The organism is Ensifer sp. 22521 (assembly GCF_052044795.1).
Lineage (GTDB): Bacteria > Pseudomonadota > Alphaproteobacteria > Rhizobiales > Rhizobiaceae > Ensifer.
This window is the reverse complement of sequence record NZ_JBQENM010000025.1, coordinates 55,407-106,982: the sequence shown is the minus strand read 5'-3', so window position 1 is coordinate 106,982 and position 51,576 is coordinate 55,407. Positions and strand designations below refer to the sequence as shown.

General features: G+C 61.9%; 53 protein-coding genes and 1 tRNA gene (1 of these 54 cut by a window edge). 23 read left to right on the top strand and 31 right to left on the bottom strand.

Annotated elements, in window-relative coordinates:
* From ACTJKE_RS29010 to chvE, 5 genes are all read right to left on the bottom strand, one after another.
* A partial coding sequence (locus tag ACTJKE_RS29010; protein WP_440693254.1) for an aldehyde dehydrogenase family protein occupies positions 1–482 on the bottom strand: 482 nt, incomplete at its 3' end.
* A 66-nt stretch (positions 483–548) separates the two neighbouring features.
* A complete protein-coding gene (araD1, locus tag ACTJKE_RS29005) occupies positions 549–1,544 on the bottom strand; it encodes an AraD1 family protein (RefSeq protein WP_058326418.1) in 996 nt (331 codons plus the stop codon).
* A gap of 170 nt (positions 1,545–1,714) precedes the next feature.
* Positions 1,715–2,923, bottom strand: a complete 1,209-nt coding sequence (gene mmsB / locus ACTJKE_RS29000) for a multiple monosaccharide ABC transporter permease (protein WP_058326419.1) — start codon at positions 2,921–2,923, stop codon at positions 1,715–1,717.
* Positions 2,923–4,458 carry a multiple monosaccharide ABC transporter ATP-binding protein gene (gene mmsA / locus ACTJKE_RS28995; RefSeq protein ID WP_057249118.1) on the bottom strand — a complete coding sequence of 512 codons (1,536 nt, stop codon included), beginning with the start codon at positions 4,456–4,458 and terminating at the stop codon, positions 2,923–2,925. Before mmsA ends, mmsB begins: the two co-directional genes overlap by 1 nt.
* Before the next feature lie 98 nt (positions 4,459–4,556).
* Positions 4,557–5,624 (bottom strand): multiple monosaccharide ABC transporter substrate-binding protein, encoded by a 1,068-nt coding sequence (gene chvE, locus ACTJKE_RS28990; RefSeq protein ID WP_057249117.1) that lies wholly within the window; start codon positions 5,622–5,624, stop codon positions 4,557–4,559.
* Between the two features lie 284 nt (positions 5,625–5,908).
* Between chvE and ACTJKE_RS28985 the strand changes: the two genes are divergently transcribed.
* Positions 5,909–6,889: a LysR family transcriptional regulator gene (locus tag ACTJKE_RS28985; protein ID WP_058320822.1), complete on the top strand. Its 981-nt coding sequence runs from the start codon at positions 5,909–5,911 to the stop codon at positions 6,887–6,889.
* A gap of 97 nt (positions 6,890–6,986) precedes the next feature.
* The gene (locus tag ACTJKE_RS28980; RefSeq protein WP_113514947.1) at positions 6,987–7,436 is read left to right on the top strand and encodes a hypothetical protein; all 450 of its coding nucleotides are present in this window, start codon (positions 6,987–6,989) and stop codon (positions 7,434–7,436) included.
* Positions 7,437–7,439: 3 nt separating this feature from the next.
* Here ACTJKE_RS28980 and ACTJKE_RS28975 read toward each other — a convergent pair whose 3' ends face one another.
* The gene (locus ACTJKE_RS28975) at positions 7,440–7,694 is read right to left on the bottom strand and encodes a hypothetical protein (RefSeq protein WP_057249114.1); all 255 of its coding nucleotides are present in this window, start codon (positions 7,692–7,694) and stop codon (positions 7,440–7,442) included.
* A gap of 337 nt (positions 7,695–8,031) precedes the next feature.
* Here ACTJKE_RS28975 and iolG point away from each other — a divergent pair, with 337 nt between their 5' ends.
* Positions 8,032–9,024 carry an inositol 2-dehydrogenase gene (gene iolG / locus ACTJKE_RS28970; RefSeq protein ID WP_113514949.1) on the top strand — a complete coding sequence of 331 codons (993 nt, stop codon included), beginning with the start codon at positions 8,032–8,034 and terminating at the stop codon, positions 9,022–9,024.
* Positions 9,025–9,122: 98 nt separating this feature from the next.
* On the opposite strand, the gene ACTJKE_RS28965 is transcribed toward iolG, so the two are convergent.
* Together ACTJKE_RS28965 and ACTJKE_RS28960 are read right to left on the bottom strand one after the other, a co-directional pair.
* The gene (locus ACTJKE_RS28965) at positions 9,123–11,483 is read right to left on the bottom strand and encodes an EAL domain-containing protein (RefSeq protein WP_113132205.1); all 2,361 of its coding nucleotides are present in this window, start codon (positions 11,481–11,483) and stop codon (positions 9,123–9,125) included.
* Between the two features lie 129 nt (positions 11,484–11,612).
* Positions 11,613–12,827, bottom strand: coding sequence for an ROK family transcriptional regulator (locus ACTJKE_RS28960; RefSeq protein WP_058320819.1), 1,215 nt, complete (start codon positions 12,825–12,827; stop codon positions 11,613–11,615).
* A 346-nt stretch (positions 12,828–13,173) separates the two neighbouring features.
* On the opposite strand from ACTJKE_RS28960, the gene xylF reads away from it, so the two are divergent.
* From xylF to ACTJKE_RS28935, 5 genes are all read left to right on the top strand, one after another.
* Entirely contained in the window at positions 13,174–14,211 is a 1,038-nt protein-coding gene (gene xylF, locus ACTJKE_RS28955; protein ID WP_057249110.1) for a D-xylose ABC transporter substrate-binding protein, read from the top strand.
* Between the two features lie 227 nt (positions 14,212–14,438).
* Complete coding sequence (locus ACTJKE_RS28950; RefSeq protein WP_057249109.1) at positions 14,439–15,764, top strand: sugar ABC transporter permease; 1,326 nt, start codon at positions 14,439–14,441, stop codon at positions 15,762–15,764.
* Between the two features lie 12 nt (positions 15,765–15,776).
* Entirely contained in the window at positions 15,777–16,562 is a 786-nt protein-coding gene (locus ACTJKE_RS28945; protein ID WP_034793927.1) for an ATP-binding cassette domain-containing protein, read from the top strand.
* A gap of 195 nt (positions 16,563–16,757) precedes the next feature.
* Positions 16,758–16,834: transfer RNA gene (locus ACTJKE_RS28940), tRNA-Arg, on the top strand.
* A gap of 423 nt (positions 16,835–17,257) precedes the next feature.
* The gene (locus ACTJKE_RS28935; RefSeq protein WP_440693250.1) at positions 17,258–17,953 is read left to right on the top strand and encodes an alpha/beta fold hydrolase; all 696 of its coding nucleotides are present in this window, start codon (positions 17,258–17,260) and stop codon (positions 17,951–17,953) included.
* 521 nt (positions 17,954–18,474) lie between these two features.
* Here the strand turns inward: ACTJKE_RS28935 and ACTJKE_RS28930 are convergent.
* The 5 genes from ACTJKE_RS28930 to ACTJKE_RS28910 form a co-directional block, all read right to left on the bottom strand.
* Positions 18,475–19,029: an OmpA family protein gene (locus tag ACTJKE_RS28930; RefSeq protein WP_440693248.1), complete on the bottom strand. Its 555-nt coding sequence runs from the start codon at positions 19,027–19,029 to the stop codon at positions 18,475–18,477.
* Entirely contained in the window at positions 19,026–19,703 is a 678-nt protein-coding gene (locus ACTJKE_RS28925; protein ID WP_057249107.1) for a L,D-transpeptidase, read from the bottom strand. The genes ACTJKE_RS28930 and ACTJKE_RS28925 overlap by 4 nt, the downstream gene beginning before the upstream one ends.
* 509 nt (positions 19,704–20,212) lie before the next feature.
* The gene (locus tag ACTJKE_RS28920) at positions 20,213–20,683 is read right to left on the bottom strand and encodes a hypothetical protein (protein WP_306341285.1); all 471 of its coding nucleotides are present in this window, start codon (positions 20,681–20,683) and stop codon (positions 20,213–20,215) included.
* A gap of 74 nt (positions 20,684–20,757) precedes the next feature.
* The gene (locus ACTJKE_RS28915; protein WP_057249136.1) at positions 20,758–21,228 is read right to left on the bottom strand and encodes an aminoacyl-tRNA deacylase; all 471 of its coding nucleotides are present in this window, start codon (positions 21,226–21,228) and stop codon (positions 20,758–20,760) included.
* 85 nt (positions 21,229–21,313) lie between these two features.
* Positions 21,314–21,859, bottom strand: coding sequence for a dTDP-4-dehydrorhamnose 3,5-epimerase family protein (locus ACTJKE_RS28910; protein WP_057249106.1), 546 nt, complete (start codon positions 21,857–21,859; stop codon positions 21,314–21,316).
* Between the two features lie 171 nt (positions 21,860–22,030).
* Between ACTJKE_RS28910 and ACTJKE_RS28905 the strand changes: the two genes are divergently transcribed.
* From ACTJKE_RS28905 to ACTJKE_RS28875, 7 genes are all read left to right on the top strand, one after another.
* Positions 22,031–22,783 carry a CmcI family methyltransferase gene (locus ACTJKE_RS28905; protein ID WP_113132178.1) on the top strand — a complete coding sequence of 251 codons (753 nt, stop codon included), beginning with the start codon at positions 22,031–22,033 and terminating at the stop codon, positions 22,781–22,783.
* Between the two features lie 85 nt (positions 22,784–22,868).
* Positions 22,869–23,585, top strand: a complete 717-nt coding sequence (locus ACTJKE_RS28900) for a WbqC family protein (RefSeq protein WP_057249104.1) — start codon at positions 22,869–22,871, stop codon at positions 23,583–23,585.
* Complete coding sequence (locus ACTJKE_RS28895) at positions 23,582–24,307, top strand: class I SAM-dependent methyltransferase (protein ID WP_057249103.1); 726 nt, start codon at positions 23,582–23,584, stop codon at positions 24,305–24,307. The genes ACTJKE_RS28900 and ACTJKE_RS28895 overlap by 4 nt, the downstream gene beginning before the upstream one ends.
* Positions 24,304–25,179, top strand: coding sequence for an NAD-dependent epimerase/dehydratase family protein (locus ACTJKE_RS28890; RefSeq protein WP_440693245.1), 876 nt, complete (start codon positions 24,304–24,306; stop codon positions 25,177–25,179). The genes ACTJKE_RS28895 and ACTJKE_RS28890 overlap by 4 nt, the downstream gene beginning before the upstream one ends.
* On the top strand, positions 25,179–26,174 hold the full coding sequence (locus ACTJKE_RS28885; RefSeq protein ID WP_093234909.1) for an ATP-grasp domain-containing protein: 996 nt from the start codon (positions 25,179–25,181) through the stop codon (positions 26,172–26,174). The genes ACTJKE_RS28890 and ACTJKE_RS28885 overlap by 1 nt, the downstream gene beginning before the upstream one ends.
* Positions 26,171–26,881, top strand: a complete 711-nt coding sequence (locus ACTJKE_RS28880) for a metallophosphoesterase family protein (protein WP_058326431.1) — start codon at positions 26,171–26,173, stop codon at positions 26,879–26,881. The genes ACTJKE_RS28885 and ACTJKE_RS28880 overlap by 4 nt, the downstream gene beginning before the upstream one ends.
* Before the next feature lie 15 nt (positions 26,882–26,896).
* The gene (locus ACTJKE_RS28875; protein WP_113132177.1) at positions 26,897–28,009 is read left to right on the top strand and encodes a DegT/DnrJ/EryC1/StrS family aminotransferase; all 1,113 of its coding nucleotides are present in this window, start codon (positions 26,897–26,899) and stop codon (positions 28,007–28,009) included.
* A gap of 9 nt (positions 28,010–28,018) precedes the next feature.
* On the opposite strand, the gene ACTJKE_RS28870 is transcribed toward ACTJKE_RS28875, so the two are convergent.
* Positions 28,019–28,879 (bottom strand): glycosyltransferase family 2 protein, encoded by an 861-nt coding sequence (locus ACTJKE_RS28870; RefSeq protein ID WP_058326432.1) that lies wholly within the window; start codon positions 28,877–28,879, stop codon positions 28,019–28,021.
* A 207-nt stretch (positions 28,880–29,086) separates the two neighbouring features.
* Here ACTJKE_RS28870 and rfbF point away from each other — a divergent pair, with 207 nt between their 5' ends.
* The 4 genes from rfbF to ACTJKE_RS28850 all read left to right on the top strand — a co-directional run bounded on the left by rfbF (position 29,087) and on the right by ACTJKE_RS28850 (position 33,076).
* Positions 29,087–29,854 carry a glucose-1-phosphate cytidylyltransferase gene (gene rfbF / locus ACTJKE_RS28865; protein WP_057249097.1) on the top strand — a complete coding sequence of 256 codons (768 nt, stop codon included), beginning with the start codon at positions 29,087–29,089 and terminating at the stop codon, positions 29,852–29,854.
* Complete coding sequence (gene rfbG / locus ACTJKE_RS28860; RefSeq protein WP_440693242.1) at positions 29,851–30,918, top strand: CDP-glucose 4,6-dehydratase; 1,068 nt, start codon at positions 29,851–29,853, stop codon at positions 30,916–30,918. The genes rfbF and rfbG overlap by 4 nt, the downstream gene beginning before the upstream one ends.
* A gap of 8 nt (positions 30,919–30,926) precedes the next feature.
* Positions 30,927–32,159, top strand: coding sequence for a class I SAM-dependent methyltransferase (locus ACTJKE_RS28855; RefSeq protein WP_057249095.1), 1,233 nt, complete (start codon positions 30,927–30,929; stop codon positions 32,157–32,159).
* A 179-nt stretch (positions 32,160–32,338) separates the two neighbouring features.
* Positions 32,339–33,076: a glycosyltransferase family 2 protein gene (locus ACTJKE_RS28850; protein WP_440693240.1), complete on the top strand. Its 738-nt coding sequence runs from the start codon at positions 32,339–32,341 to the stop codon at positions 33,074–33,076.
* Between the two features lie 179 nt (positions 33,077–33,255).
* Here ACTJKE_RS28850 and ACTJKE_RS28845 read toward each other — a convergent pair whose 3' ends face one another.
* From ACTJKE_RS28845 to ACTJKE_RS28820, 6 genes are read right to left on the bottom strand one after another with little or no spacing between them, the layout of a single operon-like run.
* On the bottom strand, positions 33,256–34,023 hold the full coding sequence (locus ACTJKE_RS28845; protein WP_057249094.1) for an ABC transporter ATP-binding protein: 768 nt from the start codon (positions 34,021–34,023) through the stop codon (positions 33,256–33,258).
* Positions 34,020–34,853 (bottom strand): ABC transporter ATP-binding protein, encoded by an 834-nt coding sequence (locus ACTJKE_RS28840; RefSeq protein WP_057249093.1) that lies wholly within the window; start codon positions 34,851–34,853, stop codon positions 34,020–34,022. The genes ACTJKE_RS28845 and ACTJKE_RS28840 overlap by 4 nt, the downstream gene beginning before the upstream one ends.
* Positions 34,850–35,794, bottom strand: a complete 945-nt coding sequence (nikC, locus tag ACTJKE_RS28835) for a nickel transporter permease (RefSeq protein WP_057249092.1) — start codon at positions 35,792–35,794, stop codon at positions 34,850–34,852. The genes ACTJKE_RS28840 and nikC overlap by 4 nt, the downstream gene beginning before the upstream one ends.
* Positions 35,791–36,852, bottom strand: coding sequence for an ABC transporter permease (locus tag ACTJKE_RS28830; protein WP_057249091.1), 1,062 nt, complete (start codon positions 36,850–36,852; stop codon positions 35,791–35,793). Before ACTJKE_RS28830 ends, nikC begins: the two co-directional genes overlap by 4 nt.
* Positions 36,853–36,894: 42 nt before the next feature.
* Positions 36,895–38,535 (bottom strand): ABC transporter substrate-binding protein, encoded by a 1,641-nt coding sequence (locus ACTJKE_RS28825; protein ID WP_057249090.1) that lies wholly within the window; start codon positions 38,533–38,535, stop codon positions 36,895–36,897.
* Between the two features lie 48 nt (positions 38,536–38,583).
* Positions 38,584–39,639: a dipeptidase gene (locus ACTJKE_RS28820; protein ID WP_440693237.1), complete on the bottom strand. Its 1,056-nt coding sequence runs from the start codon at positions 39,637–39,639 to the stop codon at positions 38,584–38,586.
* A 346-nt stretch (positions 39,640–39,985) separates the two neighbouring features.
* Between ACTJKE_RS28820 and ACTJKE_RS28815 the strand changes: the two genes are divergently transcribed.
* The gene (locus tag ACTJKE_RS28815; RefSeq protein ID WP_375293062.1) at positions 39,986–41,260 is read left to right on the top strand and encodes an alpha/beta hydrolase; all 1,275 of its coding nucleotides are present in this window, start codon (positions 39,986–39,988) and stop codon (positions 41,258–41,260) included.
* Here ACTJKE_RS28815 and ACTJKE_RS28810 read toward each other — a convergent pair.
* The 6 genes from ACTJKE_RS28810 to ACTJKE_RS28785 form a co-directional block, all read right to left on the bottom strand.
* Entirely contained in the window at positions 41,257–42,300 is a 1,044-nt protein-coding gene (locus ACTJKE_RS28810) for a Gfo/Idh/MocA family protein (protein ID WP_440693235.1), read from the bottom strand. The genes ACTJKE_RS28815 and ACTJKE_RS28810 overlap by 4 nt on opposite strands.
* A gap of 5 nt (positions 42,301–42,305) precedes the next feature.
* Positions 42,306–43,097, bottom strand: coding sequence for a ThuA domain-containing protein (locus ACTJKE_RS28805; protein ID WP_210334454.1), 792 nt, complete (start codon positions 43,095–43,097; stop codon positions 42,306–42,308).
* A 94-nt stretch (positions 43,098–43,191) separates the two neighbouring features.
* On the bottom strand, positions 43,192–44,220 hold the full coding sequence (locus ACTJKE_RS28800) for an ABC transporter ATP-binding protein (protein WP_057249088.1): 1,029 nt from the start codon (positions 44,218–44,220) through the stop codon (positions 43,192–43,194).
* A gap of 12 nt (positions 44,221–44,232) precedes the next feature.
* Positions 44,233–45,063, bottom strand: coding sequence for a carbohydrate ABC transporter permease (locus tag ACTJKE_RS28795; RefSeq protein WP_057249087.1), 831 nt, complete (start codon positions 45,061–45,063; stop codon positions 44,233–44,235).
* Positions 45,063–46,049, bottom strand: a complete 987-nt coding sequence (locus tag ACTJKE_RS28790) for a carbohydrate ABC transporter permease (protein ID WP_065374346.1) — start codon at positions 46,047–46,049, stop codon at positions 45,063–45,065. Before ACTJKE_RS28790 ends, ACTJKE_RS28795 begins: the two co-directional genes overlap by 1 nt.
* A 208-nt stretch (positions 46,050–46,257) precedes the next feature.
* A complete protein-coding gene (locus ACTJKE_RS28785) occupies positions 46,258–47,520 on the bottom strand; it encodes an ABC transporter substrate-binding protein (RefSeq protein ID WP_440693232.1) in 1,263 nt (420 codons plus the stop codon).
* 362 nt (positions 47,521–47,882) lie between these two features.
* Here ACTJKE_RS28785 and ACTJKE_RS28780 point away from each other — a divergent pair, with 362 nt between their 5' ends.
* Positions 47,883–48,905, top strand: a complete 1,023-nt coding sequence (locus ACTJKE_RS28780; protein WP_058320794.1) for a substrate-binding domain-containing protein — start codon at positions 47,883–47,885, stop codon at positions 48,903–48,905.
* Positions 48,906–48,924: 19 nt separating this feature from the next.
* Here the strand turns inward: ACTJKE_RS28780 and ACTJKE_RS28775 are convergent, their stop codons facing one another.
* Together ACTJKE_RS28775 and ACTJKE_RS28770 are read right to left on the bottom strand one after the other, a co-directional pair.
* A complete protein-coding gene (locus ACTJKE_RS28775; protein WP_057249131.1) occupies positions 48,925–49,266 on the bottom strand; it encodes a DMT family transporter in 342 nt (113 codons plus the stop codon).
* A 17-nt stretch (positions 49,267–49,283) separates the two neighbouring features.
* Entirely contained in the window at positions 49,284–49,844 is a 561-nt protein-coding gene (locus ACTJKE_RS28770) for a TetR family transcriptional regulator (RefSeq protein WP_440693230.1), read from the bottom strand.
* A gap of 140 nt (positions 49,845–49,984) precedes the next feature.
* On the opposite strand from ACTJKE_RS28770, the gene ACTJKE_RS28765 reads away from it, so the two are divergent.
* Positions 49,985–50,377, top strand: a complete 393-nt coding sequence (locus tag ACTJKE_RS28765) for a globin domain-containing protein (RefSeq protein WP_440693258.1) — start codon at positions 49,985–49,987, stop codon at positions 50,375–50,377.
* A 5-nt stretch (positions 50,378–50,382) separates the two neighbouring features.
* Positions 50,383–50,751, top strand: coding sequence for a DUF423 domain-containing protein (locus ACTJKE_RS28760; RefSeq protein ID WP_058320792.1), 369 nt, complete (start codon positions 50,383–50,385; stop codon positions 50,749–50,751).
* Between the two features lie 94 nt (positions 50,752–50,845).
* Here ACTJKE_RS28760 and ACTJKE_RS28755 read toward each other — a convergent pair whose 3' ends face one another.
* The 3 genes from ACTJKE_RS28755 to ACTJKE_RS28745 all read right to left on the bottom strand — a co-directional run.
* Entirely contained in the window at positions 50,846–51,160 is a 315-nt protein-coding gene (locus ACTJKE_RS28755) for an antibiotic biosynthesis monooxygenase family protein (protein ID WP_113132168.1), read from the bottom strand.
* Positions 51,161–51,238: 78 nt separating this feature from the next.
* Positions 51,239–51,505 carry a hypothetical protein gene (locus tag ACTJKE_RS28750; protein ID WP_093234897.1) on the bottom strand — a complete coding sequence of 89 codons (267 nt, stop codon included), beginning with the start codon at positions 51,503–51,505 and terminating at the stop codon, positions 51,239–51,241.
* Positions 51,506–51,535: 30 nt separating this feature from the next.
* Positions 51,536–51,576 carry the final stretch of a DUF2325 domain-containing protein gene (locus tag ACTJKE_RS28745; RefSeq protein WP_440693227.1) on the bottom strand. Its footprint extends 373 nt past the window's final position, so only the last 41 of its 414 coding nucleotides appear in the window; its start codon lies beyond the right edge, outside the window — the gene reads right to left on this strand; its stop codon occupies positions 51,536–51,538.

Below are 51,576 nucleotides of genomic sequence, written 5' to 3'. Positions count from 1 at the left end.
GCCGGCGCGATCTTCCAGGCGGGAATGGCGATCGGGAAGTTCCAGGGCGTGATGATGCCGACGACGCCGACCGGCTCGCGGGTGATCTCGACGCCGATATTGGGTCGCGCCGACGGCAGCACTTCGCCCGCCAGTCGCAGGCATTCGCCGGCGAAGAAGTCGAAGATCTGGCCGGCACGCACCGTCTCGCCGATGCCTTCGACAAGCGTCTTGCCTTCCTCGCGCGACAACAGCCTTCCGAGCTCGTCCTTGCGGGCAAGGATCTCGTCGGCGGTCTTCCTCAGGATCGCGTGGCGCTCGAGGATGCCGGAGCGCGACCAGGTCGGGAACGCAGCCTTGGCAGCGGCGATCGCGGCGCGGGCATCGTCGGCAGACGCACGGGCATATTCGCCCACAACGTCATTGGTGTCGGACGGGTTGATGTTGGCAACCCCGTCACCGCCGACCCACTCGCCGGCAATCAGGTTCTGGTGCAATGTCATAGGCTTCGAGCCTCCTTCATAAACACGCATGACCGTCCCTCGCGAACGGTGCGCTTAGGAGATGTGTCAGAGCTGGCGAATGGCGACCTGTTCTTCCGCAGCGATCGCTAGCGTGTTGCGAAGCGGAAGGCCGAAACCATGAGCCTCGATCTCGAACACGTCACCTTCTTCTGTGCGAATGCCGTCGCCGAAGGACAGCGTCGCCGTGCCGAACATGTGCACATGGACGTCGCCCGGCTGGCGGAACAGGCCGTATTTGAAATGGTGATGCTCAAGATTGGCAAAACTGTGCGACATGTTGGATTCGCCTGACAGGAACGGCTTCTCCCACAGCACCTTGCCGCCGCGCAGGATGCGCGACATGCCGCGGATATCCTCAGGCGCAACTCCGATGCGGATTTCCGGGCCGAAGCTCGCCTGGCGCAGCTTCGAGTGCGCCAGCCAGAGATAGTTGACCCGCTCGGTCTTGTGGTCGGAAAACTCGTTGGCGACGGCGAAACCAATACGGAACGGAACGCCCGTGTCGGAGATCACGTAGATGCCGGCCATTTCCGGCTCCTCGCCGCCATCCTCGGCAAAGGCGGGCGAAACGAGTGCCGAACCTGGCGCCACGGCGGAGGTGCCGTTGCCCTTGTAGAACCACTCCGGCTGCACGCCGGATTCGCCGGCTTTCGGCTTGCCGCCTTCGAGCCCCATGCGGAACATCTTCATCGAGTCCGTCAGGGTCTCTTCGGCCGCCTCGCTCGTCTTCTTGTGCATGGCGTCGCGGGTTGCGGCGGAACCAAGATGGGTGAGACCCGTGCCGGTCAGGTGCAGATGCGCCGGATCCGGATGGGTGATCGGCGGCAGGAAGCGTCCCTCCGCATAGGCCTTGTCGAGGTCGACGGCGGCGCCAAGACCCTTGGTCTCGATCGTCTGCTTCAGGCTGCGCCCGGCATTGGCCGCTTCCATCGCCAGAGCGTAGACGCTTGCAGCACCATTGACCGCATGCGCGGTTTCACCGGGCAAACGCACCGCAACCGTTATCGATCCGTCTTCGTTCCTGATCTGCGAAATCAGCACGATCCTGTCCTTCCTGTCGTCGTTCGGGTCGCGGTCTTCGCCTTCTCAAGGCAAAAGCGTCCCCGTGGCTGGCTTTCGCCATCCAATTCCAGCGGGCCAATCCGCCGATCCTGGCAGCCGCGGCTGCCGGTGAATGTTACTGGTTCGCGTCGGGTCTTATGGCTTTCGGCTCAACCCTTGTTCTTGTTGTAGACATCGAAGAACACGGCTGCGAGGAGCACGAGGCCCTTGATCAGCTGCTGGTAATCGATGCCAATGCCCATGATCGACATGCCGTTGTTCATCACGCCCATGATGAAGGCGCCGATCACCGCGCCGATGATCTTGCCGACGCCGCCGGACGCCGAGGCGCCGCCGATGAAGCATGCCGCAATCACGTCGAGTTCGAAGCCGACGCCGGCCTTCGGCGTTGCCGAGTTGAGGCGGGCGGTGATGATCATGCCGGCGAGTGCCGCAAGCACGCCCATGTTGACGAAGGTGTAGAAGGTGAGCCGTTCGGTGTTGATGCCCGAGAGCTTGGTCGCCTTGACGTTGCCGCCCATGGCGTAGATGCGGCGACCGATGGTCGAGCGCGTTGTGATGAAGGTATAGAGCGCGATCAGCACGGCCATGGCGATCAGCACGTTCGGCAGGCCGCGATAGGTCGCAAGCTGGAAGCCGATGAACAACGCAACGACGGCAATGACCGCCATCTGTACGGCGAAGAAGACGAATGGCTCGTTCTCCGTGCCGTGCTGTTCGTTGATCTTGCGGTCGCGAATGCCCGCATAGATCGCGTAGCCGACCAGAGCTATGACGGCGACGAGCGCCACCATGTTCTGAATGGTCTCGGGCGCCGGGTTGAGGAAATAGAGGAAATCCGGAACGAAGCCCGTCGAAAGCAGCTGGAACTCTTTCGGGAACGGGCCGATCGGACGTCCGCCGAGCACCACATAGGTGAGCCCGCGGAACACCAGCATGCCGGCAAGCGTGACGATGAAGGACGGAATCTTCTGGTACGCAACCCAATAGCCCTGGGCCGCCCCCATGATGCCGCCGACGATCAGACAGGCCGGGATAACGACAAAGGCGGGCAGCCCCCATTTGACCAGCATGATCGCCGAGATCGCGCCGATGAAGGCGACGATCGAGCCGACCGACAGGTCGATATGGCCGGCGACGATGATCAGGAGCATGCCGAGCGCCATGATGACGATGAACGAGTTCTGCAGCACCAGGTTGGTGATGTTGACCGGCTTGAACAAGACGCCATTGGTGACGAACTGGAAGAACAGCATGATCACAACGAGCGCGACCAGCAGGCCGTATTCGCGGATGTTGTTCTTGAGATAGTCCCCGATCGAGGGCTTGTTGTTTTGGGTGCTCGTATCGGCGACCATTAGTGTTTCTCCCCTGAACGCATGATGGCACGCATGATGGATTCCTGGCTCGCTTCCGCCTTCGAGAGCTCCGCGACGATGCGGCCCTCGTTCATGACGTAGATGCGATCGCAGGTTCCAAGCAGCTCCGGCATTTCCGATGATATCATCAGAATGCCTTTACCCTCGGCGGCAAGCTGGTTGATGATGGTGTAGATCTCATACTTAGCGCCGATGTCGATGCCGCGCGTCGGCTCGTCGAGAATGAGAACTTCCGGATTGGTGAACAGCCACTTGGACAGCACGACCTTCTGCTGGTTGCCGCCCGAGAGGTTGACCGTTTCCTGATAGATCGAGTGCGAACGGATGCGCAGCTTCGAGCGATAGTCGGAGGCGACCTTCGCTTCCTTGCGGTCGTCGATGACGCCGTTCGCGGCAACCGCCTTCAGGTTGGAGAGTGTCGTGTTCTCCTTGATGTTGTTGATCAGCACGAGGCCGAGCTGCTTGCGGTCTTCGGTGACGTAAGCGAGACCCGCATCGATCGCCCGCGGAATCGTGCTGACATCGACGGGCTTGCCGCGCATCGTCACGTCGCCGGTGATCTTGTGGCCCCAGGACTTGCCGAAGATGCTCATCGCCGTCTCGGTGCGCCCTGCCCCCATCAGCCCGGCAATGCCGACCACTTCGCCGGCGCGCACGGTGAAATTGACGTCGTGCAGGAACTGCCGGTCGCGGTGGTGCTGGTGAAAGACATTCCAGTTTTTCACCTCCAGCAGCGTCTCGCCGATCTTGGGCTCGCGCGGCGGGTAGCGGTCTTCCATAGCGCGGCCGACCATGCCTTTGATAATCCGGTCCTCGCCGACATCTTCGGTCTGACAGTCGAGCGTTTCGACGGTTCCGCCATCGCGCAGGATGGTGATTTGGTCGGCGACTTTGCGGATCTCGTTCAGCTTGTGCGAGATGATGATCGAGGTCATGCCCTGCGTGCGAAACTCCATCAGGAGCTTCAAAAGCGCATCGGAATCGGTTTCGTTGAGCGAGGCGGTCGGCTCGTCGAGGATCAAGAGCCGCACCTTCTTCGAAAGCGCCTTGGCGATCTCGACCAGTTGCTGCTTGCCGACGCCGATGTCGGTGATGAGCGTTGCCGGGCTCTCGCTGAGGCCCACCTTCTTCAGGAGCTCCTGGGTGCGGGCAAAGGTCTGCGGCCAGTGGATCACGCCGTTGCTGGCGATCTCGTTGCCGAGGAAGATGTTCTCGGCGATCGACAGCAGCGGCACCAGCGCCAGTTCCTGGTGGATGATGATGATGCCAAGGTCTTCGCTGTCGGAGATCGTCGAGAAGCGACGCGCTTCGCCACCGTAGTGGATCTCGCCTTCATAGGTGCCGGCGGGATAGACGCCGCTCAACACCTTCATCAGCGTCGACTTGCCGGCGCCGTTTTCGCCGACGAGCGCGTGGATCTCGCCTTCGCGGACCTTGAAGCTGACATTGTCCAGCGCCTTGACGCCCGGGAACGTCTTGGTGATGCCCCGCATTTCAAGAATGATATTGTCCATGTTCAGTCATTCCAGCGGCAGTCTGCGAGAGAGTACCGGCTCCGTCTTCTGGATAAAAGGGCCCGCGCGCTTGCACGGGCCCTTCCCGTTGAAAAAGATCAGTTGTTGATCTGGTCTTCGGTGTAGTAGCCCGAGCTGACGAGCACGTCCTTGACGTTGGACTTGTCGACGGCAACCGGCTTCAGCAGGTAGGACGGAACGACCTTGACGCCATTTTCATAGGTCTTGGTGTCGTTCACCTCAGGCTCCTTGCCTTCCATGATCGCGTTGACCATGCCGACCGTTACCTTGGCGAGTTCGCGCGTGTCCTTGAAGATCGACGAATACTGTTCGCCGGCAAGGATCGACTTGACCGACGGCAGCTCGGCGTCCTGGCCGGTGACAACCGGCATCGGCATGTCGCCCGAGCCGTAGCCGACGCCCTTCAGCGCCGAGATGATACCGATCGAGAGGCCGTCATAGGGCGAAAGCACGCCATCGACCTTGGCGTCGGTGTAGTTCGACGACAGCAGGTTTTCCATGCGGGCCTGGGCGACAGCACCGTCCCAACGCAGCGTGCCGACCTGGTCCATGCCCTTCTGGCCGGACTTGACGACGATCTTGCCGCTGTCGATCAGCGGCTGCAGAACTGACATCGCGCCGTCGTAGAAGAAGAAGGCGTTGTTGTCGTCAGGCGAACCACCGAAGAGCTCGATGTTCTTGGGCTCGGTTGCGCCATCGAGCTTGAGGCCCTGCACCAGCGACGTCGCCTGCTGCACGCCAACCTGGAAGTTGTCGAAGGTGGCGTAGTAGTCGACATTGCCAGAGTCACGGATCAGACGGTCATAGGCGATAACCTTGACGCCGGCGTCATGGGCCTTCTGCAGGATGTCGGAGAGCGTCGTGCCGTCGATGGCGCCGATGACCAGAACCTTGGCACCCTTGGTCACCATGTTCTCGATCTGGGCGAGCTGGTTCGGGATGTCGTCGTCAGCGAACTGCAGGTCCGGGGTGTAGCCGGCTTCCTTGAACAGCTTCTCCATCGTCTCGCCGTCGGAAATCCAGCGGGTCGACGTCTTCGTCGGCATGGAAATGCCGACCGTGCCCTTGTCCTGCGCAAATACGGGCGCAGCGAAGGACGCGATCGAAATCGCAGCGGCTGCGAGAAGCGAAGTCATCAATTTCATCAGTTCTCTCCCAAAAAAGTTGAAGCCGGCAGGCAGAGCCTTTCCGTCTATGCGCAGCAATCCGCGGACCGGGATCTCGTCTCCGGCCGCGGATCAAGGTGAAGGAGAGGCCTCCCCGCCTCGCATGCTCCTACATGCGCTGGCACATGAGCAAAAACTGGAATCAAAACATATAACTGTCAAATACAATATTACTTTGAACGCATACCAAAATTGTTATAGCACGTGCGAACAGTGTGATTTTTGAAAATATTTGAAAACCAAAAAAACCACAGGGGTTGGAAATGCGTGACCAGAAGGCAAGCGCCACCGGGACGGCCGGCGAACTCTTCGATTCAGCACTCTTTCGCTCCGGCTTGAAGATCAGCCACCTCCGGCTGATTCTTGCAATTGACGACCACAGGCGCATCAGCGCCGCCGCGGAAGCCCTCGGGACTTCGCAGCCGGCAGCCTCGCGTATGCTGTCGGAAATCGAGACGATGCTGAAGGCGCCGGTCTGCGAACGCATTGCCCGTGGCGTCGAACTGACGCCTTACGGCGAAGCGCTGGCACGGCGGGCGCGCACGATCTTTCTGGAGCTTCGAGAAGCCTCGCGCGAGATCAACGAGCTCAAGACGGGCAGCGGCGGCTCGGTCTCTCTGGGTTCCGTCACCGGCCCGGCGCTCAATCTCGCCGTCCCCGCCATTCGCCAGGTGATCACCGCCTATCCCGGCATCGAGATCAACGTCCAGATCGAAAACAGCAACGTTCTGGCAAGGGAGTTGCTTGCCGCGCGCCACGATTTCATCATCGGGCGCATCCCCGACGACCAGCCGCCGCGGCTCTTCAACATGGTGGAGATCGGGTTTGAAGAAGTCTGCCTGATCGTGCGCGACGGCCATCCGCTGCTCGACAAACCTGTGGTCGGCGCCGAGGATCTGCCCTCCTACGACTGGGTGTTCCAGCCGCCGGGCACGCTGCTCAGGCGCGCCGTCGAGGATAGTTTCGTGGCGGCCGGCGTGAGATTGCCGGCGACCGTCATCAACACCTCTTCGATCATCCTGACGCTGTCGATCGTGCGCCACACCAATGCGATCGCGCCGGTGGCGCTCGACGTCGCCAACCTGATTGCCGGCAACGGCACACCGGCCGGCGAGATCCGCATCCTCAAGACCGAAATCCCGATCCGCATCAAGCCCTATGGGCTGATCACCGCCGAGGGCCGCGCGCTGCCGCCGAGCGCCAAGCTGCTCTACGATCTCATCCTGAAGCAGGGCCGTGCGTGATCAGCCCGGCATGATCAAGTGATCAGCCCGGGCATGATCATGTGATCAGCCCGGGATAACCTCCGGCTGTCATGGTTTCCTTCCAATTGGAGGCATCATGTTCGGAATGTCGGTGTTTCAGTCGGTGCTCGAGCGACTGAAGACGGAAGAGGAAAGCGAGCCGGATCCGGCCGAAGCGTCCCGTGTCACGACGCCGTACGCGCCGGTGTTTGCCAGCGCTCTTTCGGCCGAAAGCGTCGGCGCGGCCTCCTTCGGCGCGGTCGAGCGCGCCTATCGCGACGCCTCTTTCGTCGAGCCGCCGCCTCCGCCGGTCATGCCCGACTATCTCGATCGCACCAGCCTTGCCGAGGTTGCTGCGGAGCTGGCGCTTGCCGACGGCGAAACACAAATGACGCTCGCGGCAAAGCGGCGTGCCTTCGCCGCCCTGAACCATCCAGACCGGCTGCCGGCCGCTTTCCGCGCCAATGCGACCGTGCGCATGAAACTCGCCAACATGCTGATCGACGAAGCCTCGCAGCAGATACGCGCAATCAACCCGGCGGCGTGATCGTCAGCCCGCGGCGCCGTCCCCGTCGCTCTTGCCCTGCTCTTCGTCCGCGGCTTTATCCACGCTCTTCTCGCTCGGCTTATAGAAGACCAGCAGCGCTGCCGAGGCATAGGCCGTCATGGCCAGGAAGATCATGCCCCACATCGCCTGTTCGCCCAGGAACTCGACCACCGTCCAGACGGCGCAGAAGGCCACGATCAGCAGGCGGACCCATAGCGGGCGGTAAAAGGGGTGGTCCGGGTCGATGAACTTGAGCATTCTGTCCTCTGGTGGCCTTATCATGTGCGCCCCATTTACGGGATATTCATTGAAGACAGCAAGTCCAGCGGTCCTCACGCCCCTTGACGGACGCAACTAAAATGGAATAAAAATTCCGAAATGACCCACGTCGGCTACTTCATTCCAAATGAATGGACGGGCCGACTGGGTGCGGAGGTACCAAGGGAGAGGCGCCGGCGCAGCGTTCCAACACGCGATTTTTCGTGGCAATTCTCCGATCGATTCGCGGAATCAGTGTTCCGCGGCGCCTTTGCGCGATGAGCGCCGATCATCACGCCCCTTCCCGGTCGCGAGCCGGAATTCGAGAGAAACTGAGATGACAGTCAGATTTGGTCTTCTGGGCGCCGGACGCATCGGCAAGGTTCACGCGAAAGCCGTCAGCGGCAATCCGGATGCCGTGCTCGTCGCCGTTGCCGACGCCTTCCCTGCCGCCGCCGAAACCATCGCCAAGCAATATGGCTGCGATGTGCGCACCATCGAGGCGATCGAAAAGGCTGACGACATCGACGCCGTCGTCATCTGCACCCCGACCGACACCCACGCCGACCTGATCGAGCGTTTCGCGCGCGCCGGCAAGGCGATCTTCTGCGAAAAGCCTGTCGATCTGGATGCCGAGCGCGTCAAGGCCTGCCTCAAGGTTGTCAACGAGACCAAGGCCAAGCTGATGGTCGGCTTCAACCGCCGCTTCGACCCGCATTTCATGGCCGTCAAAAAGGCGATCGACGCCGGCAAGATCGGCGACGTGGAAATGGTGACCATCACCTCGCGCGATCCGGGCGCCCCGCCGGTCGATTACATCAAGCGTTCGGGCGGTATCTTCCGCGACATGACGATCCATGACTTCGACATGGCCCGCTTCCTGCTCGGCGAGGAGCCGGTCTCCGTGACGGCAACCGCCGCCGTTCTCGTCGACAAGGCGATCGGCGAAGCCGGCGACTATGACAGCGTCTCGGTCATCCTGCAGACGGCTTCCGGCAAGCAGGCGATCATCTCCAACTCCCGCCGCGCCACCTATGGCTACGACCAGCGCATCGAGGTGCACGGCTCGAAGGGCGTCGTCTCGGCTGAAAACCAGCGTCCGGTCTCGATCGAGATCGCCAATGGCGAAGGCTACACCCGCCCGCCGCTGCACGACTTCTTCATGACGCGCTACACCGAAGCCTATGCCAACGAGATCGAGAGCTTCATCGCCGCGATCGAAAAGGGTGCGGAAATCACGCCGTCGGGCAAGGATGGTCTCGCCGCATTGGCGCTCGCCGACGCCGCCGTGAAGTCGGTTATCGAGAAGCGTCAGATCAGCGTCGCCTGAGGCTACGGCCGGTAACACATCAAATGGAAAGGCCGGGCGCCACACGCCCGGCTTTTTTCATGCCACCACTCTGGCAAACCGGCATCCGCGCAGGTGCCTCAGCCCTCGGCGCACACCGGCATCTTCTCCCATCGCGGCGCTTCCCGGCCAGTGCTGGGCGCAGCGCCCGGTCGGCCGGAGAGATAACCTTGGATCTGCAGGCAGCCCTCCTCCGCCAGGATCTGCCTCTGCCGTTCGGTTTCGACGCCTTCGGTCACGACCGCGAGCCTGAGGCTATGGCCGAGCGCGATGATGGCGCGGACGATCGCCTGTGCGGAAGGGTCCCTTTCGAGGGCGGCGGTGAAGCTGCAATCAATCTTCAGCTTGTCGAAGGGGAAGGTCTGCAGGTTGCTCAGCGAAGAATGTCCGGTGCCGAAGTCGTCCATGACGATCCGGACGCCGAGGACGCGCAGGCGAACCAGCACCGCCAGCACATCCTCGCGATTGTGCATCAGCGCCGCCTCGGTGATTTCGAGCTCCAGCCGCCAGGGATCAAGGCCGGTCCGACGCAATATGCTCGCGACCTGGTCGAAGAGATTGGGCAGAAGGAACTGGACCGGCGAGATATTGACGGAAATCGGCAGCGGCTCGTTCCATTTTGCCGCTTCCGTGCAGGCCTGTTCCAGCACCCACTCGCCGATCTGGATGATCGAGCCGCTTTCCTCCGCGATCGGGATGAACACGTCAGGGCCGATCAGCCCGCGCTGCGGATGGTTCCAGCGCAGCAATGCCTCGTAGCCGATGATCCTGTCGCTCTGGACTTCGACCAGCGGCTGGTATTCTAGAAAGAACTGGCGGCGAAGCACCGCATGGCGCAGGTCGTTCTCGATCTGCCGGCGGGTGCGAACCGCCTCATCCATTCCCCGGTCGAAGAAGCAGGCGATGCCCTTGCCGCTCTGCTTGGCGCGGTAGAGTGCCGTGTCGGCATTGTTGCGCAACTGATCTGCCGTCTGCCCGTCGACCGGATAGAGCGCAGCACCAATGCTGACGCCGACGGCGGTCGGATCGCGATTGGTATCCATTTCCGCGGCAAACAGCGCCAGGATGCGGTCCGTCAATTGGCGCGCCGCCACCGGCCGCTTGCCGCCCACGTGGATGATTGCGAACTCGTCACCGCCGAGCCGGGCGACCGTGTCGTGCTCTCCGGCAGCCTGGCGCAGGATATCGGCAACCTTCTTCAGGATGCGGTCGCCTTCGCCGTGGCCGAAGATATCGTTGACTGCCTTGAAGCGGTCGAGGTCGAGGCAGAGGATCGCCAACTCTTCGCCCCGCGCAGAGGCCGCCGCCAGCGTCTGGGCCAGCCTGCGGTCGAAGAAGGCGCGGTTCGGCAAATCGGTGAGCGCATCATGATGGGCCAGATGCTCGATCGTGCGCTCGGCTTCCTTCCGTGCCCTCAAGTCGCGCACGAAGATCACTTCGCATTCGCGGCCACGATACTCGATCGTCCGGCACATGAATTCCACCGGAATGGTGCGCCCATCGGCGTTGAGAAGATCGATCTCGCCGGGACCATCCCCGCGCCTGTGTCCCTCGAGCCCTTCCTCGCCGAAGACGAAGATCTCCGACGGGCGGCGCCCGGACAGATCGGAAAACGTCCGACCGGTGAGGCCGGAGAAGCGCTCGTTGGCTTCGACGATGACGCCATCGAAAACGATCGCCATGCCTTCGAGCGAGGCGTTGGCGAGCCCTCTGAGATCGGTCAGCTGCCGATCGACGAAGAGGGCGCCGAAGGCGAGCACGATCAATGTCGTGGAGGCTGCGATGACCCCGCCGGCGAGCCAGGCGGGATGAATGGTGCCGGCGACAGCCACATTGGCCTCCGGCATGAGCGTCACGCCGCTCATCGACGTGAAGTGCATGGTGCAGATTGCCAGCACCAGCAGCAAGGAGGAGACGACCAGCCGCCGCATGCTGCGCAAGGCATGAAAAGCATGAAGCGCGGCACCCGCCAGCAGCGTTCCCACGACGAGCGCCGAAACAGTCGCTTGCGGATCGTAGCTTATGTGCCCGTGGATCTCGATCGCCTGCATGCCGGTGAAATGCATCGCCGCGACGCCGGCGCCAAGCACGAAGCCACCGCAGGACATCGAGAGACGTGAACCACCACCGAGGCCGATTGCAAAGGCGACCCACGACGCGGCTATGGCGACGACCACCGACAGAGCGGTGCCCCAGAGGCCGTAAGCAACCGGCACACCACCATCATAGGCCAGCATGGCGATGAAATGCGTCGACCAGACACCGACACCGCAGGCAAAACCGCTGGCCGCGATCCAGAGGCTGCGCTGGCTACCTTCGCTTCGCCGGGCGCGCAGCAGCAGCAACATCGTTGCGACACTGCCCGCCAGGCAGACGATCGCGGCGGCCACGATAAGGCGCCAGTCATGGTCATCACGTATGCATGCAATCACTGAAAACATGAGTGTCTCCCGCGTCACCGCCACATTGACAAGGAGTCGCTAAATAACTGTAAATTGCATTACTAGAGGTGCTCACCTTCGATACAACCCCAAAAAAGGTTGCGTCAGGCGATGCACTTCAACCGTGCATCAGGAAACGCCGGTGGCGGTAATATCGCCGTCGATCGCGCCCAGCGCCCGCTCCAGATGCCCCTCGAAGACGAGGCGTTGCTCGTCGGGCGCGACCGATATTTCGGGAGCGCCCTGGAGGCGGACCTGCATGGACTGGGCAAGTCCTTCTTCGATCCCCGGCAGCATGAGATCGAAGTATCGGATGCCAGGCCCGGTGACGTGGACAGGCATGCGCTCGTAAAGGCTCAGCATGCGCGAGATGCCGTTGCCGAGCGCAATGCCCGCCTGGCGGAACGCGTAGCCGGCCATGCGATGTCCCTGCCGCGCGCTGGCCGCGATCTTGTCGAGCTCGGCGACGGGAACGAACTTGGCGGGGATGGTATCCGCCGGCACCTCGAAGGCGGCACGCAGAATCCCATAGAACCCGGCTGCCGCCTCGATGCAGCCATAGGCGCCGCAACGGCAAAGGCCCGCCGACGGCGCGTGCAGCATGTGGCCGAAATTCGGCGCGCTGACATCCATCTCGCCGCTCTGGCTCTTGCGGGCAACGCCAAGGCCGATGCTGTGGCCGAGAGAGATCGCCGCAAGCGCCCTGAACCCACCTTCCGGCTTCCGTTCGGCTTGCGCTGCGAGCGCCTGCGCAACCAGCAGCGTCTCATTGCTGAGCATGACTTTCGCGCGCCATTGCGGCGCAAGCAGTGCAGCGAAATCCAGCTCTTCCCGACCGAAGACCGGCGACCACAAAAGCCGCGCCGTGTCGCTGTCGACCAGCCCCTTGCTGCTGATCGAAACGGCGAGCACGCGATCCCGCTCCAGCCTTGAGCGCTGCAGCAGACGTTCGAGCGCATCCACGAATGCGCGGGCGAAAGGGACCGTGCCGCGCTCGTCGTGGTTTCGCGATTCGTCGAAGCGGTCGAGAAGCGTGCCGCCGTAATCGATCAGCGAATATTGCACGATGTCGGAGGAGATCCTGACGACCACGAGATGGCCGTAGTCGCGCCGCGGTGTGAAGAGCACACGCGGCCGCCCTCGCCCACCCTGCACCTGGTGCTCGGCCTTGGCGAGCACCCCCGCCTTTTCCAGCTCCGCCGTGATCGCGGAAACGGTCGCCGAGGCAAGCCCCGTATCAGCAGAAATTTCCGTATGGGAGAGATTGCCGGCACGCCTGAGCGCCGCAAGGACCAGCGCGCTGTTTTGCTGACGCACGAGCTCAGTGCTGGACTTGGTCAGCATGAGACGTCCCTGTCAGTGGCGGATCCTTCGAACACATGCCCCTCCCAAAGCATCTGTTGAACGGCAAGACAAGGCGCCGGACGCCTTGTCGACAGCCTTGTGGCACGGATTTTATCGGCGGCCGAGAAACAACGGACGCGACCGCTCGCTAAGCACCTTGTTGATGCCGCAACCACCGCATTCACGCCGTGTTGACAGCCTCAAAAATCCATGACATTCATTTTCTCGACTGTCGAGAAAATAATTCCGCACGGTGTAGCGGCACGATCTACGACAGCGTTCCAAGGCTGGCGGAGGATGTGCGGGAGGTTCGCACGCTCAGCCGGCCCTCACTCGGGAGGATGAAATGAAATCCGTTTTGAAGCTGATGGCAGGTGTTGCCGTCATCGTTTCCCTGCATTCCGTTGCCCAGGCAAAGGACCTGGTCGTCGGCGTGTCCTGGTCCAACTTCCAGGAAGAGCGTTGGAAAACCGACGAAGCCGCCATCAAGGCAGCACTCGAAGCCTCCGGCGACAAGTACATCTCCGCTGACGCACAGTCGTCGGCCGCCAAGCAGTTGACCGACATCGAGTCGCTGATCGCCCAGGGCGCCAATGCACTGATCGTGCTTGCCCAGGACAGCGACGCCATCGGCCCGGCGATCGAAAAGGCCGCTGCCGAAGGCATCCCGGTCGTCGGCTACGACCGCCTGATCGAAAACCCGGCCGCCTTCTACATCACCTTCGACAACAAGGAAGTCGGCCGCATGCAGGCCCGCGAAGTGTTCAAGGTGAAGCCGGAAGGCAACTACGTCTTCATCAAGGGTTCTTCGGCTGACCCGAACGCCGACTTCCTCTTCTCCGGACAGATGGAAGTGCTGAAGGAAGCCGTCGACGCTGGCAAGATCAAGAATGTCGGCGAAGCCTACACGGATGGCTGGAAGCCTGAAAACGCCCAGAAGAACATGGAGCAGTTCCTGACCGCCAACGACAACAAGGTCGATGCGGTCGTCGCCTCCAACGACGGCACCGCCGGCGGCGCGATCGCAGCCCTCGATGCGCAAGGCCTCGCAGGCTCGGTCCCGGTCTCCGGCCAGGACGCCGACAAGGCGGCGCTGAACCGCGTTGCCTTGGGCACGCAGACCGTTTCGGTCTGGAAGGATAGCCGTGAACTCGGCAAGCGCGCCGCAGAAGTCGCCGTCGAACTTGCCGGCGGCAAGAAGATGGAAGAAGTCGCCGGCGTCACCACCTTCAACGGCGGACCGAAGGGTGTGGCCATGCAGTCGGTCTTCCTCGCACCGCTGCCGATCACCAAGGACAACCTGAACGTCGTGATCGACGCAGGCTGGATCTCCAAGGAAGAAGCCTGCCAGGGCGTCAAGGGCGACGTCGCGGCCTGCAAATAAACCGCATCAGCAGAACTGAGCGCTGACGTCAGACAAGCGCCGCAACGCAACCCGTTGCGGCGCTTGCGCAAGGTGTGTGCCGGGCGGACAATGCCAGATGCACAACCAGCGCAGCTCAACGAAAACGCTCGATCTCTGCCGTCGCACCGGACTTGTCGCGTCGATCCCGGCTCTTGGTGCCACCTGACGCGACGACATCAACACAAAAAGTGGGGGAAGGCACGTCCATGGCCGACATCACACAAGGCAATACGCAGGGCGCACAAGCAAACCGCGCCCGCACAGCGGACGAAAACCCGGTGAAGCGCTTCTTCCGCGCCACCGAAATCGACACCCGGCTGCTCGGCATGGTCGGCGCGCTCGTCATCATCTGGATCGGCTTTCAGATCATGACCGGCGGCCTGTTCCTGACGCCGCGCAACCTGTGGAACCTGACGGTCCAGACGTCTTCCGTCGCCGTGATGGCGACCGGCATGGTGCTGATCATCGTCACCCGCAACATCGACCTTTCCGTCGGCTCCGTGCTGGGCTTCTGCGGTATGGTCATGGGCGTCATGCAGGTAAAATTCCTGCCGCAGTATCTCGGCCTGGAACATCCGGCCATCTGGATCATCACGCTTTTGAGCGGCATCGCCGTCGGTGCCGCCATCGGCGCCCTCCAGGGCTCGATCGTCGCCTTCCTCAACGTGCCCGCCTTCATCGTCACGCTCGGCGGCCTGCTCGTCTGGCGCGGCGCCACCTGGTTCGTGACCAGCGGCCAGACGGTTGCGCCGATGAATACCACCTTCCGCCTGATGGGCGGCGGCACAGAAGGCTCGATCGGCGCAACGGCAAGCTGGATCGTCGGCATCCTCGCCTGCATCGCCATCGTCGCTGCCATCCTCAATTCGCGAAAGCAGCGCAAGCGCTTCCGCTTCCCGCTGCGCCCGGTCTGGGCGGAGTACTTCCTGGCGATCCTCGGTTGTATCCTGGTGCTGGGCGCAATCACCGTCGCCAATAGCTACTACTGGCCGACCAACATCGCCCGCAAATATGCCGACGCCAACGGCATCGCCTGGCCGGAAGGCGGACTGCAGATCTCGCACGGCATCGCCATTCCGGTTCTCGTCGCCATCGCCGTCGGCATCGTCATGACCTTCATCGCCACACGGCTGCGCTTCGGCCGCTACGTATTCGCGCTCGGCGGCAACCCGGAAGCAGCCGAACTTGCCGGCATCAAGACGCGCTGGGTCACCGTCAAGATCTTCACGCTGATGGGCATACTGTGCGCCATCGCCGCGGCAATCTCGACCGCCCGCCTCAATGCGGCGACCAATGCGCAGGGCGAGCTCGACGAGCTCTATACGATCGCCGCCGCGGTCATCGGCGGCACCTCGCTTGCCGGCGGCGTCGGCACGATTGCCGGCGCCATGATCGGCGCGCTCGTCATGCAATCACTACAGTCGGGCATGGTGCTCCTGGGGATCGACAGTCCGTTCCAGCGCATCGTCGTCGGCGTGGTTCTCGTCGTCGCCGTCTGGCTCGACACCATCTACCGCGCCCGCGCCAAGTAAGGAGTACGATCCATGAAAGACCAACGCACTCCGCTCGTGGAAATGAAGAACATTTCCATCTCCTTCGGCGGCATCCACGCGGTGGACAACGCCTCCGTCGATCTCTACCCCGGCGAAGTCGTGGCGCTGCTCGGCCACAACGGCGCCGGCAAGTCGACCCTGATCAAGATCCTCTCCGGCGCCTACAAGCGCGATGCCGGCGAGATCCTGATCAATGGCGAGGCTGCGGACATCAACAACCCGCGCGACGCCAAGAAATACGGTATCGAGACGATCTACCAGACGCTCGCCGTCGCCGACAATGTCGATGCCGCCGCCAATCTCTATCTCGGTCGCGAGCTCAGGACCCCCTGGGGCACGCTCGACGACGTGGCGATGGAGGCCAAGGCCCGCGAAGTCATGGGGCGCCTCAATCCCAACTTCCAGCGCTTCAAGGAACCGGTGAAGGCGCTTTCCGGCGGCCAGCGGCAATCGGTGGCGATCGCGCGCGCGATCCTCTTCGACGCCCGCATCCTGATCATGGACGAGCCGACGGCAGCGCTCGGGCCACAGGAAACCGCCCAGGTCGGTGACCTCATCAAGCAACTGAAGCGCGAAGGCATCGGCATCTTCCTGATCAGCCACGACATCCACGACGTCTTCGACCTCGCCGACCGTGTATCGGTGATGAAGAACGGCCAGGTCGTCGGCCAGGCCCGCACCGAGGACGTGACCAAGGACGAGGTGCTCGGCATGATCATCATGGGCAAGGTGCCGCCAAAGGCGATCCCCGGCCCCGGCGCCATGCAGGTGGCATGAACCAATACTCGGCGGCGCGCCTCACGCCCGCCGCCGAGCCCTTTTTGTCGACCGGCAGAAGCAGGGCAAGCAGTTGCATTTTCAGCAGCAACCACAAATTCCCCTGCGAACTCCGCCTTTTCACCATTGATGCGGCGCCAAAGCTAAGCTATGAACCGCTCACAGCCTGCTTCGGCGGCCCTGCCGCCAACGGATGCACCCGTAGCTCAGCTGGATAGAGTGTTGGATTCCGATTCCAAAGGTCACAGGTTCGAATCCTGTCGGGTGCGCCATTTTTGCCGAATTTACGACTTCTCGCGATCGGCTACGCGCAGGCCATCTGACAAAATTCGTTGTCGCATGAAAGGCGATGTTCGGCGGCGAAGGGCGTTACTCTGCTCTTCCTGAGCGCTTCGCGCCTGTTCTATTCAAGGGCCTACTGCATGTTTCCTTTAATCGTAGCCGATTGAAGGACAAAAACATGCAGCAATTCAAAGTGCTACAGCGACCTTTGCGCGTCAGTAAGACGCGTGGCGCTGTAGGGCCCGCCGCAGGCGAAAGACGCGCTTCGCCCGACATAGCAAGTTTGAAAAACACCGGCAGCGGCTTAAACTCGGCGACCGAGCTTCCAGCAGGAAGTTCGTCCGCCCTTTCCTGACCCGCCGGCCGAACATACGGATGTCGTTCGGGAAAGTTGCTTCCCCTGGAGGTGTGGCATGCCCAACAAACCCAGCATTGTCTTCGCACATGGCCTCTGGGCCGACGGATCCTGTTTCAGCAAGGTCATCGAACTGCTGGTTGCCGACGGCTACGAAGTGATCGCGACGCAAAACCACTTGAATACCGTCGCCGACGACGCCGCGGCAGTTCGCACGTCGCTGGGCCGTGTGCGCGGTCCGGTTGTTCTGGTCGGACATTCCTATGGAGGTACCGTCATCACCGCTTCGGGCACCGATGATCGCGTCAAGGCGCTCGTCTATATCTGCGCGCTGGCGCCGGAGAACGGTGAAACGACGGCGGCCGACCAGACAAAATTCCCCCAGACCCCCGTCTTCCAGCATATCGAGGTGGCGGACGGCCGGCTGTTTCTTCGTCCTTCGGGGATCCCGGAATTCGCCGGCGATCTGCCTGAAGCAGAACAGAGGCTCGTCTGGGCCACGCAGATGGGGCCGCTGGCAGACCTGTTCGATCAACCCGTTCCGGGTGCGGCGTGGAAAACAAAGCCGACATACTACATCGTCGGTACCGAGGACCGGACAGTTCAGCCCGACCTGCAACGCTTCCTCGCCAAGCGCATGAATGCAAAGGTGACGGAACTGGCCTCTAGCCACGTCCCGATGCTGTCTCAACCCCGCCGCGTCTACGAGGTGATCCGCGAGGCCGCCGACAGGGTGCAGCAATCGGCCGGATAAAGTCTGCCTGCCGTTCCGTTCGATTGATACGCTCTGGACCAGTCAAGCGGGCGCCGTCGAATGACGGCGCTGTTGGCGACAGGATCGATGGTGAGGCTGGTGAAGTTAGTCTCGCGCACGCATCGGCAAGGCGACGTTCCCGCCGCGTGCGAATACTGGGACGCAACGGGTACGATCACCTACGCGCGCTTCGTTGAAGGGGTATCGCGACGCTGTGTCGATCGCAGTCGGACACATCAACTACCTGCATTGGGAGCCCGAAACGATCGCCGTGCGGGTGCACGGAGACTCGCCGTAATCCGTTATCGCGCGCAGCTTGAGGTGATCTTCGGCGGGCACAAAGTGCCGCTCAGTGCCTACTGGCACACGGACACGTATGAATGCAGAGACGGGCAATGGATGGTGGTCTGGTCGCAGGCAACTGCCGTCCAATAGCGAACGGCCCACCTCTTGCCCAAGCCCTTGCCATGAACGCGAAGGTTCCGATTTCGGCTCTCGAAAGACGCCGAGGCGACGTGCAATCAAATTGCGTCGCGTTCCGTGCGCAGATTGGAGACGACGCGGCGGTTCTGTACCTTGCAGGAGCGCTCCGTGCAGTCGCGCACCTCGCGGTCGTTTCCATACCCCTTGGCCCACATGCGGTTGGGGTCCACGCCCTTCGAGGCGAGATAGGCCATCGCTGCATCGGCGCGCTGCTGCGACAACGTCGCCATCTTCGATGCGGATCCGCTGTCGTCGGAAAAGCCCTGCAGCTTGACGAGCCAGCGCGGGTTGCTGTTGAGCCAGATGGCCTGCTTGTCCAAGGTTGCCTTGGCGACGGGATCGAGCGTAGCCGAATCCTGCGTAAAGTAGGTCCGGCGGCCGACATTGAGGATGAAGTCCTCTTCGCTGCCGGCCGAGACAGTCTCGAAACCGGGCGCCGGATCGTCGGTTTTTCCGGTCATCGGCACCGCGGCCGGTTCTTCGACCGCGGCGATCTCGGTGGTGTTGCAGGCGGTCAGCGTCAGCAGAATGGCCGCAGCGGAGAGCAGCCTCGTATATCCGGGCATAGCGGGCATCAGGGTGGTATTCCTCATTCGACCTGGGTTGCGACCGGGGTTGCTTGGCTGACCTCGGGGGCCTTGTCGGCAATGTGCGGCAGGACTTGCACGGCGGTACCGATGGGGCACCGCTGATAAAGATCGATCGCGTCCTCGTTGAACATGCGGATGCAGCCGCTGGAGGCATCCTTGCCGATGCTGCCCGGTTCCAGCGTACCGTGGAAGCGATAGCCGGTATCGACGCCATCACGAAGCAGGTACATGGCGCGCGGGCCAAGCGGGTTCTTCGGCGAGCCTCCCTCGACGAACTCAGGCAGTTCGGGGTGACGCTCGCGCATTTCCGGCGGCGGCGTCCAGCGCGGCCAGAGCGATTTGCGATCGATCGTAGCGCGGCCATACCATTTGAAGCCCTCGCGTCCGACGCCGACGCCATAGCGGATGGCTGTCTTGTTCTCCATGATTAGGTAGAGAAAATGGTGCCTGGTATCCACGACGACCGTGCCGATCGGCTCGGTGCTGAAATACTTGACGACCTGACGCTGCCATTTCCTGTCGATCTTGGCGAAATTCGTGCTTCGGTAGGTCACGCCATTGTCGACCGCGGGGTCGGAAAAATAGGACGCCGCGGCAGCGAAGGCCGGTTTCTGGGCTGCGCCTGCGCTAAGCAGCGCCAAACCACCAAGCATAATATCCCTGCGGGTGCATTCCATCGGCAATATCCCCCGAAAAGCCAAGCAGCGAGCCGCAGTAAATCAGATTTTTCATTTGCCACAACGGAAAATTATCAGGCACCGATTCTTTCAATGACTGTTTTGCAAGAAGCGTTTCGCCGATAGTTGCAGACTATCACGCGATTTTGCCTGCTCTGCAGGTCTAGGGGATAGGGTCTATCGCCGGATCGATCGCCCCGTGAGCAACACCGGCAAGTGACGCTTGCGAAGCGCCATAATCGATTGGCTCTTCTCAGTAGTCGCAACAATGGCACATTGGTTATTGTCGAATTTCACAACATTGGGTGACGACAATTGGGCGAACATACCCTCGCGGCATCTTGGGAACCAAGGCAGCGGTTGTCGATCATGTCACCTGCAACAGGCTCGTTGGCGAGCGCGGTCCTAAAGCCTGGCGCGCAAAAGTGCGCAGCGGTTTTGCGATAACGACACGCGAAATATCAAAAACTTGAAGCGCAAGGAGCGAATCTGAAAGATCGCGACGCGCTTTAGTTGGCCCTGATGTCCCGCGCCTGGCCCGATTCTCTCAGCTCTTCGACCGTCTTGCCGAGGCAGCTTCCGCCCTGTTCGGTGCCCACGGCCTTTGCCCCTCCGCCCAGGGTAATCGTCCCGGCGAAGTTGTCCGAGGCCAAGTAGGTCGCCGTGCCATCGGCCGTTACCTTCGACAGGTAAAAGGCATGCTGCGTGCCCTTGTATTCGCAGGCGACAGCGAACGGAAACTGATCGAACAGATTGCCCTCCGCGAGGGCAACGGATCCGAAAGCTGGAGCGCTGGCCGCAACCAGCAGCAGTGTCAGAGACTTGGACATATTCGTAGAGCGTATGCGCACCATCGATCCCCCCAACCCGGTATAGATAAGGTGTCCGTCGAAAAGGATGGTGACGCCAAGCCCCCGCTTTGACAAGCCCGACAGGCTGCATTCGAACTCGGCAATGTTCGACCGCAGGTGGGCTGTCATCTCCGACCCAAGAGAACGGCGCGCGAAGGCGGCCGCCGGCGAACCGCCGGCTTGGCATATTCTCTGAGCGGCCGTCAGGCCGGGTGGCTGAAGCGGGCGATCTGCGCACCCTTCATCAGGTTGCGGAAGTTCGATCCGCTCATGTGCACCAGCGTCCTGTGGTCGCCGCCCTCGAAGTAGACGTCGTTTACGTCGCCCAGACTTTCGTCGAGCAACACCGGCACGTCATAGGCCGAGCCGATCGGCGGCACCGCGCCGATATCGCAATCGGCGAAGAGGTTGCAGACTTCCTCTTCCGAAGCGAGACCGAGGCGCCGGTCCATCACGTCCTGCAAGGTGGAGAGCTCAACCCGGTGCGTGCTCGGCACAACGGCAAGCACGTACCCCATCTCGTGGTGAACGACCACGGACTTGGCAAGCCTGCTGCCGGGCACATGTGCCGCTCTCGCCGTCTGGCTGGTGGTGGCTGTGCGGTGATGGGCGACGGTGTCATAGGCGACACCCGCACCATCGATATAGTCTTGTAGTTTTCTGGCGATCGTCATCGTCGACACCCCTTCTTCCGTGGTGGCGCGGAAAGGTTATTGTCCTCCCATCCACCACGAAGTCAACGACGGACGGGACCGACGATCAGCGCTCGTCCTTCAGCATCGCGAAGGCCTGGTCACGCGCCGACATCTGGGCCACCGGCAACGGCCAGGCGATCGCGAGCCTCGGATCCAGGGCATTGAGCCCGCCCTCGGCATCGGGCGCATGGGGCTTGTCGTGCAAATAAATCAGCTCACAATCAGCGGAAAGCGTCTGGAACCCGTGCGCGAAACCGCCGGGGATCATCATCGACCGGCCGTTTTCAGCGCTCAGGACCTCGCCATGCCACTGAAGATAGGTCAGGGAGTCCGGCCGCATGTCGACGGCGACATCGAAGATTGTGCCCGCGAGACAGGAGACAAATTTCGTCTCGTCATGCGGCGCGCGCTGGAAATGCATGCCGCGAACCGTGCCTGCCACCCGCGTAAGCGTATGATTGATCTGGGCAATAGAGCCGCCGGCGCCAAAATCGGCGAGTTCCTCGCGGCAGAAGAAACGTGAAAAGAAGCCGCGATCGTCGCCAAAGCGCTGGCGTTCGACAACAACGAGACCCGACAGGGGTGTAGGAATACGGTCAAAACGCGACATTGAAACTTCCACGAGTGAGCGAGGCGCCCCCGCTTTCCCCCTTAAGAAACCGGCCTTGACCGTATTTGCAATTGTCGACATGAAAGCGTTCACAGGAAAGCGTTACGAATCGACGAGGCTGCAAGATCGCGAATCGTGACCTGCGGCGTATCCGAATAAAGGGTAGCAGTTATGGCAGCAGCAGACGATCGTCTCGCATTCGAGGCTCACAAGAAGGAAATGTCGCTCGCGCTCGGCAAGGACGAGGACGCCTTTCGCCAGTCGCTCGAGACATTGGTGACGCTCGACAAATACGACTATGCCTATCTCTGGTCGTTCATGGGCGTGCCGATCATCCAGATGCCGGCCGATGTCATGGCAACCCAGGAAGTGATCTGGAACACCAAGCCGGACGTCATCATCGAAACGGGCGTCGCCCGCGGCGGTTCGGTGATCTTCATGGCCGCGATGCTGCAACTGATCGGCAAGGGCAAGGTCATCGGCGTCGATATCGACATCCGTGCGCACAATCGGGATTCGATCGAAAAGCATCCGATGTCGTCGCGCATCACACTGATCGAAGGCCCCTCGACGGCGGCCGAGACGCTGGCGAAGGTGAAGGCGGAAATTCCTGAGGGCGCCTCGGTCATGGTCGTGCTCGACAGCGACCACAGCCGCGACCACGTGCTGGATGAACTGCGCACCTATGGCCCGCTGGTCACCGAAGGCCAGTACATGGTGGTGGCGGATACGGTCCTTGGATGGGCCGATTCATCGCAAACACCCACCAAACGCTCGAAAATCTGGCGCGCCGGCGACGAGCCCTATGCGGCGCTCAAGGCGTATATGGAAGAATCGACCCGCTTCGAGACCGATGAGGCCCTGAACGGCAAGCTTGTCCTTTCAAGTTCGCCGCGCGGCTATCTTCGCTGCATCGAAAAGTAGGGGCACGAAAAGAGCGGCTCGACCAGGCCTTCGTGCCGCTCGCCAACTCTCGATCGCGAAAACACGAACACTAGGCAAGTACCGGATGACTCGGAATATTGTCATCTCACAATCCATGTACTTTCCTTGGGTTGGGATGCTGGAGCAGATCAAACTGGCGGACGTGTTCGTCCACTACGACGATGTGCAGTTCTCGCGCGGCAGCTTCACAAACCGCGTACAGATCAAGACCCAGAACGGCGTCCGCTGGCTGACCGTGCCCTTGAAAGACCTTCGCATGGGGCAGCGGATCGATGAAGTGCTGATCGACAATCGAGACGACTGGCGGGCCCGCCACCGCGATATCCTCCGGCAGGCCTATATGAAGGCCCCCTTCGCCAAGGATATGCTGGAACTGGTCGACGATGTGTTCGCAAAGGACGCATCGACGATTGCGGATGTTGCACGCAATTCCATGCTCGCGCTTGCTGCCTACTTCAATCTGGACAGACCGAAGTTCGTCTCGTCGGACACGCTGACCATTGGCGGTGCGAGCAGCGAGAGAGTATACGACATCACTGCGCATCTCGAAGGGACGGTTTACATCACCGGCCACGGCGCACGGAACTATCTCGATCACGATCTCTTCAATCGCAACGGAATATCGGTTCAGTACATGAACTACGAACGTACACCCTACCCGCAGATGCACGGAGAGTTCACCCCTTATGTGACGGCATTGGACCTCGTCGCCAATTGCGGTACCAAGGGCGCAAGTGTCGTGCATTCCGGAACTGTCGATTGGAGGGAGTTTACCAAGTGAAATCCGAGAACCTGGATAACGTGGCGTCGGAATATCTTCCAAACGCAGTCACATCGATCGAGAACAATCTCATTCTCAACTGGTATCCGCAGCGCATGGTCGAACGCTTTGGCAAATGCCAATCGCTGCTCGATCTTGGAATTGGCCACGGCTACACCCCTCACCTTTTCAACAAGGTCTGCGACCGCCACGTAATCGTGGAAGGCTCGCAGTTCGTCATTGATCTTTTCAAGAAGAACAGCCCGGACTTTTCCGGCGAGATCGTCTTCTCCTATTTCGAAGACTTCGAAACGGAAGAGCGCTTCGACGTCATCATCATGGGTTTCGTTCTCGAGCATGTCGACGATCCGGGCCTCGTCCTCGACCGGTTCCGGCGCTTCCTGAAACCCAATGGCCGTCTGTTCGCCGCGGTGCCGAATGCCAAGTCGTTGAACAGACGACTGGGCGTGGAACTCGGCAAGATCGACGACATCTACAGCCTGAACGCCAACGATCTGGCGCTCGGCCACAAGCGCCAATATTGCCGGGACACTTTCCGCGCCGAACTCGAAAATCATGGCTTCCGCGTGGTGCACGAGGAAGGCATCTATCTGAAGCCTTTGCCATTGCCCGTGTTGCAGACGCTGCCCGATTTCGAGGCCAATCTGCATGCCATGCTCAAGGTCGGCATTGAGTTCCCCGATCTTTGCGTCGGCCTGTTGATGGAAGCAGAACTGGCATGAAGACCGCCGCCATCATCGGCACGCGCTCGATGTTGGGGGGCCAGCTTGTCGCGCGCCTGCGGAACATGGGCGTCGAGACCATCAGTGTCGGCCGGGCGAAGACAGATGACATCTTCTTCGACATCGAAGGCGGCTCGGCAAAGGCACCGGATGGCCTGACCGCGGACGTGCTGTTCCATTGTGCAGCGAGCTTCGCCGACGACGGTCCATCGGGGACACAGCAAAACTTTGCGGCAAATGCCGCAAGCGCGCTTCACGTCGCCGAGCTCGCCAAACGGCTGCAGACCAGGGCGGTCATATACGCCGGATCGCTTTCCTCGGACGCGACGCTGGATGCGGCACCCCTGACATCCTACGGACTCACCAAGCAACTGGCAGAGCAAATGCTGGAATGGAGCTCGCAGAAACTGGGCTTTCGCTTCTGCAGCCTTCGCTTCTCGCAGCTTTATGACGTGGAGGGCCGCTGCTGCGCCCACCAGCCGTGGATGGGGCGTATCATCGCCTACGCGTCCCGTGGGCTCGACCTTCGCATGCCTGCTTCCCATGGTGTGCGCAACTTCCTGCATGTGCAGGACGCGGCAGATATGATGATCCGCGCGGCCGAAACGGGCATATCCGGTGTTTGCAATGCGGTTCACACGGAGGCGATGACCTGCGACAGGATCGCTGAAATCGCCTATGAAACCTTTGGGCTCGGGGGCAATGTCGTGATCGCGGCGGAGAAGGCTCCCTTTCGGAAGGTGAATTTTCCTGATGGTGCGGTAACACTGGCCGAGTTGGGCATGCCGCCTCTGATCACGATGCGAGACGGGATTGCCATGATCAAATCAGCCGGAACCGCCGAAGCATTCGGCCCGATGGACGTCAAGTAATGCACGACGACACAAAGCAATCGAAACAGCCGATTACGGTCGTGGTGACTGCGGTAGGCGCAATCATCGGCCAGGGTATCGTCGCGTCGCTCCGCCGATTGGAAGCACCGATCCGTATCATCGGCATCGATCGTGATGCCAATGGCATCGGTCGACACTTCTGCGACGACTTCGTCGCCAAGCCATCATGCGATGAGACCTCTCCCGTATATCTGGAGTTCTGGCTGGAACTGCTTCGGCGAGAAAACGTCGCACTGGTGCTACCCGGCCTGGAACTCGATGTCCTGTTCTTCAATGACAACCGTGCACGCTTCGAGGCGACCGAGACGCGCGTCGTCTTGAACAGCTCGCCGCTGATCGCGCTGGCGCAGGACAAATGGGACATGGGCGAGGCACTGCTGCAAGCGGACCTTCCGGCCATTCCGAGCACGCTTAGCCGCAGCCTGGAAGCTTGCACCCGCGAGCTCGGCCCCTTGCCGCTGCTGCTGAAGCCCCGTCGCGGCAACGGCTCCCGGGGAATAGCACTCCTGCGGGACGCGGCCGATTTCGATTATTGGACCCTGAAGAGCGCGGACGATTTCCTCATCCAGAAATTTGTGGGCAGCAACGACCAGGAATACACGGTCGGCGCGTTCGGATTTGGTGATGGCACGACGCTGCCGCCGATCGTCTTCAAGCGCAAGCTGTCCGTCGCCGGCAACACCCAATATGCCGAAGTCGTCGACGAGCCGCTCCTGACCGAGGCCGTGCGCAGGCTATCGCAACACTTCAAGCCGCTCGGACCGACGAACTATCAGTTCCGGCTGGAAGGCACGATCCCCTACCTGCTCGAAATCAATCCTCGCTTCTCGAGCAGTACCTCACTGCGTGCCGCCTTCGGCTACAACGAGGCGGCGATGGCGCTCGACTACTACGTTTACGGGAGAAAACCCGAAGCACCGGAGATCAAGACGGGCCGGGCCTGGCGCTACTCCGAGGACCTGGTGGTTCTATGATCGCCATCATTTCCGATATTCATGGCAACCTTCCCGCACTCGAGGCGGTGCTCGCACGCATCGACGAACTCGGCTGCAGCTCGATCCTGTCGCTGGGTGACGTCGTCGGATACTACGCTCAGCCGGGCGAGTGCGTAGACGTGCTGAAAGCACGCGGCATCGCAAACATCCTGGGCAATCACGATTATTACATCGTCAGCGGAGAAGGCTGCCCGCGATCGAAGATGGTCAATGACATCATCGAGTACCAGAGAGGCATCATTTCGGCCGATCAACGCGCCTGGCTCGCCGGATCGCAAACCTACGTCGTCGATGGATCGACCTATTTCGTTCACGGCAGCTGGCAGGATCCGATCGACGAATATCTCTACAAGGTTTCGGAGGCGCAGTTTCCCGACGGCTGCGAACGGCTTTTTGCCGGACACACCCATGTGCAGGTGCGCCTGGAGATCGGCGGCAAGGTCTTCTGCAATCCCGGCTCGGTCGGGCAACCGCGCGACGGCGACCCGCGCGCCGCCTTTGCGACGCTCTCGCCGGCAGGCATCGAACTCCACCGTGTCGCCTACGACATCGACAGGACGGCCCACCACATGCGGCAGGCGGGCTTCCCGGAGCGCTTTTACGAAAACCTCTATCTCGGCGCGCAGATCGGCGGCCGGATTGACAAGATCGTTGCCGCAGACGCAACCAACGACCGATCGGCTTGAGCACAGGCGACCCACATGACGAAACCTCGCATTCTCTACACCAAGCCCTCAATCACCGAACGCGAAGTCGCCTATGCCACCGATGCAGCGGCGAACGGCTGGGGCGAGCGCTGCTACGATTACATCAATCGCTTCGAGTCTGCCTTTGCCGCACATCTCGATGTCACCCATGCGATTTCGACATCGAGCTGCACCGGCGCGCTGCACATGGGCCTTGCCGCTCTCGGCGTCGGGCCGGGTGATGAAGTCATCCTGGCTGACACGAACTGGACCGCATCCGCCGCCCCGATCGTCCACCTCGGAGCAAAACCGGTCTTCGTCGATGTGCTCGCCGACAGCTGGTGCATCGACCCTGACAAGGCCGAAGCGGCCATCACGCCGAAGACCAAGGCGATCATGGCCGTGCATATCTACGGCAATCTCTGCGACATGGACCGCCTGCTCGAAATCGGCACGCGGCACAACATCCCCGTTGTCGAAGACGCAGCCGAAGCACTCGGATCGGAATGGCGCGGACGCAAGGCCGGTTCGCTCGGCGCCTTCGGCGCATTTTCCTTCCACGGCACCAAGACCATGACGACGGGCGAAGGCGGCATGTTCGTCACCAGTGACAGCAAGCTCTATGAAAAGGTGCTGACCCTTTCCAATCACGGCCGGGCACGCGGACAAAAGAAACAGTTCTGGCCGGACGAAGTCGGGTTCAAGTACAAGATGTCGAACCTTCAGGCGGCCGTCGGCCTGGCGCAGATCGAACGCGTCAACGAACTGGTCGAGCGCAAGCGCGAGATCTTCTACGCCTACAGGGAACAGCTCGCGGGCGTGAACTCCATCTCCATGAATCCGGAACCGGAAGACACGAAGAACGGCTTCTGGATGCCGACGGTCGTCTTCGCGCCGGAAACCGACGTCACGCGCGAGAAGCTTCAGGGTGCTTTCGCCGCCGAAAACATCGACGCCCGCGTCTTCTTCTGGCCGCTGAGCTCGCTGCCGCCCTTCGAAGGTGCGTCGGCAAACACCGTTGCCTATGACCTTCCCGGCCGGGCGATCAATTTGCCGAGCTATCACGACATGACGTCTGACGAGATCGGCCGGGTCGTGCAGGTCCTGCGCGACTGCGCAGCACATTGATGGCCGAACTCAGCGAAGCGATAAGGCAGACCGGAATTTCTGCCTGAGCGCCCGTTTGTGCGTCTTGAACCAGGGGGCGACCCGGAGGTCCATGTGCAGCTCAAGCGCGCGCTTCATCGCCTTCAGCTCGGCGGCCGACCATTGTCGTTCTGCAATCATCTCAAGTGCAATTCGTTTGTAGCGCCTGCGCGCTTCCAGCAGGTCTAGCGGCGGCAGGTGGTAGTCGGCCTGGCGCTTGATGCGCTGAATGAAACGCCCTTCCTGTGACAGGGCGACCGCATTGTCGAAAATCGCAGGCAGCAGCGCGAGATGGTCCGCAGCCCACGCGAACCCGTAGTCGGGAAGACGCCGCAGGGCCACGCCTGTGGCCTCTCGGCGCCATAGGCCGTAGAACCAGCTCGGGTGGCAGCCGAGAAGGATGTCGCGAATGCGCAGCGCTCGCTCCCCCGATAGCTGAGACGGCAGGCCGTAAAGTCGCTCGATCCGCTCCGGCAGCTCTACTATCCTCAACACCGGCGAAACGGCAAGCGAGGCATGCGGCTCCCTGTCCAACGCCGCGACGAGACCGGCAATGTGGTTCGGATCGGCAAGGTCATCGTCGGCACGCCAGCAGAAATAAGGAGCGCTGCTCATAGCGTGCGCTCTGTGGAAGTTCTCAGTTGCCGAAACCGTCTCACGGTAGAATACATGCCGAAACCGCGTGTCGGTCTTCACGAAATCCGCGCAGATGTCGGAGGTGCCGTCGGTCGATCCGTTGTCCGAGATGAAGACCTCAAAATCCTCGAACGTTTGGTCCCGAAGGCAGGCGAGGCACTCAGCGATGAAATCCGCGCCGTTATACGTTGGCAGCCCGATACCCACCCGCGCCATTCCCGTATCCTTCCCGGCAATTGATTGAGCCGGCAAATCGTGCAATGAACCGTGCGCGTCCGCCCCGAAAGTCGCGTTTCCGGCTGTGATAATTCGATCGCCTGGATTGTCAACATCGCACGAGCGATCCACGCGCAAGGTAGCATGGGTTATCTCAACGGGAGGAATGCGTCGCGCGCTGTACGCGCGTCACTGTGAGGTAGCTGCATGAAAGTCGTCATACTCGCCGGTGGTTACGGCACGCGCATCTCGGAAGAGAGCCATCTGAGACCCAAGCCGATGATCGAAATCGGCGGGCGGCCGATCCTCTGGCACATCATGAAGATCTATAGCCACTACGGCTTTTCGGATTTCGTGATCTGCCTCGGCTACCGCGGCTACATGATCAAGGAATACTTCTCCAACTACATCCTGCACTCTTCCGACGTCACCTATGACATGGCGACCGGCGAGACACTCTTCCATTCCAACAAGGCCGAGCCGTGGCGCGTGACGCTCGTCGACACCGGCACGGACTCAATGACCGGCGGGCGCCTGAAGCGCGTCGCCGATCACCTGGGCGATACCTTCTGCCTCACTTACGGCGATGGCGTTGCCGACGTGAACATCAAGGCGCTTACCGATTTCCATCGCAGCCACGGCCGCGAAGCGACCGTGACCAGCGTCGTTCCGCCGGGGCGTTACGGCGCGCTTGCCGTCAGCGACGGGCGGGTTCAGAGCTTCATCGAGAAGCCCGCCGGCGACAACAACCGCATCAATGGCGGCTTCTTCGTCCTCAACCGGTCCGTGCTCGATCGCATCGAGGGCGACCACACCTCGTTCGAAACCACGCCGCTCGAAGGCCTGGCCAGTGACGGCCAGTTGATGGCCTTCCCGCATGACGGTTTCTGGCGACCGATGGACACGCTGCGCGACAAGAACCAGCTCGAAGAACTCTGGCAACACGGTTCGGCGCCCTGGAAAGTCTGGTCATGAGCCGGCTTGCCAACCCCGCCTTCTGGGCCGGCAAACGCGTGCTTCTGACGGGCCACACCGGCTTCAAGGGAAGCTGGGCGCGGCTCTGGCTGGCGCAGATGGGCGCCCGCGTTGCCGGCTATGCCTTGCCGCCTGCCGCTGAGCCGTCTCTGCACGCCCTGCTCGGGCCAAGCGAAACCGCAGGCGAACATCTGAGCGATATCCGCGACGGCGATACGCTTGCGACGGCCATCCGCCAGTTCGACCCGGAAATCATCCTGCATATGGCGGCCCAGCCGCTGGTGCGCGAAAGCTACCGGACACCGGCCGAGACCTTCGATGTCAACGTCATGGGCACGGTGCGCCTGCTGGAGGCGGCCCGCACGGCGCCCGCGCTCAGAACGATCGTCGTCGTGACCACCGACAAGGTCTACCGCAACGACGAAAGCGGCCGGCATTTTCCGGAAGAGGCCGCACTCGGCGGCCATGACCCCTACTCCGGCTCGAAGGCTGCCTGCGAACTGGTCGTTTCGACCTGGCGGGATTCGTTCCTGCGCGAGCGCGGCATCCGGGTCGCGACCGCCCGCGGCGGCAATGTGCTGGGCGGTGGCGACTTCTCCGTCGACCGATTGGTCCCCGATATCGTCCGAGCTGCACTATCGGGCGAGATGCTCGATATCCGCAGCCCCATGGCGACCCGGCCCTGGCAGCACGTGCTCGATTGCCTCAACGGTTACTTCGTCTATGCCGAAGCGCTGCACGAGGGCCAAACCGCTGTTGCAGCACTGAATTTCGGCCCCTCCCCCGCAGAACGGCAGATCCCCGTGCGCGATGTCGCCGGCGCAATCCAGATCGCCATGGGTCTGCAGACAGGATGGCGCGACAGTTCGTCTGAGGATCGGCCCCGCGAAATGCAGACGCTCGGCCTCGATCCGGCCCTTGCGCTGAAGGCCTTGTCCTGGACCGCGCGGCTCTCGCAGGATCAGGCGATCGCCTGGACCGCGCACTGGTATGACGGCTGGCGTCGCGGCGGCTCCGCCCGCGACCTGACGCTCGGCCAAATCGACGCTTTCATGAGAGGCTAACGACTTCGATGCCCCACAACTGCCGTTTCTGTTCGACGCCGCTCACGACCGTCGTCGCCGACCTGGGATCGACGCCCTGGTCGAATTCGTTCCTGGAGCCGACAGAGGAAGCAATCGCGCGCGAACGCTCGTTTCCTCTGAAGGCCATGGTCTGCTCCGAATGCCTGCTGGTGCAGACAACGGAGACCGTGCCGGCCGACGAGATCTTCACCGACGGTTACGCCTATCTCTCGTCGTTCTCGACCAGTTGGCTGGAGCACGCCCGCCGTTACGCCGAGACCATGACCGAGCGCTTCGGACTCGGCAACGCGTCACAGGTGGTTGAGATCGCCTCGAATGACGGCTACCTGCTGCAATATTTCGTCGCCAAGGGCGTGCCCGTGCTCGGCGTCGAGCCCGCCGCCAATGCGGCACGGATCGCCGAAGACCGCAACGTTCCGACCGAGGTGGCCTTCTTCGGCCGCGAAACCGCGACGGCGCTCGTCAATCGCGGCATCCGCGCCGACCTGACCGCCGCCAACAACGTGCTGGCCCATGTGCCCGATATCGCGGATTTCGTCGGCGGCTTCGCCATCCTGCTGAAACCCGATGGCGTGGCGACGTTCGAGTTTCCGCATCTGTTGCGTCTCATGGAAGGCGTGCAGTTCGACACGATCTACCACGAACACTATTCCTACCTGTCGCTGGCCGCCGTCGAACGGATCTTCGCAAACGCCGGCCTGAAGGTCTTCGACGTCGAGGAACTCGCGACCCACGGCGGTTCGCTGCGGGTCTTTGCTCAACTGGCCTCCGGTGCGCGCGAAGCGACCGAAAGGCTAGCAGCTGTCCGCGAGAAGGAAGCCGCAGCCGGCCTGATGCGGATGGAAACCTACGCTGCCTTCGACGACCGGATCGCCGCCGTCTGCAAAGGATTTCAAGAGTTCCTGGCGCGTGCCAAGGCCGAAGGCAAGACGGTGGCCGCCTATGGCGCCGCCGCCAAGGGAAACACTTTCCTCAATGTCTGCGGCGTAAAGCCGGGCGACATTGCCTTCGCGGTCGACCGCAACGATCTGAAGCAGGGCAAGCTGTTGCCGGGCACCCATATCCCGGTGCACGCACCGGCCCACCTGCAGGTTGCGAAGCCCGATTATCTCGTCATCCTGCCGTGGAACCTGACCACGGAAATCGTTGCGGACAATGCCGCAATCCGCGACTGGGACGGACAGTTCGTCGTTGCAATTCCGGAGCTGAAAATCTTCTGATTCCCGGCGCCGGGCGGAGAAAATGTGGACATACTTCCGCCCGGACCCCACACCAAGCAGCGAAAATCCATAATGTATATCGCCTGGGGTTGGTCTGCCCCAAATTTGACGTGTTCAGATTGAAATTCGGCGATGGCGTGGGTTCCAACAGTTGCAAATTAGCACCCTAAGGAGGTGCAATGTCCACTATTGACCTATGCCTTGTCGCCACCCGGCGACCGGACCTGCTTGCCCAGACGCTGGCCAGCTTCCGGGACAGGATCTTTCTCAGGCTCGAGCTGCGCGGCGCCTATCTCAACCTTGATCCGATCTTCGGATCGCCCGAGGATCACAGCACTTGCGTGGAGATCTTCCGCAGCCACTTCCCCGACGGCATCGTCTTCCAACCGGAGAACCCCGGCTTCTGCGCGGCTGTCGCGAGACTCTGGTCGTCGACCAGCGCCGACTGGGTCTTCCATCTGGAAGACGACTGGATTGCCCTGAGGGACATGGGAGAGGAATTGCTGGCACCCTTTGCCGATCCGGCGATCACCCAGGTGTCATTCCATACGGCGGACCAGAACTGGGATATCCGCCGCAAGGGTCACTTCCACCGGCGAAACGAGTATGCGCGTTTCCTCGGGATCAAGATCCCGCTGTTTCGCACCTTCCCGAAATTCACAACGTCTCCCTCCATCCTTCGCGGCGGCTTTGCGCGCCATTGCGCCGGGCTGATGGATTTTTCTCGTGACCCCGAGAAGCAGTTCTATTCCGGCGTAAATCCGGCAATGGAAACCTACGTCGCCCGGTGCCGGAACTACATCTTCTCGCCTGAGGCCCGCCCGGTCATCAAGGACATCGGACGGGAATGCCGCGAACAGCGCCGCATCCGGAAGGTGATCACCGACTCGGCCTCGATCTGGCGGCAAAGCGCGTAAACGTGCCGGCTCCTGCATGTTTCCTTCAATCGTACCCGATTAAAGGACAAAAACATGCAGCACTTCAAAGTGCTACAGCGACCTTTGCGCGTCTGATAAGACGCGCGGCGCTGTAGGGCGCGGTTCCCCCCAACAAGGGTTACGCAAGCGGGATGCTCGTCCCGCTTGCGCTGGTACCGTCACGCGGTCGCGGCAGCGTCCTTGCGCTGGAACCCCTTGCTCGCCACCATCAGGCTGCGCGTATAGTCCTCGCCGATCCGCCCGGCGACGAGATCGCCGGAAGACAGGTACTCGACGACGCGCCCGCCCTGCATGACCGCCAGCCGGTCGCACATATGGGTGACGACGCCGAGGTCATGGCTGACCATGATGAAGGTGAGCTTGCGGTCGCGCCTGACCTGCTCCAGTAGGTTCAGGACCTCTGCCTGCACCGAAGCGTCGAGCGCCGACGTCGGTTCGTCGAGAAGCAGGGTCGAGGGCTCGAGGATCAGCGCCCGGGCAATGGCGATACGCTGGCGCTGCCCACCAGAAAGCTGATGCGGATAGCGGAAGCGGAACCCCGACCCGAGACCGACTTCGTCGAGCGCCTTGAGGATGCGGCGTTCGCCGTCCGCCACGCCGTGGATAGCCAAAGGCTCAAGCAGTTGCCGGTCGATCGTCTGGCGCGGGTGCAGCGAGCCGTAGGGATCCTGGAACACCATCTGCACGGCGCGATAGAAGGCCTTGTCGCGCTTGGCACCCTTGAGCACCCGATCATGGACGCGGATGGTACCGCCCGTAACAGGCGCAAGACCGGCGATTGCCCGGAGCAAGGTCGACTTGCCCGATCCGGACTCGCCGACGAGACCAAAGGATTCGCCCGGCGCAATCTCGACGCTAACGTCGTTCAGCGCCTTGAATTCGTCATAGGTGACGGAGAGATTCGAAACGGAAACGGCTGATGTCATTGAGCCCACTCCGGCTTGCGGTCGAGAACCGGCAGGGGATGGCGATCGGATCCGATCGCCGGCATGCAGTTCAGCAAACCTTGCGTATAGGGATGCTTGGCGTTGGCGAGTTCGGACGCAGCCAGTTCCTCCACGATCCTGCCGGCATACATGACAATCACCCGGTCGCAGAAGGACGAGACGAGCCTGAGATCGTGCGAGACGAAAATCAGGCCCATGCCGCGCTCGGCAACCAGCTTGTCGAGGATACCAAGCACTTCGAGCTGCACGGTGACGTCAAGCGCCGAGGTCGGTTCGTCGGCGATCAGCAGTTCCGGTCCGGCAACCAGCATCATCGCGATCATCGCGCGCTGGCCCATACCGCCCGAAACCTCGTGCGGGTAGAGATCGTAGACACGCTTCGGATCGCGGATCTGCACGGCCGCGAGCATGTCGAGCGCCCGCTCCCGGGCTTCGCCGCGGCTGACACTCTCATGCTGCCTGAGCGTCTCGACGATCTGCCGGCCGATGCTCATGACCGGGTTCAGCGAATATTTCGGGTCCTGCAGGATCATCGCGATGCGCTTGCCCCGGAGGTCCCGACGGACCTTTGGCGATGCCGAGAGCAAATCGATACCGTCGAAGGACAGTTGCTTGGCCGTCACCTGCGCATGGCCCGGCGTCAACCCCATGATCGCCCGGCCCGTCTGCGACTTGCCGGAGCCGCTTTCGCCGACGATGCCGAGGCGTTCGCGGCCGAGCGTGAAGGAGACGCCACGTACCGCCTCGATGAGGCCGGTACGGGTCGGGAACGAGACCTTGAGGTCTTCTACCGTCAGCAGCGTACTCATTGGCCGCTCTCCCGGGGATCGAGCGCGTCGCGCAGGCCGTCGCCGAGCAGATTGAAGCCGAGGCTGACGATCAGGATCGCAATGCCGGGCATCGTTGCAACCCACCACTGATCAAGGATGAAGCGGCGGCCCGAGGCGATCATCGCACCCCATTCCGGCAAGGGCGGCTGGGCGCCGAGGCCGAGGAAGCCGAGGCCAGCGGCCGTCAGAATGATGCCGGCCATGTCGAGCGTGACGCGCACGATCAGCGACGACATGCACATCGGCATCACGTGCCGGAAGACGATGCGGATCGGCGACGCGCCCATGAGCTGCACCGCCGAGATATAGTCCGAGTTGCGAACCGTCAGCGTCTCGGCGCGGGCAATGCGTGCATAGGGCGGCCAGGAGGTGATCGCGATCGCGATGACAGCGTTTTCGATCCCCGGTCCGAGCGCCGCGACGAAGGCGAGCGCCAGCACCAGCTTCGGGAAGGCAAGGAAGATATCGGTGATGCGCATCAGCACCGCATCGACCCAGCCACCGGCATAGCCGGCGACCGCGCCGACGATCAGGCCGATCGGCGCTGCGATAACAGCGACCAGCAGCACGACGGCAAGCGTCAGCCGCGAACCATGGATCAGCCGCGAAAGGATGTCGCGACCGAGATCGTCGGTGCCGAGCAGGTAGCCGGGGCTTCCTGGTGGCTGCAGCCGGGCGTTGGCAAGATCGCCGATATAGGGCGAGTGCGGCGCCAGGACATCGGCGAAGGCCGCAACGAAGACCAGCGCCAGCAGGATGATGAGGCCTAGAACGGCAAGCCTGTTGGCGGCAAAGCGCTGCCAGGTCATGTAGGCGCGGCCGAGACGGGCCTGGGTGCGCGACTGCGGGCGATCGGACAGCAGCCATTCGCGCCGCGTCATCGGGCGTGTCGGGGGACGTGTTTCGGTAACGGTGCTCATCGCTGGCGCGTCCTCGGGTCGAGCGTCCGGTAGAGAAGATCGGACAGGAGATTGATGCCGATGAAGACCGAACCGATGACGATGGTGCCACCAAGCACGGCGTTCATGTCGGCATTCTGCAGCGAGTTGGTGATGTAGAGGCCGAGGCCCGGCCAGGCGAACACGGTTTCTGTCAGCACCGAGCCTTCGAGCAGGCCGGCATAGGAAAGCGCAATCACGGTCACGAGCGGCACCGCCGCGTTTCTGAGCGCATGACCCCAGATGATACGGGTCTCGGAAAGGCCCTTGGCGCGCGCGGCGACGATATATTCCTGCTGCAGCTCATTGAGCATGAAGCTGCGCGTCATGCGGCTGATATAGGCGAGCGAGAAGTAACCGAGCAGCGACGCCGGCAGGATGATGTGGCGGAAAACGTCCCACAGCACGTCCCACTGCCGCTGCCAGAGCGCGTCGAACAGGTAGAAGCCGGTGATCGGCGTGAACGTATATTCGAAGACGATGTCGATGCGGCCGGGATAGGCGACCCATTTCAGCCGCGCGTAAAAGACCAGCAGCGACAGGAGCGCCAGCCAGAAGATCGGCACCGAGTAGCCGACGAGGCCGATGACGCGGACGATCTGGTCGGCGATGCTGCCCCGCTTGACGGCGGCGAGAACGCCGAGCGGCACGCCGAAGATGGCGCCGATGAGGGTGCCGAGCGTCGCAAGCTCCATGGTCGCCGGGAAGACGCGGCGGATGTCGGTCATGACGGGGTTCGTGGTCAGCACCGAAACGCCGAAATCGCCGGTCAGCGCCTGGCGGACATAGATGAAGAATTGTTGGTAGAGGGGCAGGTTCAGCCCCATCGCCTCGCGCGTCCTTTCGACGACGTGCGTCGGCGCCCGGTCGCCGAGAACGGCCAGAACCGGGTCGATCGGGATCACCCGGCCGATGAAGAAGGTGACGGCCAGAAGGCCGAGATAGGTGGTGACGACAACGACAAGAAAGCGCAGCACGGCTGACACGATCTTGCCGGGACGGGCGCGTTTGCGCCCGTCCACTGTCCCTGTTGCGCTCATGCTCAAGGGAACGATCCTTTCGGTTTATTCCTTCGAGACGGCTTATTCTTTCGAAATTCCGGCGACGAAGTTGGTGTCGAAGCTCGGACCAAGCTTCAGGCCCTTGACGTTGCCGCGGTAGCCGGCGACTTCGGTCTGCTGGAAGATGATGACGAACGGGCTTTCGCCCAGAACGGTCTTCTGCAGTTCCTTGTAGGTCTCGGCACGCTTGGCGCTGTCGCGCTCGAGCAGAGCGTCCTTGGTCTTCTTCGTCAGCTCCGGAACGTCCCAGGCATTGCGCCAGGCAAGCGTCTTGTTCTTGCCTTCGTCGGAATTGTCAGGGTTGCTGGTGAAGGTTTCAGCGTTGGAGTTCGGATCGAAATAGTCCATGCCCCACTGGCCGATATACATGTCGTGGTTACGAGCACGATACTTCGTCAGCGTCTGCTTCCCGTCGCCCGGGATGATTTCGAGCTTCACCCCGGCCTGGCCTAGCGTCTGCTGGAAGGATTCGGCAATACCGGTGACCGGCTGGCCGTTGCGAACGTCCATGGTGACGGTGAAGCCGTCGGCAAGGCCGGCCTTCGTCAGCAGTTCCTTCGCCTTGGCGACGTCGAGCTTGTAGGGGTTCTCGTCGAGGGCACCCAGAACGCCCTTCGGCAGGAAGCTCTGGTGGATCTCGCCGATGCCCTTGATGAGCGTCGAGCCGATCGCATCATAGTCGACCAGATACTTGAAGGCTTCACGCACTTCAGGCTTGGCGAGGTTGGCGTTCTTCTGGTTGAGGCTGATGTAGTAGACCGTGCCCTTCGGCGCATTCGTCGTGGCGAGGTCGGCGTTCTTCGAAACGGCGTCGTAATCGCCCGGCTCGAGGTTGCGTGCGACGTCGATATCGCCCGCTTCGAGCGCCAGGCGCTGGCCCGAGCTTTCCTTCATGTGGCGATAGATGACGCGGGCGAGCTTGGCCTGTTCGCCATAGTAGTTGTCGTTGCGCTCGAGCACGATAACCTCGTTGGCGCGCCACTCGCGCAGCTTGAACGGACCGGAGCCGGCGTAGCCGGTCTTCAGCCATTCGTTGCCGAAGTCGTTGTCGTACTTGAAGTCGTCGCTCGGCGTGACCACTTTGACGTGTTCGAGAACGAGTTTCTTGTCGAGGACTGCGCCCACGGTCGCCGTCAGGCAATTCAGAACAAAGCTCGGAGCATAGGGCTGGTCGACGGTAAAGACGAAGGTCGTCTCGTCGGTAGCCTTGGCCTTTTCCGTCACGTTGTCGCCGTTGAGGCCAAACTGGGTGAGGATAAAGGCGGGGCTCTTGTCGAGCTTGACGGCGCGCTCGAACGACCAGGCGACGTCCTCGGCGGTTACCGGGTTGCCGGAGGCGAACTTAAGGCCGGACTTCAGCTTGAACGTATAGGTCAGGCCGTCATCGGACACGGTCCAGCTGTCGGCGAGGTCGCCGACGACCTTGGTTGTGTCGTTGATGTCGAGGCGCACCAGCATGCTGTAGGTGTTGCCGGTGATTTCGGCCGCGGTCAGCTCGAAGGCTTCGCCCGGATCCATGGAGATGACGTCGTCGATCGCAAAGGCTTCGACCAGCGTGTCCTTCGGCGTTTCGGCAAAGGCCGGTGCGGTCGCGGCCATCACCATGGCAAGCGCCGCAGAAGCGGTCAGAAGACGAAGACGTCCATTGAGCTTGTGCATCATTTTTTGCAGTTCCCTCGTTTGCGCCCTTTTGGGCCCTTCTTCATGGGTTCAGGCGGCCTCGTGCCAAGCCTGCCCCAGAACTCTCCACCAGTTCTCCCGGCATATCTTTGCCAGTTCGGCGTCACCATATCCGGCGCCTCTCAACGCAGTAACGAGCGCATGGTTACCGGCTGCGTCAGCGATCCCCACGGGGATCGTTGCGCCATCGAAATCCGATCCGAGCGCCACGCATTCGATGCCCATGCGCTCGACCATGTAGTCGACATGGCGAACCATGTCGGAAAGCGGCGTCGCGGCATTTTCCTGGCCGTCTGCGCGCAGCATCGTTGTCGCATAGTTGAGCCCGACGAGCCCCTTGCTTTCGCGGATGGCGTCCAGCTGCTTGTCCGTCAGGTTGCGCGCAACCGGCGTCAGCGCATGCGCGTTCGAATGGCTGGCAACCAGCGGCTGGTCCGTGGTTTTCGCGACGTCCCAGAAGCCCTGCTCTGTGATGTGGGCGAGGTCGATCAGGATGCCCAGCCGGTTGCAGGCACGCACGAGTTCGAAACCCGCATCCGTCAGCCCCGGCGCTGTGTCCGGCGACTTCGGATAGGAGAACGGCACGCCATGGCCGAAGACGTTGTGGCGGCTCCAGACCGGCCCAAGCGAGCGCAGGCCGGCGGCATAGAAGGTTTCGAGCGCCGACAGATCCGCACCAATCGCCTCGCAGCCTTCCATGTGGAGCACCGAGGCGAAGACACCTCTCTCGACCGCTCCGCGGATTTCGGCGGTCGAGCGGCAAAGCTTCCAGGCCCCTGCCCGGTCGAGGCGAACGGCGATGTCGGCGAGCTCGATGGCGATCGCCAGCGACGGCAAGTGTTCGAGGGGCGCGGAGAGCGGCGTTTCGTAATGGCCGTTTTCATCCGGCGGCTGCAGGACCAGATCGCCCGAGGGCACGTAGATCGCCGAAATGCCGCCGATGAGGCCGCCCGCTTTGGCGCGCGGCGCGTCGATGTGGCCCTCGCCGATACCGTCGACGAATTCGCGGACCGGGTCAGCCCCCTTTCGGGCGTTCTGCCACAGGCGCAGAAGCACGTCGTTATGGCCATCGAAAACCGCCTGCATTCCTGAATTCCTTCATCATTTCAGGGAGATCGAACGGAGCACCTACGGCCGCGTCCGGGGAAAGGTTGTGGCGATGCTAGTGAAAGGCCAAAGCCTTTTCAATGAATATCAGGGGGTTTTACCCAGGGCTGCCTGTAGCGAAATGTTGCATGATTGTCGCAATCTCGCCGTCAAACACAGCGGCGACAGGTGTGCAATGCCGATCAAGGGATGAAAATCTGGCGTTTCTAATGCAAGGAATTGGCTCGGTCCCGCTCGCAGGGATGTCGCACCGCATGATGCGGTACTGGGGGTTTGGTTGCTGCGTCCGTTTTCACTCGCAGGTTCGCAAGGGCATTGGAGCCGCATCGCCGCCACGCTCCTCCTCGCCGTAACCCTTGCGGCCTGTGCCGGCCGGCCGGTCGGCGTGCTCGTTCCTTCGGGCACGACGGGTGGCGCCTCCCAGGTCGACCTGATGGTCGCGACAACGCGCGCGCCCACGGCGGAACCGGGCGTGCTTTTCAGCGGCGAACGGTCGGACCAGCTTTCCCTGACGGAAATCGTCGTTTCAATTCCGCCGGAGAAAAACCGGCAAGTCGGCCAGGTGCAATGGCCGAAGAAGCTTCCGGCCAATCCGGAGCGCGACTTCTCCACGGTCAGCGTCACGCCATTGCGTGAGGGCAACGACGTCCAAAGCTGGCTGAAGGGTAACCTGCCGAAGAGCCGGCGCGTGCTGATCTTCGTTCACGGTTTCAACAACCGCTACGAGGACGCGGTCTACCGCTTTGCCCAGATCGTCCACGATAGCGGCACGGACGTCGCCCCCGTCATCTTCACCTGGCCCTCGCGGGCCAGCATCTTCGACTACAATTACGACAAGGAAAGCACCAACTATTCGCGTGACGCGCTGGAGGAACTGCTTCGGCGTGCGTCGAGCAATCCTCAGGTCGGCGAAATCACCGTCATGGCCCATTCGATGGGCTCATGGGTGACGGTCGAAGCTCTGCGCCAGATGGCGATCCGCGACGGACGCATCGCGCCCAAGATCACCGACGTCATCCTGGCCTCGCCCGATCTCGACGTCGACGTCTTCGGCCAGCAGATCCGCGCCATGGGCGACAAGCGCCCGAAATTCACGCTGTTCGTGTCGCGCGACGACCGGGCGCTGACGCTCTCCCGGCGCATTTCCGGCAATGTCGACCGTCTTGGCCAGATCGATCCGACCGCCGAGCCCTATCGCACACAACTCGAACAGGCAGGTATCAGCGTCATCGATCTGACGGCGCTGAAGGGCGGCGACAAGCTGAACCATGGCAAGTTCGCCGAAAGCCCGGAAGTCGTGCGCCTGCTTGGCAACCGGCTGATCGCCGGCCAGACCGTGACCGATTCCGATGTCGGGCTCGGCGAACGTCTGGGCGCCGTCACGCTCGGCGCAACGCAGACCGTCGGCAGTGCCGCAAGTCTAGCGGTCTCGACGCCGATCATGATCTTCGATCCCAACACCCGCAAGAACTACGACGCGCAGCTGCGCCGTCTGGGTCAATCGATGGAAAACACCGTCGGCTCGGCAGTGACCCCTTGGGTACCGCCGGAGGGCGGTGAAGCTGCCAAAAGCAGCTCCCCCGACCGTCACTCACGTTAGACGGGCAGCTCGCGCCGCTCGGCTTCCGTCACCATCGCGAGGTCGAGCACCTTCTGCAGGTTCGCCGCGTGACGAAACCCGGGCTCTTCGGTCTTGCCCTCGCGGACTGCCGCAACGAAGCGCTCATAGTTGGTCAGAACCGTACCCGCGTCGACATCGCGCCAAGTCGCGGTTTCAACGTCAGTGCCGAGGCAGGCCCGGAGCGTCGAGCCATCGGGCGTGTGCACCACTTCGAGCGCACCCTTGTCGCCGTGCAGCCTGAGCCTGAGCTCGTTCAAGTGCCCGGTCGCCCATCGGCTGGCATGGACGACGCCCATGGCGCCGTTGCCGAACTCCGCCGTCATGACGAAGCTGTCATTGGCATCGAGATCATACTCGCCGATGCGGTTATCAGGTGCCTTGTCGAAGGTCTTCAGACGGGCGAAAACCCGCGACGCGTCGGTGCCGGCGCCGTAGCCGGCGAAGTCGAGAATGTGGATGCCGACATCGCCGAGCACGCCGTTCGAGCCGTGCTTGGTCGAAAGTCGCCACAGCCATTGCGATTCCGTTGCCCAGTCGCCCCAGGCCTGGGAGACGAGCCAGCTCTGCAGATAGGACGCCTCCAGATGCCGCAACTGGCCGACATCACCTGCGAGCACCATCGCCCGTGCCTTCTGCAGCGGCGCGACATTGCGATAGGTGAGGTTCACCATCGTCACCAGGCCGGAACGCTCGGCCGCGTCCGCCATCTCCGCCGCCTTGGCGTAGTTTTCCGCAAGCGGCTTTTCGCAAAGCACGTGCTTGCCGGCGGCAAGCAATGCTAGCGTCGTCGGGTGGTGCGCCTTGTCGGGCGTCACGTTCGTCGCCGCATCGAACTTGCCCCAAGCGATCGCCTCGTCGAGCGAGGTGAAGGTCTCGGCAATGCCGTGCTTGTCGGCAAAGGCACGCGCACGCTTGGGGTCGACATCGACCGCGCCGACCATCTCGACGCCTTCGATTTTGGCAAAGGCCTGGGCATGGCTGTTCGCCATGCCGCCGGTTCCAACTACAAGAAGACGCATGATGCTCACCTGTATCCTGCTTCGCCGGCCTGGTGCAGCCGGGGGCCACGCTCGACGATCGGCTCCAGCGCCTTTTCGACCGGCACGTTCGGCGCATCGTGGATCGCCGTGTAGCGGTTATCGGCGTTGTAGGCCCACTTCACCGAATTGCGCAGCACCTTCTGGACATTGGCGTCGTGATAGGTCGGGTAGGTCTCATGACCGGGGCGGAAATAGAAGATGTTGCCGGCGCCACGGCGCCAGGTGAGCCCCGAACGGAACACTTCGCCGCCGGCAAACCAGGAGATGAACACGGTTTCGAGCGGCTCGGGCACCGAGAACTGCTCGCCATACATCTCCTCGTTCTCAAGTACGAAGTTCTCGTCAAGCCCCTCGGCGATCGGATGGCGCGGGTTGATCGCCCAGACGCGCTCGCGTTCGCCTGCCTCGCGCCACTTCAGTGCGCAGGGCGTTCCCATCAGGCGCTTGAAGATCTTGGAGAAGTGGCCGGAATGCAGCACGATCAGACCCATGCCTTCCCAGACGCGCTTGGCGACCCGCTCGACGATTTCGTCGCTGACGGCGCCGTGGTCCTTGTGACCCCACCACAGAAGCACATCGGTATTGGCAAGGCGCTCGACACTCAAACCATGCTCCGGCTCCTGCAGCGTCGCCGTCGTCGCCTCGATCGCGCTTTCCGTGTTCAGCGCCGCCGCGATCGTGTTGTGCATCCCGTTCGGATAGATGCTGCGGACCACCTCGTTGGTCTGCTCGTGGATATTCTCGCCCCAAACAACTGTTCTGATAGGCACGTTCATTCTCCTTAGCGTTTGCCCTCACGGGCATGTCGTCCTGCGATTGATGGGGTCGCCAGGAATTGGCGACCCCGAAGCTCCAGGTTCGCCTGAGCTTTCAGGCAGCCCCTCTCATGGGCGCACGACCCAAAGCCAGCCCCGCCGCATCGAAGCGGTGAATGTTGTCGCCGACCGGCGAGATCTGCACTGTGTCTCCCGGCTGGTGGTGCGAGGTGCCGCCTTCCCGGACGATGACCGGTTCCGCGGCACCGATGTCGAGATAGATATAACTGTCGGATCCCAGCATCTCGGAGTGCACCACCGTCCCTGACCACCTGCCGTCGCCCGACCTGATCTCCAGATGCTCGGCCCTGATGCCGATCGTGTGGGCGTCATAGGGAGCAGCAAGAGCACCAGAGAGAAAGTTCATCTTCGGCGAACCGATGAAGCCGGCGACGAAGACCGAGTTCGGGCTCTCGTAGAGTTCGAGCGGCGTGCCAATCTGTTCGACCCGGCCATCTCGTAGCACGCAAATGCGATCAGCCAGTGTCATCGCCTCGACCTGGTCGTGGGTGACATAGATCATCGTCGTGTTGTGCATGCTGCGATGCAGTTTCGCGATCTCGATCCGGGTCGCAACCCTAAGCGCTGCATCGAGATTGGAGAGCGGCTCGTCGAAGAGAAAGACCTTGGGATCGCGTACGATCGCACGACCGATGGCGACGCGCTGGCGCTGGCCACCCGAGAGCTGCCGCGGCAGCCGCTGGAGATAGGGGGTCAGTTGCAGCATCTCCGCTGCCGCCTCGACGCGTTTCCTGCACTGCTCCTTATCCTTGCCGGCGAGTTGCATGCCGAAGGACATGTTCTCGAAGACGGTCATATGCGGGTAAAGCGCATAGGACTGAAACACCATCGCGATGCCGCGCTTGGACGGCGTCAACTGATTGACCACCTGTCCGTCGAAGGAAAGCGTGCCCGAAGAGATGTCTTCAAGCCCGGCGATCAGGCGCAGCAGCGTGGACTTGCCGCAGCCGGAAGGTCCGACGAAGACCATGAACTCGCCGGCCCGGATATCCATGCTGACGCCCTTGATCACCTCGAAGGCACCGAAGGACTTGCGGATGTTGCGCAATTGAAGCTCTGCCATGTTTTTTTCCCTTTATCCTTTGACGCCGCCGGCCGTGAGCCCGGATATGATCCGCCGCTGAAAGATCAGCACGAGGATAACCAGTGGCACGGTGACGATGATCGATGCGGCCATGATGTTGCCCCAAGGGACTTCGTACTCACTGCTGCCGGACAACAGCGCGATCGCGACCGGCACGGTGCGCTGGCTGTCTGATGACGTGAAGGTCAGCGCGAACAGGAACTCGTTCCAAGCGGCGATGAAGGCGAGCAGCCCCGTCGTCACCAGTGCCGGCCACATCAGCGGCATGAACACGCGCGTGATGATCACCCAGGGCGTCGCACCATCGACGATCGCCGCCTCCTCGATCTCGACCGGCAGATCGCGCATGAAGGTGGTCAGCACCCAGACGGTGAAGGGCAGCGTGAAGATCATGTAGGAAAAGATCAGCGCCAGGGGGGTGTTGAAGATGCCGACGGCGCGGATCAACTCGAACAGGCCGGCAAGCACCGCAATCTGCGGAAACATCGACACCGATAGGATCGTCAGGAGCAGAAGTCCGCGCCCGCGAAACCGCACCCGCGCCAGCGCATAGGCGGCGGTAACCGCAAGCAGCAGCGACACGCAGACTACGATGGTCGCGACCATCAGCGAGTTGGCGAGGTTGCGCAGGAAGCCGCTGCTCGTGACGATGCCGGCGTAGTTGTCGAAGGAGATCTCGGTCGGCCAGTAGTCGACCCGGAACAGCGCCGTTCCGGATTTGAAGCTTGTCAGCACCGCGTAGTAGAACGGGAAGACGGCCATGATGATGATGGCGGCGACGAGGGCGTAGAACGCCGTGCGCTTGGCAAAGGTGGCAACCATCAGCGCTCTCCTCCTTCGAGGTTGACGCGGCCGAACCACATGTAGGCGACCGTGATCGCCGCAATGATCAGGAACAGCATCGTCGAGGCAGTGGCGCCATAGGCGAACTTGTCGAAGTCGAACAGGTTCTCGCGCGCCAGCACCGACATCGTCTTGGTCTGGGCGTTGTTGGGCGTCAGCACATAAATGAGATCGAAGATGCGCAGCGCATCGAGCATGCGGAAGATCACCGCGACCATCAGCGCCGGACGGATCAACGGCAGCGTCAGCCGCCAGAAGACCTTCAGCGGATGCACGCCGTCGATCTTGGCCGCCTCGTAAATATCCGTTGGCACCATCTGCAGGCCGGCAAGGATGAGCAGGGCCATGAACGGCGTCGTCTTCCAGACGTCGACGATCAGCACCGCGACCATCGCGGTCTCCGGATTGGCCGTCCAGGCGATCTTCTGGCTGATCAGGCCGAGGCCGAGCAAAAGGTCGTTGAGTATGCCGAACTGGTCGTTGAGCATCCAGGCCCACATCTTGGCGGAAACGATCGTCGGGATCGCCCAGGGGATGAGGATCGCGGCGCGCACCAGCCCGCGGCCCGGAAAATGGGCGTTCAGCACCAGAGCAACGATCAGGCCGAGCACCGTCTCGATGGTGACGGAGACGGCGGAAAACTTCAGCGTGTTCCAGACGGCATTCCACCAGGCCGGATCGGCAAGCAGCCCATTATAGACCGTGCGCCCGCTCTTCAGCGTGATCCAGCTCAGATAGTTCTTGAAGCCGACGAACTCGGCACCTTCGAGATTGGTCAGCGACGCATTGGTGAAGCTGAAATAGACGGTGCGTATGAGCGGCCAGCCGGCGACGAGCGCGAGCACCAGCAAGGTCGGCGCGAGGAAGATCCAGGCGGAGCGAATGCGGCTGGCGTTGAGGTCGGAACGGATCCCTGCCTGTTGTCCGAGGGCGGAAGGGGGATCTGCGAGTGAAAGATCGGTCATTGTCTTGGCTCACTCCTGCCATTCGGCGCGCGGCCGAGCGGTTGGCCCGAGAGGAACGACGCCACCAGGCAATTCCAGGAAAGTGTGAAGCGTTTTCCCATCCGGAATTGCTTGCTTTCAAAGCACTTGTTCAGAGCGCTGGGCGTCGTCGGCGGTTGCTCGGTGGAGCGAGGGAAGGCCCGGAGGCGCTCCCTCGCCCCCGGGAGGATTACCAGCTATCGCCCTTCATCTCGGTGAGCTCAACTTCGAGCAGCTCCAGGTTTTCCGCGGCCGTGCCGTTGCCGGAGAGCGAGTTATGGACCGCATTCCAGAACTTGGCCGAAACCTCGTTGTACTTGACCTTGGTGACCGCCGACGGGCGCGGCACGGCGCTCTCGAAGATCGGCTTCCAGGCCGGCATGAACGGCTGGGCCTTGGCGACCTCCGCGTCGTCGTAGAGTGCGGCAATCGTCGGCAGGTTGGAGAGCTCGATGGCCCTGCGCTTCTGCACCTCTGCCGAAGAGAGGAATTTGGCAAGCGCGATCGCTGCTTCCTGGTCGTCGGAATATTTGGAGACGGCGACGTTCCAGCCGCCGAGCGTCGAGGACGGCTGATCGCCATCGGTCGCCGTCGGCAGCGGCGTCACGGCGAACTTGCCTTTCACCGCGCTGTCGTCACCATTGCCGAGCGCATAGGCATAGGGCCAATTGCGCATGAAGACGGCATTGCCCGTCTGCCAGACGCCGCGTGATTCCTCTTCCTGATAGGCGAGCACGCCTTGCGGCGAGATCGTGCCGACCCACCCCTTGATGCGGTCGATCGCTGCGGCCGCCTTCTCGTTGTTGATCGAGATCGTGCCATCAGGTTCGACGATCTGGCCGCCGCCGGACGACTTGACCCATTCGAGCGCATTGCAGGTCAGCCCTTCATAGGCGTTGCCCTGGAAGACGTAGCCCCAGAGGTCGGCCTGGCCGGCGGCGCGCTCCTTCTCCTGGATTTCCTTGGCGGTCGTCGCCAGTTCATCCCAGGTCTTCGGCGGCGCCTTGCCGTACTTTTCCAAGAGGTCCTTGCGATAGAAGAGCGCCGGCGCATCGGTGAAAGCAGGCAGGGCCACGAGACGACCGTTGACCGTCTGCGAGGCGATGATCGACGGGAAGTGCTGACCGACAACGTCCTTGGCCGCTTCCGAGAGGTCGACGAACTGGTCGGCAAGCTGCGGCGCCCAGACGACGTCGGTCTGGTAGACGTCCACATCCTTGTTTCCGGCGGCGAGCCATAGGCGGTACTGGCTGAACTGCTCGCTGCTCGACGGCGGCATGGTGACCAGGCTCACCTTGTGCCCCGTCTGCTTCTCGAAGATGGCGAGCTGCTCGCGGATGAAATTGACGTTCTTGCCGGTCGTGTTGGCGGCGAGCGAGAGCTCGGCGGCGCTGGCCGTTCCGGCTGCAACGATTGCGGCACAAAAACTCAGGGCATTGAGCATGGCTGTCATTGGGTCGACTCCTCCTGTTCCCCCTCCACCGCACGAAAGCTCCTCAGCAAATTCGAAAGCGGTTTGGATTGAAAAAAGTTGGCAGAAGACGGAAAAACTGTCAATCCATACATCAGAAAAAGTCGTTCGGCCGTGAATCATTTAAAATAATTATTTAATTTCAATATTATAGCGGATGAGGAGAAATTTCACCCGCACCTAACAACAACCCATAAAATCAAAGGGGAACTGCATTAATTTAAAACGGTTTGGTAAAATTCCATCGCAGTTCGAGGCGCTGCATGCACGCGACAAACCGATTGTTACCGGCAACGAAGGTGTATACTTCTGGGACCGGGCTAGGCTGAGGAAACGCATACCGAATGAAACTGAGGGAGTTCGCACAACAACTGGGCCTTTCGCCGACCACCGTCAGCCGAGCGCTGAGCGGCTATCCCGAGGTCAGCGAAAAGACTCGCAAGCGCGTGGCCGAAGAGGCAACTCGCCTTGGCTATCGTCCGAACATCAATGCCGTGAGGCTCGCTACCGGTCGCGCCGGTGCGATCGGCGTCGTCATGGGGCGCTCCGGCGAATTCCATTTCTCCGAATTCATGGGCGGCCTGGCCGAGCGGCTCGGCACCGAGGACATCGACATCCTCGTCAGCCCGATGGATGACAAGAACCCTACGGGCGAAATCCAGCTTTACAGCCGGCTCGCCGTCAGCGGCCGCGTCGACGCCGTGATCGTGCATTCTCCCGAGCCGAACGACGAACGCATCGCACTCCTGCACAAGCTCGGCATGCCCTTTCTCGTCCACGGTCGATCCGATATCGACGTGCCGCATGCGTGGCTCGATATCGACAATGAGGGCGCCATCCGCCGCGCGACCTCGCATCTCATCGATCTCGGCCATCGCCGCATCGCCATGATCAACGGCAGGCAAGGACGCACCTTCTCGCTTCACCGCGACAAGGGCTACCGCGACGCGCTCCAGGCGCGCGGGCTCCCGTTCGATCCGCGCCTCGTTGCCCACGGCAACTTCACCGACGAACTCGGCTTCCGCTTCGCACGCTCCTTCCTGGAACAAACGCCGCGGCCGACGGCCTTCGTCGCAGGCTCGATGATGACGGCCCTCGGCATCTATCGGGCGGCGCGGTCCATAGGCCTGGAAATCGGTCGCGAAGTCTCGGTCATCGCCCATGATGACGTGTTCCCCTACCTGACGGCGGAAAACATGGTGCCGTCGCTCTCGGCGACGCGCTCTTCGATGCGCGCGGCCGGCGCACGCTCGGCCGATCTCGTGCTGCAGCTTCTCTCAGGCAGGCCGACCGAAGAGGTTCACGAACTCTGGCCGGTGGAACTGATCCTGCGGGAATCGACCGCACCCCCGCCAGAGGGCGCCTGAGGACTGGCCGCCGACCGCCTCAATGGAAGGTGGACTTGGAGAACAGGTTGAGCACAACCACGCCGGATATGATGAGGCCCAGCCCCAGGATCGCCGCCAGGTCGAGTTTCTGCCCGAAGGCGAAGTAACCGACAAGCGAAATCAAGACGATGCCGAGCCCGCTCCAGACCGCATAGGCGATGCCGACGGGGATGAAGCGCAGCGTATAGGAGAGGAAGAAGAAGGCGATCGCGTAGCAGACCACCATCAGGACCGTCGGCCCCAGGCGGGTGAAATGCTGCGCTGCCTGCATCGCCGAGGTGCCGAGCACTTCGAAAACGATCGCCGCAACCAGGACGGTATAGAGCATGGCGGGGTTCATCGGGGACTCCATCCGGGTTACTGCGCCGAAAGCGCCTTGAGATTTTCAGCCAGACCGGCCCGCGCCTCGGCATCGAGATCGTGGCTCTGCATCAGATCCGCCAGCCAGACGCCGTCGCAGGCAAAGCGGGCAAGCACGCAGCCGGTCGAGGCGTCCGTTTCTGCGAACTCCGTTGATCGCCGGCTGACCCAATCGCGCCAGCGGCTCTTCAGATGCGGCTCGGCAATGAGGGCGATCGTCAGCATGCGCCAGCCCGGCACGTCGGTGGCGGGATCAAGCGCGAAGCAGACGTCGATATAGGCACGGGTAAAGCGCCCCTTCGCCGCCGGATCGTGCGCCATCGCCGCCTCGATCTCACGATCGAACCGCGTCACCAGGTCGTCGAACAGCCCGTCCAGCAGAGCGAGCTTGTTCGGGAAGTGGTGCAGCAGCCCACCCTTGCTGACGCCCGCCGCCTGCGACACGGCATCGAGGGTGATGCCCGCAACGCCTTGCTCATGCGAAAGACGTGCAGCAACCTCCAGCAATTGCTGGCGCACCCGTTCCGGCTGTTTCTTGCGACGATGAGCTTCGGTCATGCTCCATAAAGATACCGTCTGGACGGTTTGTCAAGAGGGACCTTGGTCGACCGCGATGAAACGCCGCAAACCGGTGCTCTGAAAATCGTTGTCCGCCCCGTCGCCGCACGCTAGGACCGCAGGGAATGAAGGACGCGAGCATGGCGGAAACGGAAACCACGACCCTCTACGAAGCGATCGGTGGCGACCCGACAGTTCGCGCGCTGACCCGCTGCTTCTACGAGTTGATGGACACGCTGCCGGAAGCGGCACGATGCCGCGCCGTGCATCCGCCCGACCTTTCGGGCAGTGAAGAGAAATTCTACGAGTACCTGACCGGCTGGCTTGGCGGACCGCCTATTTATGTCGAGAAGCGCGGCCATCCGATGCTGCGCCGCCGCCATTTCGTCGCTGAGATCGGCCCCGAGGAGCGGGACGAATGGCTGCTCTGCTTTACCCGAGCGCTTGAAGAAGCGATCGCCCATCCGAAGCTGAGGCAGATCATTCTCGACCCGATCACCCGCCTCGCCCTTCATATGCAGAACAAGGAATAGCCGTGATGTCGCACAGCGGATTTCGCGCAACGACGCTTTTTGTTGCCGGTTTGATGGGCCTGACCGGCGTTGTCAGCGCGGCCGCCGCTTCGCACGGCGACGATCCAAGATTGCTCGCCGGCATTTCCGCGATGTGCCTGGCGCATGCCCCGGCCTTGATCGCGCTCTACGCAGCCTGGCCGAGCTTTCGCACGGCGGCCGCTGCGGCGTTGCTGATTGCAGTTGGAACGGCGCTGTTCTCGGCGGATCTCGCCATGCGCCACATCTCGGGTCACGGCCTGTTCCCGATGTCCGCTCCGCTCGGCGGCACGACGATCATGGCGGGCTGGCTTGCCGTTTCCCTCGGCGCCTTCCTGCCGCGAAAGACAGCCTGAGAAAAAAATTCACCTCCCGAATGGACCCATTTGGGAGGTGAATGGCATATAAAATCAAAAATTTACGCGGCCTATCACGCGCGAGGCCGCCTGATCAGGCGCCTTCGACGGCCGAAAAACCTTCGAACTTCGGCGGACCGAGATACATCGCCTTATTCTCGCCGGCATTCCTGTGCGCCGCGCGAAAATTCTCAGACTTCGTCCAGGCTGAAAACGAATCCCTGTCCTTCCAGACCGAATTCGAAACGAAGAGCGTATAGCCCTCCTCCGGCACGCTGTCGCCGCGCAGCAGGTGGAAGGAAACGAAGCCGGGCATTTCCGAAAGGCTGGAATCGCGCCCCTTCCACACGGCTTCGAAGGCCTCTTCATGGCCGATGGCGATACGGAAACGGTTCATGGCAACGTACATCTTGGTCTCCTACAGCGACCTTGAACTACTGCATAATTCCGGACGGAAAACCGCTTCGCACTTTTCCTGGAATTGCTCTTATGCGCTTTCCTTCTTGCGGGCGGCATCGTTTGCAGCCCGCGGAAAGGCGAGAATAGTTCCTTCCTTCGGCTCTGCAAGACCGAGAGGGTCGCGAACCGGCGGGCGCGTCTGCCAGGTTGGAAACTCGGCGACGTTGGCGTCGTCCAGCATGCGCGCGCGGCGCGTCAGGATCTCGTAGAGTTCAGGCACCAGGCCATCGCCATGCTGCGCCGCCAGCTTGTGCAGACCGATCATCATGCACAGGTCAGGACGTTCTTCGTTCATTGTGCAAACTCTCGTCTTGTCTTGGGAGGGTTACCGCTCGTCGCGGCTGGCGGTGAGGTCCTGAAGTGCCC

What these genes read in the sequence shown, in the direction of transcription:
- mmsB (WP_058326419.1), bottom strand. Translation starts at nt 2,923, where the DNA reads ATGGTCGCCGATACGAGCACCCAAAACAACAAGCCCTCGATCGGGGAC.
- mmsA (WP_057249118.1), bottom strand. Translation starts at nt 4,458, where the DNA reads ATGGACAATATCATTCTTGAAATGCGGGGCATCACCAAGACGTTCCCG.
- chvE (WP_057249117.1), bottom strand. Translation starts at nt 5,624, where the DNA reads ATGAAATTGATGACTTCGCTTCTCGCAGCCGCTGCGATTTCGATCGCG.
- ACTJKE_RS28985 (WP_058320822.1), top strand. Translation starts at nt 5,909, where the DNA reads ATGCGTGACCAGAAGGCAAGCGCCACCGGGACGGCCGGCGAACTCTTC.
- ACTJKE_RS28980 (WP_113514947.1), top strand. Translation starts at nt 6,987, where the DNA reads ATGTTCGGAATGTCGGTGTTTCAGTCGGTGCTCGAGCGACTGAAGACG.
- ACTJKE_RS28975 (WP_057249114.1), bottom strand. Translation starts at nt 7,694, where the DNA reads ATGCTCAAGTTCATCGACCCGGACCACCCCTTTTACCGCCCGCTATGG.
- iolG (WP_113514949.1), top strand. Translation starts at nt 8,032, where the DNA reads ATGACAGTCAGATTTGGTCTTCTGGGCGCCGGACGCATCGGCAAGGTT.
- ACTJKE_RS28965 (WP_113132205.1), bottom strand. Translation starts at nt 11,483, where the DNA reads ATGTTTTCAGTGATTGCATGCATACGTGATGACCATGACTGGCGCCTT.
- ACTJKE_RS28960 (WP_058320819.1), bottom strand. Translation starts at nt 12,827, where the DNA reads ATGCTGACCAAGTCCAGCACTGAGCTCGTGCGTCAGCAAAACAGCGCG.
- xylF (WP_057249110.1), top strand. Translation starts at nt 13,174, where the DNA reads ATGAAATCCGTTTTGAAGCTGATGGCAGGTGTTGCCGTCATCGTTTCC.
- ACTJKE_RS28950 (WP_057249109.1), top strand. Translation starts at nt 14,439, where the DNA reads ATGGCCGACATCACACAAGGCAATACGCAGGGCGCACAAGCAAACCGC.
- ACTJKE_RS28945 (WP_034793927.1), top strand. Translation starts at nt 15,777, where the DNA reads ATGAAAGACCAACGCACTCCGCTCGTGGAAATGAAGAACATTTCCATC.
- ACTJKE_RS28935 (WP_440693250.1), top strand. Translation starts at nt 17,258, where the DNA reads ATGCCCAACAAACCCAGCATTGTCTTCGCACATGGCCTCTGGGCCGAC.
- ACTJKE_RS28930 (WP_440693248.1), bottom strand. Translation starts at nt 19,029, where the DNA reads ATGAGGAATACCACCCTGATGCCCGCTATGCCCGGATATACGAGGCTG.
- ACTJKE_RS28925 (WP_057249107.1), bottom strand. Translation starts at nt 19,703, where the DNA reads ATGGAATGCACCCGCAGGGATATTATGCTTGGTGGTTTGGCGCTGCTT.
- ACTJKE_RS28920 (WP_306341285.1), bottom strand. Translation starts at nt 20,683, where the DNA reads ATGACAGCCCACCTGCGGTCGAACATTGCCGAGTTCGAATGCAGCCTG.
- ACTJKE_RS28915 (WP_057249136.1), bottom strand. Translation starts at nt 21,228, where the DNA reads ATGACGATCGCCAGAAAACTACAAGACTATATCGATGGTGCGGGTGTC.
- ACTJKE_RS28910 (WP_057249106.1), bottom strand. Translation starts at nt 21,859, where the DNA reads ATGTCGCGTTTTGACCGTATTCCTACACCCCTGTCGGGTCTCGTTGTT.
- ACTJKE_RS28905 (WP_113132178.1), top strand. Translation starts at nt 22,031, where the DNA reads ATGGCAGCAGCAGACGATCGTCTCGCATTCGAGGCTCACAAGAAGGAA.
- ACTJKE_RS28900 (WP_057249104.1), top strand. Translation starts at nt 22,869, where the DNA reads ATGACTCGGAATATTGTCATCTCACAATCCATGTACTTTCCTTGGGTT.
- ACTJKE_RS28890 (WP_440693245.1), top strand. Translation starts at nt 24,304, where the DNA reads ATGAAGACCGCCGCCATCATCGGCACGCGCTCGATGTTGGGGGGCCAG.
- ACTJKE_RS28885 (WP_093234909.1), top strand. Translation starts at nt 25,179, where the DNA reads ATGCACGACGACACAAAGCAATCGAAACAGCCGATTACGGTCGTGGTG.
- ACTJKE_RS28880 (WP_058326431.1), top strand. Translation starts at nt 26,171, where the DNA reads ATGATCGCCATCATTTCCGATATTCATGGCAACCTTCCCGCACTCGAG.
- ACTJKE_RS28875 (WP_113132177.1), top strand. Translation starts at nt 26,897, where the DNA reads ATGACGAAACCTCGCATTCTCTACACCAAGCCCTCAATCACCGAACGC.
- ACTJKE_RS28870 (WP_058326432.1), bottom strand. Translation starts at nt 28,879, where the DNA reads ATGGCGCGGGTGGGTATCGGGCTGCCAACGTATAACGGCGCGGATTTC.
- rfbF (WP_057249097.1), top strand. Translation starts at nt 29,087, where the DNA reads ATGAAAGTCGTCATACTCGCCGGTGGTTACGGCACGCGCATCTCGGAA.
- rfbG (WP_440693242.1), top strand. Translation starts at nt 29,851, where the DNA reads ATGAGCCGGCTTGCCAACCCCGCCTTCTGGGCCGGCAAACGCGTGCTT.
- ACTJKE_RS28855 (WP_057249095.1), top strand. Translation starts at nt 30,927, where the DNA reads ATGCCCCACAACTGCCGTTTCTGTTCGACGCCGCTCACGACCGTCGTC.
- ACTJKE_RS28850 (WP_440693240.1), top strand. Translation starts at nt 32,339, where the DNA reads ATGTCCACTATTGACCTATGCCTTGTCGCCACCCGGCGACCGGACCTG.
- ACTJKE_RS28845 (WP_057249094.1), bottom strand. Translation starts at nt 34,023, where the DNA reads ATGACATCAGCCGTTTCCGTTTCGAATCTCTCCGTCACCTATGACGAA.
- ACTJKE_RS28840 (WP_057249093.1), bottom strand. Translation starts at nt 34,853, where the DNA reads ATGAGTACGCTGCTGACGGTAGAAGACCTCAAGGTCTCGTTCCCGACC.
- nikC (WP_057249092.1), bottom strand. Translation starts at nt 35,794, where the DNA reads ATGAGCACCGTTACCGAAACACGTCCCCCGACACGCCCGATGACGCGG.
- ACTJKE_RS28830 (WP_057249091.1), bottom strand. Translation starts at nt 36,852, where the DNA reads ATGAGCGCAACAGGGACAGTGGACGGGCGCAAACGCGCCCGTCCCGGC.
- ACTJKE_RS28825 (WP_057249090.1), bottom strand. Translation starts at nt 38,535, where the DNA reads ATGATGCACAAGCTCAATGGACGTCTTCGTCTTCTGACCGCTTCTGCG.
- ACTJKE_RS28820 (WP_440693237.1), bottom strand. Translation starts at nt 39,639, where the DNA reads ATGCAGGCGGTTTTCGATGGCCATAACGACGTGCTTCTGCGCCTGTGG.
- ACTJKE_RS28810 (WP_440693235.1), bottom strand. Translation starts at nt 42,300, where the DNA reads ATGCGTCTTCTTGTAGTTGGAACCGGCGGCATGGCGAACAGCCATGCC.
- ACTJKE_RS28805 (WP_210334454.1), bottom strand. Translation starts at nt 43,097, where the DNA reads ATGAACGTGCCTATCAGAACAGTTGTTTGGGGCGAGAATATCCACGAG.
- ACTJKE_RS28800 (WP_057249088.1), bottom strand. Translation starts at nt 44,220, where the DNA reads ATGGCAGAGCTTCAATTGCGCAACATCCGCAAGTCCTTCGGTGCCTTC.
- ACTJKE_RS28795 (WP_057249087.1), bottom strand. Translation starts at nt 45,063, where the DNA reads ATGGTTGCCACCTTTGCCAAGCGCACGGCGTTCTACGCCCTCGTCGCC.
- ACTJKE_RS28790 (WP_065374346.1), bottom strand. Translation starts at nt 46,049, where the DNA reads ATGACCGATCTTTCACTCGCAGATCCCCCTTCCGCCCTCGGACAACAG.
- ACTJKE_RS28785 (WP_440693232.1), bottom strand. Translation starts at nt 47,520, where the DNA reads ATGACAGCCATGCTCAATGCCCTGAGTTTTTGTGCCGCAATCGTTGCA.
- ACTJKE_RS28780 (WP_058320794.1), top strand. Translation starts at nt 47,883, where the DNA reads ATGAAACTGAGGGAGTTCGCACAACAACTGGGCCTTTCGCCGACCACC.
- ACTJKE_RS28775 (WP_057249131.1), bottom strand. Translation starts at nt 49,266, where the DNA reads ATGAACCCCGCCATGCTCTATACCGTCCTGGTTGCGGCGATCGTTTTC.
- ACTJKE_RS28770 (WP_440693230.1), bottom strand. Translation starts at nt 49,844, where the DNA reads ATGACCGAAGCTCATCGTCGCAAGAAACAGCCGGAACGGGTGCGCCAG.
- ACTJKE_RS28765 (WP_440693258.1), top strand. Translation starts at nt 49,985, where the DNA reads ATGGCGGAAACGGAAACCACGACCCTCTACGAAGCGATCGGTGGCGAC.
- ACTJKE_RS28760 (WP_058320792.1), top strand. Translation starts at nt 50,383, where the DNA reads ATGTCGCACAGCGGATTTCGCGCAACGACGCTTTTTGTTGCCGGTTTG.
- ACTJKE_RS28755 (WP_113132168.1), bottom strand. Translation starts at nt 51,160, where the DNA reads ATGTACGTTGCCATGAACCGTTTCCGTATCGCCATCGGCCATGAAGAG.
- ACTJKE_RS28750 (WP_093234897.1), bottom strand. Translation starts at nt 51,505, where the DNA reads ATGAACGAAGAACGTCCTGACCTGTGCATGATGATCGGTCTGCACAAG.